Raw genomic sequence first — 57,120 nt, forward strand, 5'->3', positions numbered from 1 at the left:
GGCCGCGGTCGACAAGTTCGATATCGCCGGCGACGTCAGCTACATCTCAACTGGTGGTGGTGCGTTCCTGGAGTTCCTGGAAGGCAAGACTCTGCCTGCAGTGGCCGCACTCGACGCGCGCGGCGCATGAGTGGCGAGCGCGGCAAGGATGTGCTGTTCTTCGACCTGGACGGCACGCTGATCGATTCGCAGGTGGGCATCACCGCCTGCATCGCCTATGCGCTGCAGAAGATGGAGTACCCGGTGCCGCCGCAGGACACCCTGCGGGGCTGGATCGGTCCGTCGCTGCGTACCACCTTCATGCCGCTGTTCGGTGAACCGGCGCGGGTGGAACAGGCAGTGGGCTACTACCGGGAGCGCTTCGATGTCGAAGGCTGGCGCGAGCACACGGTGTACCCGCAGGTGGAGGACACCCTGCGCACGTTGCATGGTCGCGGCCACCGCCTGGCGGTGGTCACGGCCAAGAACGAGCCGCATGCGCGCCGCATCCTTGCCCACCTGCCGTTCGGCGGGCTGTTCGAGGAGATCGTCGGTTCGACCCTGGACGGCTCGCGCAGCCACAAGCCGGAACTGGTCGGCGAGGCGTTGCGTCGGCTGCAGGTGCAGCCTGCGCAGTGCTGGATGATCGGCGACCGCCGCATGGACATCGAAGGCGCGCGCCACCACGGCCTGCGCAGTGTGGGCGTGCTGTGGGGCTTTGGCGGTGAGGCCGAACTGACCGAAGCCGGCGCGGGCCAGCTGGCCCGTGAGCCGGCGCAGCTGACGACGCTGTTGGCCTAGGCTCCTGTAGAGCCGAGCCCATGCTCGGCTGCTTCGGCCTATGCCCAGCCGAGCATGGGCTCGGCTCTACAGAACTGCCTGCGCCGGCGTATGTCCGGGTGATGTCCGTTCCATGACCCGCGAAGACAAGCGGCACAAGGCTGTAACCGTATACATGCGACGTGAAGGATGTGCTAATTTCCGTCCTTTACCGGGAGAGGCCCATTCACCATGTTCGAGCGTCAGCGTCGCACCAAGATCCTTGCCACCCTCGGTCCGGCCACTGATCCGCCGGGCGTGCTGGAGGATCTGTTCCGCGCCGGCGTCAACGTGGTACGCCTGAACTTCAGCCATGGCGACCCCTCCGGCCAGGCCAAGCGTGCCGCCGAAGTGCGTGCCGCCGCTGCCCGCGTGGGCGTGGAAGTGGGCATCCTGGCCGACCTGCCGGGCCCGAAGATCCGCATCGAGCGCTTTGCCGAAGGCAAGGTGCAGCTCAAGGCGGGTGACCGCTTCGACCTGATCGCCAGCACCAACGTCGGCCCCGGCGATGCGACCCAGGTAGGCGTCAGCTACCTCGGCCTGCCGCAGGACGTCGGCCCGGGCGATGTCCTGCTGCTCGACGATGGCCTGATGCAGCTGCAGGTGGTGGAGGTGCAGGGCGAGCGCATCATCAGCACCGTGCTCAACGACGGCGCGCTGTCTGATCGCAAGGGACTGAACAAGCAGGGCGGTGGCCTCTCGCTGGGCGCACTGACCGAGCGCGACAAGGAACTGATCGGCATCGTCGCCAAGATCGGTGTCGACTTCATCGCCGTGTCGTTCTGCCGCAACGCGCAGGACATGAACGACGCGCGCGAGATCGCCCGCTCGCACGGCTGCGATGCCGCGCTGGTGTCGAAGATCGAGCGCACCGAGGCGATCGAGAACCTGGAAGAGATCGTCGAGGCCAGTGACGTTGTGATGGTCGCCCGTGGCGACCTCGGCGTGGAAATCGGCGATGCCGAGCTGCCCGGCCTGCAGAAGAAGATCATCAAGGCCTCGCTTGCGCAGAACAAGGTGGTGATCACCGCCACGCAGATGCTGCAGTCGATGGTTGAAAGCCCGATCCCGACCCGCGCCGAAGTGCTGGACGTGGCCAACTCGGTCATCGATGGCACCGACGCGGTGATGCTGTCGGCCGAGACCGCTGCCGGTGCCTGGCCGGTCAAGGCGGTGGAAGCGATGGCGCGTATCTGCCTGGGTGCCGAGCGCCAGTTCCAGACCGAGACCGACTTCAACGCCTCGCCGCGTAATCTGGAACGTGCCGACCAGGCGATTGCCATGGCCACCATGTTCCTGTCGCAGCACGTGGGCGTGCGTGCGATCGTGGCGATGACCGAATCCGGTGGCACCGCCCGCTACCTGTCGCGGTTCCGCGCCAAGGCGCCGGTGTTCGCAGTCACCCGCCACGACGGCGCGCGCCGCCAGATGGCCCTGATGCGCGATGTGTTCCCGATCAACTTCGACAGCCGCGGGCTGACCCCGCGCGAAGCCGCGCGCGGCAGCATCCGCCTGCTGGTGGAAGCCGAACTGCTGCAGGCCGGTGACCGCGTCGTGTTCACCAGTGGCGAGCACATGGAAACCCACGGTGCCACCAATACCCTGCGCCTGCTGGAAGTGGGAGAGGACGGCCGCGCCATCGGCCTGGGCGACCTCTGAGGCCCGCCGGGGTCGGATCCCCGCAAGGGCTCTGACCCCGTGCCGCAGGACATCGCTTGTCCTGCGCCGACATTGGAATCGTTTCCATTCTGGCCTGCACGCCGGCGCAACGGGCGGCGGGGCTATACTTGTGTTTTTCCCGCACCCGCCACAGGAAGTACATGAGCATCGAACAGCTGGCTGAAACCGCCCAGGCCATGGTTGCCCCGGGCAAGGGCATCATCGCGATCGACGAATCCACCGCTACCATCGCCAAGCGTTTCGCTGGCGTCGGTATCGAGAACACCGAGGAGAACCGTCGTGCCTACCGCGAACTGCTGCTGACCACGCCGAAGCTCAACGAGCACATCTCCGGCGCCATCCTGTTTGACGAAACCATCCGCCAGTCGACCAAGGACGGCGTGCCGTTCGCCAAGTACATGGCCGACCACGGCATGATTCCGGGCATCAAGGTGGACAAGGGCGCGCACCCGCTGGCCGGCTGCCCGGGCGAGCTGGTGACCGAAGGCCTGGATGGCCTGCGCGAGCGCCTGCAGGAGTACTACAAGCTGGGCGCGCGGTTTGCCAAGTGGCGTGCTGTGATCAACATCGGCGAGAGCATCCCGTCGGGCACCTGCATCGAGTCCAACGCCCATGCGCTGGCCCGCTACGCAGCGCTGTGCCAGGAATGCGGCCTGGTGCCGATGGTCGAGCCGGAAGTGATCATGGACGGCGACCACGACATTGAAACCTGCTACGAAGTCACCGAAGCGACCCTGCGTTCGCTGTTCGACGCCCTGTACCAGCAGAACGTGCTGCTGGAAGGCACCATCCTGAAGGCTTCGATGGTCATCTCGGGCAAGGACTGTGAAGAGCAGGCCGACGTCGAGGAAGTGGCCGAGTCGACCGTGATGTGCCTCAAGAGCACCGTGCCGGCCATCCTGCCGGGCGTGGTGTTCCTGTCCGGTGGCCAGAGCGACGAGCAGTCCACCGAGCACCTGAACGCGATGAACCAGCTGGGCAACCTGCCGTGGCCGCTGAGCTTCTCCTACGGCCGTGCCATGCAGCAGGCCGCGCTGAAGCTGTGGGCCAAGGACATGAAGGGCAACTACGCTGCTGCCCAGAAGACCGTGTACGAGCGCGCCAGGGACAATGGCCTGGCCGCGCTGGGCAAGTGGAACGGGTGATCCGTCCCATCGCTGGATGAACAAGGCAGCGCCGGCATCACGCCGGCGTTTGCTTTTGCGGGTATCTTTTCCGCCCCCATGCGCCCGGCCGGTGCGTGGGAACCACATGGAAGGCCAAGGAGAAACAACATGCGTTTGGCAGCAATCACACTGGCCGTAGCCACGGTCCTGGTCGCCGGCGGGTGCAACCGCATCGGTGGCGGCGGTGCCGAGGCAGGCAAGGCCGCGTCGCTCGATTTCGACAAGCCGGTCTCCGGCGAGATCACCTCGCGCAGCGGCATCAACTTCAATGACGGCAGCCATCACCAGCTCTACCAGATCAAGCTGGAAGACAGGGATCTGGTCGGCCTGAAGCTCACTGGTGCCCTCAGCGGCTCGATTGCGGTGTTCAACAACGGCAGCCTGGTATCCACCAGCAACACAGGCTATGAGCGCGAGGGGGACGTCTCGCTGGCTTTCCGTGCCAACGGCAGTGGTACCTACCAGGTGGCAGTCAACGCCGATGGCCCGACCGCGTTCGGCCCTTATCGCCTTCGCGCCGAGAAGCTGAAGCCGTACGACGGCAAGCCGCTGGCGGGCAGTGGCGAGATCGTCGATATGCTGGCCAGCAACTCGCAGGACTACACGTTGCAGGTGGACAAGGCGGGCCTGTACGAGATCCGGCTGGTCTCGGACGCCTTCGACCCGGTGCTGAAGCTGTCCGGGCAGGGCGTGGATGCCGAGAATGACGACGGCGGGGACAGCACCAACTCGCGCCTGACCCTGTCGCTGAAGCCGGGCAAGTACACGCTGACCGCGCGTGGCCTCGGCGACGGCGTCAGTGGCATGTTCACCTTGTCGGCCAATCGGATCGAGCTGCCGGGCAACCTGGTCGATCGCGATGGCACCGCACTGCCGAAGTCCGGCAGCGTGTACACGATGCTCGATAACGATGGCGTCCGCCGCTTCCTGCTGACGCTGGACCGTCCGACCAATGTGCGGCTGGATGCAATCTCCGGCCAGGTCGATACCGTGCTGCGCGTGGTTGGCGGCGATGTCGAACTGACCGACGATGACGGTGGCAACGATACCAACGCACGCCTGGAAGAAGCGTTGCCTGCCGGTCATTACACCGTCGAGGTGTCCAGCCTCAGCAACGGCGCGGGCATGGTGGAAGTGCGTGTGCAGGTGGACGGCGCCAGCGCCGATGGGGCTGCTGCCTCGGCGGCAAGTGCCGCTGCCGACGCGGCCGCTGCTGCGGCCGATGATGCCGCCGCGGTGGAAGCTGCCAGCCGTTGAGCGTGTTCCACACTCCGTGGGAGTGTGGACAACGGCGCAACAGGAAAGGCCGGGCAATGCCCGGCCTTTTCCTTGACGCTGACCGCCGGATTCAGTGCGCGGCGGCGAAGCCCGCATCACCCAGCGGCGACAGCATCGAGCCGCGCGGTTCGCCGTCTGCGCCTTGCCCGGCGGCGCTCAACGCTTGCTGGTACGCCTTGGCCGTCGCGGTATTGAACGCCACCAGCACGATGCGCATCGGCTGCGCATGGCTGCGCTGCCAGGCCAGTGTCTCGGTCACGGCGATCTGCGCCGCCTGGTACAGCGGATAGCCATACACACCGCAGCTGATCGCCGGGAAGGCGATCGACTGCACCCCCAGCGACTCGGCCAGCTGCAGTGATTTCCAGTAGCAGTTGGCGAGCAATGCCGGCTCGTCACGCTGGCCGTCGTGCCAGACCGGGCCCACCGTGTGCAGTACATGCCGTGCCGGCAAGGCGTAAGCGCCGGTGGCACGCACTTCGCCGGTCGGGCAACGCACGCCGGGGCGCAGCTCGGGCAACCGCTCGCACTCGGCCCGCAACGCGGGGCCGGCCGCACGATGGATCGCGCCGTCCACACCACCGCCGCCGAGCAATGTTTCGTTGGCCGCGTTGACGATCGCATCCACCGCCAGGGTCGTGATGTCACCCTGCCAAACTTCGATCTTCATGCGTCCGTCTCCTGCCTGTGAGGTGTTCCGCGCAGCCTCTGCGCCGGCTGTACCCCACGGTAGGGGACAGGGCATCGATACTGCGTCATGACCGTCTCACGCGCTGCGATCCGACGGCCTTCACGCACGATGGCGGTCGCTGCCTTCACGCAGGCTGAAGCGGTCACGGATTCGCGGCAGGCGGTGGCGCCAGGCAATGCCCGGCGGCTTGCGTCATGGCAGGCCAGCCAGCCAGTCGTCGTCGGAACCCTCGTTCACATCGGCGAACAGCGGCGTGGAGAAATAGCGTTCACCGGTGTCCGGCAGCATCGCCAGGATCACCGAGCCCGGCTCAGCGCGGGCTGCCACGTCCAGCGCGCTGGCCACGGTGGCGCCGGCGGAGATGCCGACGAAGATCCCTTCCTCCGCCGCCAGTCGGCGCGCGGTGGCGATGGCGCGGTCATCCTCCACCGACACCAGTTCATCCACCACATCGCGGTTGAGCACGTCCGGCACGAAATCCGGGGTCCAGCCTTGGATCTTGTGCGGTTTCCAATCATCGCCCTTGAGCAGGGCGGCGCCGGCGGGTTCGGTAGCAATGACGCGGGTCTGCGGGCGCGCGACCTTCAACACTTCGCCCACGCCGGTGAGCGTGCCGCCGGTGCCCCAGCCACTGACGAAGTAATCCAGCCGCTTGCCGGCGAAGTCGCGCAGGATCTCGGCGGCCGTGGTGTTGCGGTGATAAGCCGGATTGGCCGGGTTGGCGAACTGGCTGGCCAGGAACCAGCCATGCTGCTCGGCCAGTTCGCGCGCCTTGCGCACCATGCCGCTGCCACGCTCGGCGGCCGGGGTCAGGATTACCTTCGCGCCATAGGCGCGCATCAGTTTGCGACGCTCCACCGAAAAGGTCTCGACCATCGTGGCCACGAATTTGTAGCCGCGCGCGGCAGCGACCATCGCCAGCGCCACGCCGGTGTTGCCCGAGGTGGCCTCCACGATCGTGTCGCCTGGCTTGAGCAGGCCACGCGCTTCGGCGTCGAGGATGATTGCCAGCGCCAGGCGGTCCTTGACCGAGCCGCCCGGATTGAATGACTCGACCTTGGCGTAGACGCTGACCTGTGGCGGTGCCAGGCGCTGCAACCTGACGATGGGGGTGTTGCCGACGGTATCGAGGATGGACTCGTACAGGGCCATGGAAGCGCTCCGGAAACGGGGCCGCGCCGGGCTTCGGCGGGCAAAGGGGGAGGGCTGGCTGTTCAGGCCAGCGGCTGCCGGCTGACCGTAGCGCCGGCATATGACGCCCGGAAATGACCAGATACCTTTCTTAAACAACCTTTGGTTATAAGCTGGTGACGGCAATTGACCCTAGAGTGGACCTCCGCCCCACGCCGCCTGCCTCCCATGACGCTGACCCAGCTGCGCTACCTGGTTGCCATTGCCGATGCCGAGCTGAACATCACGCTCGCTGCCTCGCGCGTGCACGCCACCCAGCCCGGCCTGTCCAAGCAGCTCAAGCAGCTGGAAGACGAGCTCGGCTTTCTGTTGTTCGTGCGCAAGGGCCGCAGCCTGGAGTCGGTCACCCCGGCCGGCACCGAGGTCATCGCCCGCGCCCGCGCGGTGCTGGCTGAGGCCAACAACATCCGCACCTACGCGGCAAACCAGCGTCGCGAGAGCCAGGGTCAGCTGATCCTGACCACCACGCACACCCAGGCGCGCTTCGTGCTGCCGCCGGCGGTGGCGGCGATCAAGCAGGCCTACCCGCAGGTCAGCGTGCACCTGCAGCAGGCCGGTGAAGCCGACGCGCTGGACCGCTTGAACCAGGGTGATGCCGATATTGCGATCATCAGCACCGCAGGCGGTGAGCCCACCGATGGCATCGCAGTGCCGCTGTTCCGGTGGCGGCGCCTGGTGGTGGTGCCCAAGGGCCATCCGCTGGACCGCGCCGGCCGCGCACCGGACCTGGCCGCGCTGGCCCGCCAGCCATTGATCAGCTACGAATCCTCGACCCGACCGAATTCATCCCTGCAACGCGCCTTCGCCGCCAATGGGCTGGTGCCCGATCTGGCACTGACCGCGCTGGATGCGGACCTGATCAAGACCTACGTGCGCACGGGTCTTGGCGTAGGCCTGCTGGCCGAGATGGCGGTCAGTTCCAACGATGAAGACCTGCGTTCGTGGCCGGCCCCGGACCCGATCGCCGAGTGCATCGCCTGGGCGGTGTTGCCGCGCGACCGGGTGCTGCGTGATTACGCGCTGGAACTGGTGCACGTGCTGGCACCGCAGATTGATCCGCGCGACCTGCGCAGGGTGCTGGATGGCAACCAGGCGGCGGCGTGGCCGGTGCCACCGACGTGGGAGTCACTGACCCAGACCATCACGGTGTGAGGTGGGTCGAGCAGGGCTGCGCCCTGCACCTGCTGCAAACCGGAGCAACGTCAACGTCAAAAGCGGGCTATCCGCAGGGGGGCGGGGCGGTGTCGGAGTGCGGGGACGCCGCAAGTACGTCCATGTAGGCTTGGCAGCCGCATCCATGCGGCTGACACCCCGCACTCCGACACCGCCCCACCTCTGACAGATTCCGATGGCTGTTGGTAGGTGTCGACCTTGGTCGACACGGTAGATCCACGCCATGCGTGGATTCTTTTCGATTCCAATTCGAAATATTCGATTCCGATGGAGATTCATCCACGCATGGCGTGGATCTACTGCAGATCGCGGAGATCTGTCGAAGGCGGGGTGGGTCCGGTTGCGGGAGTGTCCGCGGCATGGATGCCGCGGCCAAGCCCCCATGGATGGGTTTACGGCGTCTCCCGCAACCGGACCCGCCCCGCCATCCCACGGATTGCCCGCTTTTGACGTTGACGTTGACGTTGATTCGGCGGGTGCAGGGCGCAGCCCTGCCGATAAACCCCTCCTGCGACGGTTCGTCGCACAGGGCAACCCTGGACCCGCCTCTACACTAGCGCGGTGACCCGCCTGTCCCGCCCGCAGCGCCTTCTGCTCCAGCTCGCCGTCCTGGCGACGCTGCTGATGGTGCTTGCGCCGCTGGTCAGCCGCGCGCTGCAGGCGCCGCAGATGGGCCACGCCGCAATGGCGGGCATGGACCACGCCGCCATGGGCCATGGCATGCACGACATGACCATGGCCGGGCACGACCCGCATGGCGCTTCGCAGGCAGCACCCAACCGGCCAGCCGACCCCCACGCCATGCATGGCGAAGTCTGCGAATACTGCGTGCTGGCCATGCGCCTGCTGCCGTGGCTGGCGGTGCTGGTGCTGCAGTTGCCGCTGCTGTGGCGGCCACGCCTGGTGTTCCCGTGGTCGCAACAGGTGCTGCCGGCACTGCGCTGGCCGGCGCATGCCGCACGTGGACCACCACGCTCCTCCATCGTCCGCTGATGTCCCTATCGAATCTGCCGCACGACGCCTGACCGGGCGCCGTGCGCGCGTGCGTACCTTGGAGCTGTTCCGATGAAAATGACTTCCCGCCCCGCGGGCGCCTGCGCGCGCCTGCCGGTTGCCCTTGGCGTGGCCGTGGCCGCGTCACTGGCCCACGCTGCGCCTGCCGAAGAAGCGCGCACCCTCGACACGATGGTGGTCACTGCCGCCGCGCCTTCGTCGCCACTGCACTGGGTGACCGATCCGCGCCTTCCGCGGCAGCCGGTCCCCGCCAGTGATGGCGCCGATTACCTGAAGACCGTGCCTGGCTTCTCCGCCATCCGCAACGGCGGCACCAACGGTGACCCGGTGCTGCGCGGCATGTTCGGTTCGCGGCTGAACATCCTCAGCAACGATGGCAACCTGATCGGTGCCTGCCCGTCGCGCATGGACAATCCGCTTTCCTATATCGCGCCGGAGAGCTTCGACCGGCTGACCATCATCAAGGGCCCGCAGAGCGTGCGCTGGGGCGCAGGTGCCTCGGCCGGCACCATCCGTTTCGAGCGCGATACGCCGCGCTTCGAGGAACCCGGTCTGCGTGCCGATGCCAGTGGACTGGTCGGCTCGCGCAACCGCAACGACCAGGTGCTGGACCTGACGCTGGGCAATCCGGCCGGTTACGTGCGTGCCAGCGGCAATCGCTCGGAAGCGGACGACTACAAGGATGGTCATGGTGACGTGGTGCCGTCGAAGTGGCGCAAGTGGAACGGCGACGTGGCCATCGGCTGGACGCCGGACGCCGATACGCTGCTGGAAATCTCCGCCGGTGCCGGCGATGCGATCGCGCGCTATGCCGGGCGTGGCATGGACGGCGCCGCGTTCGAGCGCACCAGCTACGCGGCACGCTTCGAGAAGCGCAACCTGCCGGGCGCGTGGGAAACGTTGCAGGCCAACGTGTACTACAACGAAGCCGACCATGTGATGGACAACTACACGCTGCGCACGCCGAATCCCAACAGCATGATGCGCATGCCGATGGCTTCGAATGTGGACCGCCGAACCCAAGGCGGCCGGGCCAGTTCCGAGTGGCGCTGGCAGGAGGTGCAGCTGGTGGCCGGTGTGGACGGTGAGGACAGCCGCCACCGTGGCCGCAACGGCATGGGCCGCGATACTTACCGCCAGGCCGCGTGGCAGACCGATGCGAACTTCCACCGCTATGGCGTGTTCACCGAGTTGACCCTGGGGGCCGGCACGGACCAGCGCTGGATCAGTGGCCTGCGCATCGACCGTGCCAGCGCCCGCGATGAGCGGCAATCGATCGGCGGCATGATGGGCAACCGGCCCAATCCCAGCGCCGGGCAGACGCGCAAGGAATGGCTCGGCAGCGGGTTCCTGCGCTACGAGCAGGACCTTGCCGACGGCCTGACCTGGTACGCCGGCCTCGGCCACAGTGAACGCATGCCCGACTACTGGGAACTGTTCTCGCCCAACCATGGCCCGTCGGGCGCAGTGAACGCGTTCACCGGCGTGCAGCCCGAGCGCACCACCCAGCTCGACATGGGCCTGCAGTTCAAGGGACCGCGTGTGCAGGCATGGGTATCGGCGTATGCCGGGCAGATCCAGGACTACATCCTGTTCACCTATCACGGCAGCGGCATGATGGGCATGAGCCAGGCCCGCAACGTCGATGCGCGCATCGCCGGTGCCGAAGCCGGGCTGGAAGTGAGCCTGGCTGCGCAGTGGAAGCTGGGTGGCACGCTGGCCTATGCCTGGGGCGAGAACCGCGACCAGCAGCGTCCGTTGCCGCAGATGCCACCGCTGGAAGCACGCCTGAGCGCGAACTGGGAAGGCGAGCGCTGGAGTGCCGGTGCGCTGCTGCGTGCGGTGACCCATCAGCATCGTGTCGCAGATGGGCAGGGCAACGTGGTCGCGCAGGACCTGGGGCCGAGTGCCGGCTTCGCTACCTTCGCGCTCAATGCCGCTTACCGTTTCAGTTCGCAGCTGCAGCTCAGCGCCGGCGTCGACAATCTGTTCGACCGTGCCTACAGCGAGCACCTGAACCTGGCCGGCAGCGCCGACTTCGGCTTCCCGGCCGACCCGGTGCGCATCAACGAGCCCGGGCGCAGCCTGTGGATGAAGGTGAACTACCGGTACTGATCGGCCGGGAAAAAAAACGGGGCCGGATCCCCGCCAGGATCCGTCCCCGCCCGACGCCCTCTGTCGGGCAGCTTCGACTCTACGATGACAACGCCTGCGGCGCACGGCGGGATACACCTCGACACATGCCGACACCGCTGCTGCGAGCCTTGCACGGAACAGGTTCACGGCGCTATCGCGCCGCCGGTGCCACGCCAGTAAACGCTTGGCACATATCGCTTCCACGGGTGCTTGCCTACACTCGGCGGCCGTGGATCTATCAGGACCGTTCATGTTGGCTCGCATTGCTTCGACCCTGGCCCTCGGCCTCAGCCTGGCCCTTCTGGCCGGGTGCGGGGGCAAACAGGAGGCCGCCGCCCGTCGGCAGGGCGAAGCGGTGCCGGTGACCGCGCAGGTCGTGCAGTCCTCGCAGTGGAATGACACGCTGCAGGCGCTGGGCACGGCCAAGGCGCGCGAGTCCATCAGCGTGACGGCCAAGGTCAGCGAAATCGTCGAGAAGGTGCACTTTGAAAGTGGCCAGCATGTGGCCGCCGGTGCGCCGATCGTGACCCTGCGCGGGCAGGCCCAGGAGGCCGCGCTGGTGCAGGCGCAGGCCACCTTCCACGAAGCCGACCAGCTGTACAGGCGCCAGCGCGAGCTGGCCTCCCAGCGGCTGGTGTCCAGCGCCACCCTGGATACGCAGAAGTCGATCCGCGATGCGGCCGAGGCGCGCGTGATGCAGATGCAGGCCGACATCGGTGACCGCCGCGTGCGCGCGCCGTTCGCTGGCGTGCTCGGCATCCGTCAGGTCAGCCCCGGCTCGCTGGTGACCCCGACCACGGTCATCGCCACGCTCGATGACATCGAGCACATGCACGTCGATTTCCAGGTGCCGGAAGTGGAACTGGCTGCGCTGGGCGTCGGTGACAAGGTCAGCGCCACCAGCGTGGCGTGGCCGGGCCGCACCTTCGAGGGTGAGGTCAGCACCATCGATGCGCGCATCGATCCGGTCACCCGTGCGGTGACCGTGCGCGCCGACTTCGCCAACGGCGATCATGCGCTGCGCCCGGGCATGCTGCTGGACGTGCGGCTGTTCCGCCCCGAGCGCCCGGCGCTGGTGGTCCCGGAAATCGCCGTGGTGCAGGTCGGCCGCGATACCTTCGTGTACCGCATCAAGGCCGACGACAGCGTCGAGCGCGTGGACGTGGTCACCGGTGCGCGCCGCGCCGGCGTGGTCGAGATCAAGCAGGGGCTGGAAGCGGGCCAGCGCATCGTGGTTGATGGCACCGGCAAGCTGCGCCCGGGCCTGAAGGTCGCGGCCAGGGATGCGGCACCGGCCAGCGGCGCGAAACCGGATGCCGCGCCGGCACCGGCCGCGGCCGAGGGGCACGGCGGATGAAACTGTCCGACATCTCCATCCAGCGGCCGGTGTTCGCCGTGGTGATGAGCCTGCTGCTGCTGGTGCTGGGCGTGATGTCCTTCACCCGCCTGACCCTGCGCGAGCTGCCTGCCATCGACCCGCCCATTGTTTCGGTGTCGGTGGATTACACCGGTGCCTCGGCGGCGGTCATCGAAAGCCGCATCACCCAGGTGCTGGAAGATGCACTGGCCGGCATCGAAGGCATCGATACGATCAACGCGCGCAGCACCAACGGCCGCTCGCAGGTCAGCATCGAGTTCACCTCCAACCGCGATATCGAAGCGGCGGCCAACGACGTGCGCGATGCGGTCAGCCGCGTCGCCGACCGCATGCCGGAAGAAGCGCGGCCGCCGGAAATCGCCAAGGTCGAAAGCGATGCCGACCCGATCATCTGGTTCAACATGGTCTCTTCGACCATGGACACGCTGGAACTGAGCGATTACGCCGACCGCTATGTGGTCGACCGCTTCTCCAGCCTCGACGGCGTGGCCCAGGTCCGCATCGGCGGCCGCCAGCGCTATGCGATGCGCATCTGGCTGGACCGCGACCAGCTGGCCGCACGTGGGCTGACCACCGGCGACGTGGAAACCGCACTGCGCAACGAGAACGTGGAACTGCCGGCCGGCCGCATCGAGTCGACCGACCGCGATTTCACCCTGCGCGTGGAGCGCAACTACATCAAGCCCGAGGATTTCGCCACCATCCCGCTGGGCAAGGGCCGCGACGGCTACGTGGTGCGCATGGGCGACGTGGCGAAGATCGAACTGGCCTCGGCCGAGCGCCGCGCCTACTACCGCAGTAACGGCGAGCCGGGCATCGGCCTGGGTATCGTCAAGACATCTACCGCCAACTCGCTGGACGTGGCGCGCACCGCGCGCGCTGAAGCCGAGCGGGTGGCACTGACCCTGCCCAAGGGCACGCAGATCTTTGTTGCGTTCGACAACACCACCTTCATCGAAGCCGCCGTTGACCGCGTCTACGCCACGCTGGTGGAGGCGATGATCCTGGTGCTGGCGGTGATCTGGCTGTTCCTCGGCAGCTTCCGTGCCGCACTGATTCCGGCGGTGACCGTGCCGGTCTGCCTGGTGGCCGCGTTCATCGCACTGTACGCGTTCGACTTCTCGATCAACCTGCTGACCCTGTTGGCACTGGTGCTGTGCATCGGCCTGGTGGTGGACGATGCGATCGTGGTGGTGGAAAACGTGCAGCGCCGCATCGACCTGGGCGAGCCCCCACTGGTGGCCTCCAAGCGCGGTACCACGCAGGTTGCCTTCGCGGTGATAGCCACCACCGCCGTGCTGGTGGCGGTGTTCCTGCCGGTCGGCTTCCTGGAAGGCAATACCGGGCGCCTGTTCCGCGAGCTGGCGGTGGCGCTGGCGGCAGCGGTGGCGCTGTCCGCATTCGTAGCGCTGACGCTGACGCCGATGATGGCGTCCAAGCTGCTCAAGCCGCACACCGGGCAGGCACCACGTGGCCTGCATGGCTTCATCAACCGCAATCTGGAGCGCCTGGCTTCGGGCTATGGCCGCGTGCTCGACCACCATGTCGACCGCACCTGGATCTACCTGCTGGTGATGGTGGCCGCACTGGCTGCCAGCTGGGGCCTGCTCAAGCTGCTGCCGTCGGAACTGGCGCCGGCCGAAGACCGCGGTTCGTTCCAGATCATGATCGACGGCCCGGAAGGCGCCGGCTACGACTACACCGTGCAGCAGGTGCAGCAGGTAGAAGCGCTGCTGGCGCCGCATGTCGGCCCGGACAAGCCGATCGTGCGCGCCAACCCGCGCGTGCCGGGCGGCTGGGGCGCCAGCGAGGAGATGCACACCGGCCGCGTCAGCATCTTCCTGCAGCCGTGGCGCCAGCGCAGCGAGGGGACGCCTGAAGTGGCCGACGCGCTGCAGAAAGAACTGGACACCATCCGCGGTGTGCGCGTGCGCACGCAGGTGGGCGGTGGCCTGGTGCGCAGTGGCGGGCAGCCGTTCCAGATCGTGCTGGGCGGCCCCGAATATGCCGAGATCGCGCAGTGGCGCGACCGCATCCTGCTGCGCATGGCCGACAATCCCGGCCTGGTTGGCCCGGACTCGGACTACAAGGAAACCCGGCCGCAGATGCGGGTGAACATCGACCGCCAGCGCGCGGCCGACCTCGGCGTGCCGGTCACCGCGATCGGATCGGCGCTGGAAACCATGATGGGTTCGCGCCGCGTCACCACCTTCGTCGACAACGGCGAGGAGTACGACGTGCTGGTGCAGGCCGGGCGCGATGGCCGTGCCAGCCCGGCCGACCTGGCCGCGATCCGCGTGCGTGCCACCTCCGGCGAGCTGGTGCCGCTGTCCAACCTGGTCACGCTGAGCGAAGTGGCCGAGGCCGGAACCCTGAACCGCTTCAACCGACTGCGCTCGATCACCATCAGTGCCGGCCTGGCGCCAGGCTATCCGTTGGGCGAGGCCATTGCCTGGGCACAGAACGTGGCCCGGGAAGAACTGCCGCAGTACGCACAGGTGAACTGGAAGGGTGAGTCGCGTGAGTACCAGAGTGCCGGCGGCGCGGTGCTGCTGACCTTCGCGATGGCCCTGCTGGTGGTGTACCTGGTGCTGGCCGCGCAGTTCGAAAGCTTCATCCACCCGCTCACCATCATGCTGACCGTGCCGCTGGGTGTGCTCGGTGCGCTGGTCGGCCTGTGGGTGAGTAGCGGCACGGTGAACCTGTTCAGCCAGATCGGCATCGTGATGCTGGTTGGCCTGGCCGCGAAGAACGGCATCCTCATCGTCGAATTCGCCAACCAGCTGCGCGATGACGGGCGCACGGTGCGCGAGGCGATCATCGAATCGGCGATGGTGCGACTGCGCCCGATCCTGATGACCTCGATCGCCACCGTGGTCGGCGCGATTCCGCTGGTGGTGGCCGGTGGCCCCGGCTCGGCCAGCCGTGGCACGATCGGCATCGTGATCATCTTCGGCGTAACCCTTTCGACCTTCCTGTCGCTGTTCGTGGTGCCGGCGTTCTACGCACGGCTGGCCCCGTACACCCGCTCGCCGGAAGCGGTGAAGCGCGAGCTGGAGAAGCAGGAAGCGGAATCACCGTCGGTGGGTGGCCATGCCTGACCCGACCACCGTGCTGCGAGGTGAAGGCTTCCAATTGCGCCCCTGGCGCCCGGATGATCTGGAATCGCTGCTGCACCACGCCAACGACGCCGAGGTGTCGCGGGGCCTGCGTGATCGCTTTCCGTACCCGTACACGCGCGGGGATGGCGAGGCCTTCCTCGCCGGCCGCGTGCTGGCTCCCGGCACCCTGAACCTGGCCATCGAGATAGACGGCCAGGCCTGCGGCAGCGTCGGTGCCCAGCAGGGCGTGGCCGAGCGTGGGCATACCGCCGAACTGGGTTACTGGCTGGGCCGGGCCTACTGGGGCCAGGGCCTGATGACCGGGGTGGTCGGTGTGTTTGCGCCTTGGGTGATGGACGAGCTGCGCCTGTTCAGGCTGCAGGCCACGGTGGTCGACTTCAATCTCGGCTCGGCCCGGGTGCTGGAGAAGAACGGCTTCCAGGAAGAGGGCGTGGAGCGCTGCGCGGTCTACAAGCGCGGCGTGCTGCACGACCTGCGCCGCTTCGCCCGCGTACGCACGCAGCTGCCCTGAACGCGCGGGCTGGCCGCTGTAGCGCCGAGCCCATGCTCGGCTGATTCCGGGGCCCAAGCCGGACATGGGCTCGGCGCTACAAGACAGCGCTACCGCAGCGGCCTTCGATCAGGGAGAATCGACCGGTCCCCTCCAGCCGACGGGACGTCCTTACAACCCGCCGACTGGAGAGAGCGCGCGTGGAAGCAACCGTACACTTCATCAACAGCATCATCTGGAGCAAGGCACTGATCTTCGTGTGCCTGGGCGCCGGCCTGTTCTTCAGCCTGCGCACGCGCTTCATGCAGATCCGTGGCTTCTTCGAAATGTGCCGCCTCACCGTCAGGGGTGAGAAATCCGACGCCGGCGTGTCCTCGTTCCAGGCGCTGGCCATGTCGATGGCCGGCCGCATGGGCATCGGCAATATCGCCGGCGTGGCCACCGCCATCGCCTTCGGCGGCCCCGGGGCGATCTTCTGGATGTGGGTGATGGGCTTCCTCGGCGCGTCCACCTCGTACGTGGAATGCACCCTGGCGCAGATCTACAAGACCAAGGACGCCGAAGGCCGCTACCGCGGTGGCCCGGCGTACTACATCGAGAAGGCGATGGGCCTGAAGTGGTATGCGCTGGCCTTCGCCATCGCCACGATCATCGCCGCAGGTTTCCTGATGCCGGGCGTGCAGGCCAATGCCATCGCCGACAGCATCATCAACGCCTGCCGTGGCACCGCGCTGTGCGGGCCGCTCGACGGCCAGGCCTTCGGCATGGAATCGGTGCAGGCGCTGAAGCTGGGCATCGGCATCGTGGTCGCGCTGCTGCTGGGCGTGGTGATCTTCGGTGGCGTCAAACGCATCGCCAACTTCGCCGAAGTGGTGGTGCCGTTCATGGCTGCCGGTTTCATCCTGATGGCCATCATCATCATGGTCATCAACTACGACCGCGTGCCGGAAATGTTCGGCATCATCTTCCAGAGTGCCTTCGGCACGCATGCCGCATTCGGCGCGATGATGGGCCTGGCGGTGGAGTGGGGCATCAAGCGCGGCATCTACGCCAACGAAGCCGGCCAGGGTTCGGGCCCGCATGCAGCGGCCGCCTCGGAAGTCTCGCACCCGGCCAAGCAGGGCTATGTACAGGCCTTCGCCATCTACTTCGACACCATGATGGTGTGCACCGCCACCGCGTTCCTGATCCTGGCCAGCGGCACCTACAACGTGTACTCGCCGGCAGGTGCCAGCGCACCGCCGATCTTCCAGGGCCTGGCCGGCATTCCCGAAGGCGCCGGTTACGCCCAGGCCGGCGTGGAAGCGGTGCTGCCGGGCTGGGGTTCGGCATTCGTGTCCATCGCCATTTTCTTCTTCGCCTTCACCACCATCATGGCGTACTACTACATGGCCGAGACCAACCTCAGCTATGTAAACCACAACAGGAAGCGCCCGCTGACGGTGCTGGTGCTGCGCCTGGGCATCATCGGCATGGTGGTGTTCGGCGCGTTCCACAATGCCACCCTGGCCTGGGCGCTTGGCGACATCGGCGTGGGCCTGATGGCCTGGCTGAACATCATTGCCATCCTCATCATCCAGAAGCCGGCGATGCTGGCCCTGCGTGACTACGAACGACAGAAGAAGCTGGGCCTGGATCCGGTGTTCGACCCTGATGCCTTGGGCATCAAGAACGCCGATTTCTGGCGCCAGCGCAAGCAGGAGAGTGTGTAAGTGAACAACCCTTGGAACAACCGCCGCCCGTCCGCCCGTCCGCCGCGCGCAACGCCGTTGCCGCGCCCGGAGGTGCCGGCAACGGGCGGTGGTGGGCGCGGTGGCAGCGATGAGCTGCGTCTGTACGGCCTGAATGCCGTGCTGGCTGCGTTCGAAGCGCGGCCGCAGGCGCTGCGCAAGCTGTACCTGCTGGAAGCACGCATTCCGCGCCTGCAGCCGTTGTTGAAGTGGTGCGTGGCCAACCGCGTGGGCTACCGCGTGGTCGAGGATGGCGATCTGAACAAGCTGGCCGGCACCACCCATCACGAAGGCGTGGTGGCCGACATGCTGCGCGCACCGGCACTGCCGCTGGCGCAGTGGCTGCAGCAGGTCGGTGACGGCCCGGCGCTGGCGCTGTGGCTGGATGGCGTGGGCAACCCGCACAACCTCGGCGCGATCCTGCGCTCGGCCGCGCACTTCGGTGCCAAGGCGCTGCTGTTGCCGGCCGGCAGCACGCTGGCCCTGTCCGGCGCCGCCGCGCGCGTGGCCGAAGGCGGCGCCGAAGCGGTGCCGCTGGTGCAGCTGCCGGAGACCGCTCAGGCAATGGCACAACTGCGCGCAGCCGGTTTCGGCCTGGCCGCGACCCTGGTCGAGGGCGGTGATGACGTGTTCCGCGCGTCCCTGCCAGACCGGCTGGTGTACGTGATGGGCGCCGAAGGCGAGGGCATGGACCGTGGCCTGGCGAGCCAGTGCGATCTGCAGGTCTCGATCCCCGGCAGCGGCGCGGTGGAAAGCCTGAATGTCGCTTCCGCCACGGCCGTGCTGCTGGCGCAGTGGGCGAGCCGCCACGGCTGATCCCGTCGTGCTGATGCTGTGTTGATCTCCTGACCCGGCCCTCGCGGCCGGGTTTTCTTTTGCGCGGCGCAAGAGCGCAAACGATGCATGCGCAGCAAACTGGGTCATCTGCGTCAGCTTACGTTGCTTCAAACACGCTTGATGGGAAGACAAGCGATTTTAGTATTTGTCCCATTGTTGGGCCGCTTCCTGCGCCGCACGGTGGAGTTCCTTCCAACGTCGTACAGGAGTGGTTCCATGCATCGAATCCAACGCCGCACACGTCGCACTTGCCTGGTGCTGGCACTCGCTGCGCTTGCCGCACCATCGCTACAGGCCGCGGAACGCAGTCTCGATGGTGTCAATTTCACCGGCCCGTTGATCACGCCGAATCCGGCCGGCCTGCCGCAGGGCAACTGGTACATCGAGCCCTATCTGGTGCGGGTCGACAGCCGCGACCACTACGACAACAACGGTGATCGTCGCCGCAGTGCCGAGCACAGTGGCGCCTGGGCCACGGTGGTGCCGATCATCTATGGCTTCAGTGACCGGGTGATGGGCCAGGTCAATCTCAGCGCCTCGCGCTCCGAATCCGGCAGTGCGCGCAGCAGCGGCTTCCGCGCCGGTGACACCACCGCACGCCTGCAGTACCTGCTGCAGGCGCCGAATGCCGATGGCACCCGTCCGGCCATCTCGGTCGCGCTGGTGCAGCGTTTCAGCACCGGCAGCCACGATCGCATCACCGGCAATCCGCTGGATGCACAGGGCGACGGCGTACAGCGCACCACCGCTGCGCTGGGCGTGCAGCAGGTGGTGTGGCTGGGCAATGACCGCCCCGTGCGCTGGCGCGCCCAGCTCAGCGCCGGGCCGGCACCGTCGCGCACCGCCATTTCCGGCACCAGCGTGTACGGCACCGATGACAGCTTCCAGGGGCACATTTCGCGCGGCTCGGTACTGGGCCTGTCGGTAGGCGCCGAGTACAGCTTCAATTCGCGCTGGGTGGGCGTAATGGAAATGGCCGCCAGCCGCGAGACTGGCCAGCGCCTGAGCGGCTTCGCACGCAACGGCAGTGGTGCGATCGAACGGATTGAAGAGCACCGTCCGGCCAGCCGCGACGTCAGCCTGGCGCCGGCAGTGGAATATCACTTCAGCCCGTCGCTGGGCCTGATCGCAGGCGTCGAATTCACCGTGGCCGGGCGCAACACCGGCCGCATCATCAGCCCCCAGGTCGCCCTGGGCATGTTCTTCTGAGGGGCTGCCGATGAACATCGAATCCATCGTCAACACCATCCTCGGAATCGTCTGGAGCCCGTACCTGGTGGTGCTGTGCCTGCTCGCCGGCCTGTACTTCAGCGTGCGTACCCGCTTCATCCAGTTGCGCGCGCTGCCGGAGATGCTGCGCCTGATGTTCCGGCATGAGCGCTCCGAAGCCGGCGTGTCACCGTTCCAGGCGTTGTCCATTTCGCTGTCAAGCCGCGTGGGCGTCGGCAACATCGCCGGCGTCGCCATGGCCATCGCCTTCGGCGGCCCCGGCGCGATCTTCTGGATGTGGATCGTCGCCTTCCTCGGCGCCTCCAGCGCCTTCATCGAATCCACGCTGGCACAGATCTACAAGGACCGCGATGCCAAGGGCCAGTACCGCGGTGGCCCGGCGTACTACATCGAAAAAGGCCTGGGCCAGCGCTGGTATGCAGTGCTGTTTGCGCTGGTCACCGTGCTGGCGGGTGCGATGCTGGCCGGCACCCAGTCCAATGCGATCACCAGTGCGGTGAACGAAGCCTGGGACGTGCCGGTGATGACCACCACGGCGGTACTGCTGGTGGTGCTGGGCGCGATCCTGATCGGCGGTGTGCGCCGCATCGCGCGGGTTGCCGAGTGGGTGGTGCCGTTGATGCCGGTGGCGTATCTGCTGGTGGCGGCGCTGGTGATGGTGCTTAATGCAGAGAAAGTGCCGGAGGTGATCATGCTGGTGCTGCGCAGTGCATTCGGTGTAGATGCAGCGTTCGGTGCAATGATCGGCACCGCCATCCAGTGGGGCGTGCGCCGTGGCGTGTTGTCCAACGAGGCCGGCATGGGCAGCGGTGCGCATCCAGCCGCCGCCGCCGAAGTCACCCATCCGGTCAAGCAGGGCCTGGTGCAGTCATTTTCGGTCTACATCGACACGATGGTGGTGTGCAGTGCTACCGCCTTCCTGATTCTGTCCACGGGCCTGTACAACGTCTACGACCCGGCGGTGAATGGCATTCCGGATGAGGCGCGCCTGCTGCTGGGCAATCTGCCTGGCGTCGAGGCCGGGCCGCGCTTCGTGCAGCACGCGGTGGAGTCCGCGCTGCCTGACTTCGGCCGTTCGTTCGTGGCGCTGGCGATCCTGCCGTTCGCCTTCACCACGCTGCTGGCGCTGTACTACATGGCCGAGACTAACGTCAGTTACCTGTGCCGCGACCGTCCGGCGCCGTGGGTGATCGGTGGATTCCAGTTGATGTTCCTGGCGGCTACCGGCTACTCGGCGGTGAACAGTGCAACGGTGGCCTGGTCGCTGGGCGACATCGGCGTCGGCCTGATGAGCTGGTTGAACATCATCGCGATCCTGCTGCTGCAGAAGCCGGCGTTGGCGGCGCTTCGTGACTATGAGCAGCATCGCCAGGTGGGCAAGGATCCGTTGTTCAACCCGAAGTTGCTGGGTGTGCGCAACACCAGTGTGTGGGAGGGTTAGCAGAATCGCGATCAAGTCCCTTGCCACGGCGAGGGACCTGACCCACGCCATTGCCCGGTGGGTGCGAACCTTGGTTCGCACCGCTCCCGCCACTGCGCTCGCCGGGCATGGCCCGGCGCTACCGCATCATTCGTTCGGCGGCGTGGTCGCCTTGGCCTCGCTGCCGAAGCTGCCGTCGGCTTCCGCCGCCAGGTACGCGAACACGGTGTACGCGGCCACGTTCTGTGCCAGTGCCTTCGGGTCGATCTTGTCCAGCGTGTCGTCGGCGGTGTGGTGCAGGTGGAAGTAGTCCGAGCCGTCCTGCGCCAGCCACGCCCACGCACCGCCCTTGGCGGCCAGCGGGCCGACGTCCGGGCCCGGGCCACCCTTGTCGGCCTGGTACTCGATGCCCAGCGGCTTCATTACTTCGGCAATCTGCTTCGTCGCTTCGCGCGAGCCTTCCGGATTCGGCGAACCGGTATTGAAGGCGTAGATGCGTCCCGCGCCGAAGTCGCTCTCGGCGGCCAGCTGGTGCAGGGCCACGTCCTTCGCGTGCGCTTCGGCATAGGCCTTGCCGCCATACAGGCCCTGTTCCTCGTTGGCGAAGGCGATCACGCGGATGGTGCGCTTCGGCGCCTGCTTGAGCTGGCCGATCAGGTGGCCTGCGGCCATGGTGATGCCCACGCCCGCGCCGTCATCCACCGCGCCGGTGCCCAGGTCCCACGAATCCAGATGCCCGCCAATCACCACTACTTCCTTCGGCAGGCTGCGGCCGGTGATCTCGCCGATCACGTTGTACGAGGTCGCCGTACCATCCCAGCCGCAGTCCAGCGCCACCTTCACCGTGGTGCTGCCACGGGCCAGCAGGCGGGCCAGCTGGTCGGCATCGGGCACCGACAGTGCCGCAGACGGCACCGGGGTCAGGCCGTCATCGAAACGGGTGATGCCGGTGTGCGGCACGCGGTGCGAGTCGGTGCCGGCCGAACGCATCAGGAAACCGACCGCGCCCTTGCGGATCGCCTCGGACGGACCCTTGCTGCGGATCGCGCCGCCGCGGCCGTAGTCGCGGCCATCGCGGAACGGCAGCATCTGGTAATCGACGAAGGCGATCTTGCCCTTGAGCGAACCGGCCGGCGCCGCCTGCAGTGCGGCCAGGTCGGCGAAGCGCACCACCTCGGCTTCAACGGTGCCGCCCGGGCTGCCGCCCAGTGCGGTGATCTGCAGCGGCTGCGGATTTTTGCCGGTCACGGCAGCGTGTTCACTGCGGCGCTCCCACTTCGGGAAGGTCACCGGTTCCTTCCACACCTTGTCGAAGCCCAGTGCCTTGAACTTGGCTTCGGCCCAGGCCACGGCGCGGGCGTCAGCTTCGCTGCCGGCGATGCGCGGGCCGATCTCGGTGGTGAGCGATTCGACCACCTTCCAGCCGGTGTCATCGGCCAAGGCCTGGTCGCGCAGCTGTGCGGCGGTGGCCAGCGACGCCGGGGGCAGGGTAGTGGTGTGCGGCGCCGCGAAGGCCGGGGCGGCCAGCAGGGCGAGGGAGGATGCGATGGCAAGAACGCGGCGACGCATGGACAACTCCGGGAAGGGACCTAAGCCTTGGAGCTTAACAGTCGTTCAGCCCGGCGCATGGGCGGGAGGTCATGGCTGGCGCGGATGCTGTTTCCCGCCATGACCGGCAAAGCGAAAGCCCCGCCGGGGCGGGGCTTTCGCCTGCTTCTGCGGTAGCGCCGGGCCATGCCCGGCGAGCGCAGCGGCAAGATGGCGTCCCGCCGGGCATGGCCCGGCGCTACTACCTTATTTCTTCAGGCTGTCGCGGATCTCGCGCAGCAGCACCACTTCCTCGGCCGGTGCGGCTGGTGCAGCTTCCTTCTTGCGAGACAGGCGGTTGATCGCCTTGACCACGATGAAGATCGCGAAGGCCACGATCACGAACTGGATCAGGGTGTTGATGAAATCACCGTAGCCGATCACCACCGCCGGAATCTCCTTGCCGTCCGGGCCGATCCGTGCCGGCGACAGCGTCCACGCCAGCTGCGAGAAGTCCACCTTGCCGATCAGCAGGCCCAGCGGCGGCATGATGATCTTCTCGACCAGCGCCGTCACGATCTTGCCGAAGGCCGCGCCGATCACCACGCCGACGGCGAGGTCGATGACGTTGCCGCGCATGGCGAATTCCTTGAACTCGGTGAGCATTCCCATTGTTGTTTTTCTCCGGTGGGGAAGTGGACAGCGCGCAGGGTAGCGCAGGTGACGTCAGCCGGCGATCACGCCGTGGCGCTCGGCCACGTTTTCCAGGCGGGCACTGAAGCGGTCGCCGGGCTTCAGCGCAGCCACCCCGGACGGGGTGCCCATGAACACCAGGTCACCGGCACGCAGCTGCCACAGCTTGGACAGCTCATGCAGGATCTCCGGCACGTTCCAGATCATCTGGTCGAGCAGTGCCTGCTGGCGCACCTCGCCGTTGACCTCCAGCGACAGGTTCAGCGCAGCCAGGTCGCCGACTTCTTCGGCGTGCACGATTTCGCTGATCGGCGCGGAGGCATCGAACCCCTTCGCGGCATCCCAAGGATGGCCCTTGTCCTTGGCTGCGGCCTGCAGATCGCGGCGGGTCAGGTCCAGGCCGACGGCGTAGCCATATACCAGCGCATCGGCGTCGGCGACGGCCAGCTCGCCGGCGGGCGCATCGCGACCGATCGCCACCACCAGTTCCACTTCGTGGTGCAGGTTGGCGGTTGCTGGCGGATAGGGGATGGCATCGTCGTGGCCGACCACGATGGCGTCGGCCGGCTTGCTGAAGAACATCGGGCGGCCGCGGTCATCGGCCGCCGGCACCGCCGCGCCCATTTCGCGGGCGTGGTCGGCGAAGTTGCGGCCGACGCAGTAGATACGGTGCACGGGGAAGCTGCCGCCACCTGCTACCGGTACACGCGGCAGGGCTACGGCAGGGATCACATCGGAGACATCGGACATGCGGGCATCCAGGAAGGGCGTGCCCGCAGTCTAGAACGCATGGCGCCCGCCGTCAGCGGGCGCGGAAGGCCTGGATCAGCGCGAGGCCGGCAACACCGGCTTGCGCACCACGCGGTACTCGCCCTCGACCACGGTCGGGTCCACCGGACGCGCGGCGCCCGGCTTGCGCGAGGCCAGCAGCTTCCATGCCAGGCCAACCAGGATCATCGCGGCACCGACGAACACACCGATGAACACCATCGCGGCCAGGATCGCCAGGCCAAGCAGGCCCACGGCAACGCGCACCAGCGGATGACGCGGCTTGCGCGGTGCGAACAGGGTGCGGAACTGGTTGAAGGCGGATGCGCGATTGAACATGGCGGCTCGATAGGCTGGGATCAGCGAAACCAGAGTATCGGGAGGCGCCACTGTCATTGAGTGAAAAACTCGTTAAATATAGCCTGTGCTTATTACGGATCAATGACTTGTGTTCATGTCGCAGCCAGTCACCTGAGCAGGCATGCGACAATTCCGGTTTACCGTCCGAGCTTTCGCCATGACTATCGCTGCTGCCCTGATCGCCCTTGATGCCATTGCCGATGGCGCGTTTGCCGAGGTCGAAGCGGTGATCGATGGCGATGCCGAATCGCTGGTGCTGTACCGCGACGGCGCGCAGGTGCGCGCATTCCTGAACATCTGCCCGCACGCCGGCCGACGCCTGGACTGGGCCCCGGGCCAGTTCCTGAAGAGCCGCGAAGGCCACCTGGCGTGCGCCGCGCATGGCGCCTCGTTCGCCCTTGACAGCGGCGACTGTATCGCCGGCCCGTGCAAGGGCGACCGCCTGCGTGCGGTGCGGGTCGATATCCGCGATGGGCAGGTCTATCTGGCCTGAGGCCGGAAGCAGTCGAGCACGGCTCGACTCTACAAAAGCCGTGTCGACCAAGGTCGACACCCACCAGAGCAGAACGCCGTTCCGACAGCTCGCGGAAAACTGTCGAAGGCGGGGTGGGTCCGGTTGCGGGGGCGTGAGCCGCATGGATGCGGCGACCGAGCTTACATGGGTGAGGGCGCTTTGCTTGCGAAGCACTGCTTCGCAAGCGCCCGAACGCACAGCCGCCAGCGGCTGGGCCGGGCCCCGGAGGGGGACTTGCAGCGTCCCCCGCAACCGGACCCACCCCGCCATCCCACGGAATGCACGCTGTTGCTGTTGCTGTTGCTTCGGCTTCGGCTTCGGCTTCGGCGGGTGCAGGGCGCAGCCCTGCCAACAAACCCAACCCTCAGAACATCAGGTTGATCATCAACACCACCACGCAGGTGTAGATCAGCGACAACGGTCCGCCGACCCGCCACATCTCGCGCGGGGTGTAATTGGCCGGGCCGGTGATCATCGAAATCACCGGGTTGGAGGCCGTCATCAGGTTGTTGGACGCCGACAGCGCCACGATCAGCGCGAACGCGGTCGGGTTGCCGCCCGCCGCCAGTGCCAGGTTCACCGCGATCGGTACCATCACGATGGTCGCGCCCACATGGCTGATCACCAGCGAGAACGCCGTGGTCAGCAGTGCCAGCGCCACCTCCAGCACCCACACCGGGATGCCGGTGGGCAGCTTGTCGATGGTGTGGCCGGCCACCCATGCCGCCGCACCACTGGAGTCCATCGCCCATCCGAGCGGGATCAGCCCGGCCATCATGAACACCGTTTTCCAGTTGATCGAGGCATACGCCTCGTCCATGCGCAGCACGCCGGTCAGCAGCATGCCGGCCACGCCGGTCATCAGCGTCAGCGCGACCGGCAGCTTGCTGGTCAGCGCGATCAGGATGGTCAGCGCGAAGATCGCCATCGCAATCTTGAACTTGTGCGGGCGCTGCTCGCCGGTCGGATAGTCGGTCACCACCACGAAGTCGCGGCTCTTGGCCGCCTGTGCCAGGTCGGTCCAGATGCTGTGGAAGACCAGCATGTCGCCTGCACGCAACTGCACGTCGCGCACGTCCTCGCGGATCACCTGCTTGTCGCGGTTGATCGCCAGCAGGCTGATGCCACGCTCCTTGCGCAGGCGCAGGTCGGCCGCGCTCTTGCCGATCACGTTCGAGGTCGGCGGTACCACCGCCTCGGAAATACCGGCGCGGCTCGGGTTGAACAGGTCACCCAGGTGCTTCAGGCGCGAAGACATGCGCAGGAACTGGTTCTGCGCGAAATCGTTGATCTGCTGGCGCGGGCCCATCGCACCGAGCACGCTGCCTACCCAGATGCGCATCTCCGCCGGCGGCGCCAGGCGGGTGTCATTACCGGTTTTCAGGGCCAGCAGCAGCGGGGCGTCGTGCAGGTTCTCGGCCTCGCCCAGGGTCATGCCCACCAGCGGACTTTCCGCGCTGACCACCAGCTCGAACACATCGCCTTCGATGCCATAGGTCTTGGCGAAGTAGCTCTCGGTGCGTGCTGGGGTGACCCCGTCGTTGACCAGGGTTTCTTCCTCGATCAGCTTGCGGTCGCCGTAGTAGCGGAAGTACAGCAGCGAGGCGATCAGCAGTGCCACGCCAATCGGCAGCGGCGCGAACATGCGCAGCGGCTCGATGGTGGCCAGGCCGGAAGGCAGGTTGTTGTTGGCCGAGGCCAGCAGATCGTTCAGCAGGATCAGCGGCGAATTGCCGACCATGGTCAGCGCACCGCCCATCACGATCGCCGCCGAGATCGGCAGCAGCAGGCGCTGCATCGTCAGCCCGGTGCGCGCTGCCAGTCGCGAGGCGACCGGCAGATACAAGGCCATCACCGACGGGTTCTGCATGAAGGACGAGTTCAGGCCGGCGATGGCGGTGGTCATCATCAGCAGTCGCTGTTCGACGCCGTGGCCGCGCCGCAGCAGCCATGCGGCCAGCCGGTTCAGCGCCCCGGTGCGGTCCAGGCCCGCACCGAGGATGGTGGTGGCGATGATGCTCATCACCGCGTTACCGGAGAAACCGCCGAAGATCTCCTCCGGCGCGATCAGGCCGGTGACACCGAGTACCACCAGCACCACCAGCGCGACCACGTCGGCGCGGATGCGCTCGAACAGGAACATTGCCATCGTGAAGCCGACCAGCCCGAGCACGAGCTTCATGTCGTTGGTCAGCGTCAGCGCGGTATCCATGTGGGGCGCGGCGTCCTTAGGCGATCGTCAGGTGCGGTCGTACAGCAGGTCCCAGACGCCGTGGCCGAGTTTCTGGCCGCGGGTCTCGAAGTGGGTCTGCGGGCGCCAGTCCGGACGCGGCACGCTGCCACGCGGGCCGGCGCGGTTGACCAGGCCGGCAGTCGCGTCAAGCACGTCCCACATCTGCTCGGCGTAGTCTTCCCAGTCGGTGGCGCAGTGCAGGCGGCCACCCGGGCGCAGCTTGCGCACCAGCAGCTCGGCAAATGCCGGCTGCAGCAGGCGGCGCTTGTTGTGGCGCTTCTTGTGCCACGGGTCCGGGAAGTAGATGCGCACTTCATCGAGCGCGCCATCGGCGATCTCGTTCTGCAGCACTTCCACCGCGTCATGGTGGTACAGGCGCACGTGGTCGGCATTGTCCTCAGCCAGCGCGTTCAGCAACCGGCCCACGCCGGGGGCGTGCACTTCGATGCCGATGTAGTCGCGCGACGGATCGTGCTGGGCGGCGAAGCGCAGCGCGGCACCGTTGCCGAAGCCGATTTCCAGCACCTTGTGTGCCGGGCGGCCGAAGGTGGCATCCAGGTCACGCGGCTGGCCGGTGTAGTCGAGGCCGAAGCGCGGCCAGCGTTCGTCGAACGCGCGCTGCTGGGCGGGGGTGAAACGTCCCTGGCGCAACACGAAGCTGCGCACCTCGCGGCGGCCCTCGCTTACGGTGAAGGGCTTGGGTGGGGCCTTGGAGCCGGCGCTGTCAAAAGGATTGGTCATCAGCCGATCAGCCCGTCCACCGGAGAGGATGCGCTGGCGTAGCGCTTGCGCGGGATGCGCCCGGCCAGGAAAGCCTCGCGGCCGGCCTCGACTGCCTTGCGCATGGCAGTGGCCATCAGCACCGGGTTGCGCGCACCGGCAATGGCGGTGTTCATCAACACGCCGTCGCAGCCCAGTTCCATCGCGATCGCCGCATCCGACGCGGTGCCCACGCCGGCATCGACGATGATCGGCACCTTGGCGTCTTCGATGATCTGCAGCAGGTTGTACTTGTTCTGGATGCCCAGGCCCGAACCGATCGGCGCGGCCAGCGGCATCACTGCGGCGCAGCCGATCTCTTCCAGGCGCTTGGCCAGGATCGGGTCGTCGGAGGTGTAGACCATCACCTCGAAGCCGTCCTTGACCAGCTGCTCGGCGGCCCTGAGGGTCTGCACCACGTCCGGGTACAGGGTCTTCTGGTCGCCCAGCACTTCCAGCTTGGTCAGGTTGTGGCCGTCCAGCAGCTCACGGGCCAGGCGGCAGGTACGCACCGCGTCTTCGGCGGTGTAGCAGCCAGCGGTGTTGGGCAGGATGGTGAAGCGCTCCGGTGGCAGCACGTCCAGCAGGTTCGGCTCGCCCGGGTTCTGCCCGATGTTGGTGCGGCGGATGGCCACGGTGACGATCTGGGCGCCAGCAGCCTCGGTGGCCAGGCGGGTTTCTTCCAGGTCCTTGAACTTGCCGGTGCCGGTGAGCAGCCGCGAGCCATAGGTCTTGCCGGCGATCACCAGCGAATCGGGGGAGACATGAACGTTCATGGCGCGATTATCGCCTATCCGCCTGAAGATGGGATCACGCAATGGCGTGCCGGCCGTGGATCGGCATGGGTAGTGCCGGCCGCTGGCCGGCAAACCCGGACAGGCCTCAGCCCCCACCCAGCGCGTGCACGATCTCGACAATGTCGCCTTCAGCCAGAACATGCTCGCGATGGCGGCTGCGGCTGACGATCTCGCCGTTGACCTCCACTGCCACCCGGCGCTGCAGCAGCTGCTCGGCCTCGAGCAGGTCGTGAAGGGTCGCCGAGGCGGGCAGGGTGCGGGGTTCGCCGTTGAGCTGGATGTTCATTCCTGCATTGTCGCTTATAGCTCTTCGTGATCGGAACGTTTGGAATTTGATCGGGGCGCCAGCTCCAGCACAGCAGGCTTCGGCGTGCTCAGGCGACAATCCATGCGGCGGCGCAGCGTGAGCAAACGGCGGCCCGGTGAAACCATTGACCGTGCGCCGGCGTACGTGTGCCGGATTCCAACCTATTTACCCCACAGGAGTTCCTAGATGCAGCTCAGCAAACACCCGATCCGCTCCCTGATGGCGGCTGCGATCGCACTCGCCGCGCTGCCGGCCATGGCAGGCGAAAGTCCGTATTCCAAGGCCGTGTTCTTCGGCGACAGCCTCACCGACGCCGGCTATTTCCGGCCGCTGCTCGATCCGGGCGTGCAGCCGGTCACCGGCCAGTTCACCACCAACCCGGGTTGGGTGTGGGCACAGCAGGTCGCCAACTACTACGGCCTCAACGGGGGTGCCAACGGCAACGGCCAGAGTGGCGACAACTACGCCGTGGGCGGTGCCCGGGTATCGGTGGACGAGGCCGGTGGCCTGGGCGTGATTCCGTCGCTGAAGTCGCAAGCAACCCGCTACCTTGCCGCGAACGGTGGCAAGGCTGACGGCAACGCCCTGTACACCGTATGGGGAGGCGCCAATGATCTGTTTGCGGCCACCCGTGCGGCGGCAGGTGGCGCGTCGCAGGCCCAGGTGCAGGGCATCATCGGCGCAGCGGTCACCGACCAGATCGCGCTGGTAGGTGCGCTGAAGCAGGCTGGTGCCCAGTACGTGCTGGTACCGAACCTGCCGGATGTGGGCATCACCCCGCAGTTCCGCGGCCCCAATGCCGCCGCCGCCACCGCATTGTCGGCCGGCTACAACAAGGCGCTGTACGGTGGCCTGAAGCAGGCAGGCATCGAGTTCATTCCGCTCGATACCTTCAGCATCCTGCGCGAAGTGACTGCCAATCCGGGCATGTACGGCTTCACCAACGTCACCAGCACCGCCTGCAGGATCGATCCGAACAACTCCACCGCCAGCATCATCGGCTGCAACCCGACCAGTTACGTCAGCCCGGATGCAGCCAACACCTACCTGTTCGCCGACGGCGTGCATCCGACCACCGCCGGCCATCAGCTGCTGGGCCAGTATGCTGTCTCGGTGCTGGAAGGCCCGCGTCTGCAGCAGGTGCTGAGCCACTCGGCCCAGACCATCGGCCGTTCGCGTGCCGACCAGGTCAGCATGCACCTGGGTGGTCGCCCGGCCGATGGCCTGTCCTGGTGGGGCGGCGTGCGCGGTGACCTGCAGCGTTATGACCATGCCGACCTGTACGACGGCCTGGCGCCCGCCGGCCTGTTCGGTATCGACTGGGCACGCGACGGCATGGTGTTCGGCGGCTTCGCCGGCTTCGGCCGCCTCAACGCAGACTTCGGCAACAGCCGTGGCGACTTCACCCAGAAGGACACCACTGCCGGTCTGTTCGCCGGCTGGTATGGTGACCGCATCTGGATCAATGGCCAGGTCAGCTACACCTGGCTGTCCTATGACGTGAACCGCAAGGTCCAGCTGGGCCCGGCCACTCGTGAGCACGGCGGTTCGCCGGACGGCAGCAACCTGACCGCCGCGCTGAACGCCGGCTACGAGTTCGGCACCGAAGGCGGTTTCCGCCACGGCCCGATTGCTTCGGTGATCTGGCAGAAGGTGAAGATCGATGGCTACACCGAAAGCGCTGCGGCCGGCACCCTGGCCACCGCACTGGGCTACGACCGCCAGAACGTCGATTCGACCGTCGGCCGCATCGGCTGGCAGGCCCGCTTCGATGGCGGCACCGTCAAGCCGTACGCGCAGGTGACCTACGACCACGAGTTCGAAGACACCAAGCAGGCCAGCGCATGGCTGCAGACCCTGCCGGAACTGGGCAGCTATCGCGTGCCGGGCCTGAACTTCGACAAGAACTACGCCACCGTGGTGCTGGGTGCCCGTACCGAGCTGTTCGGCCTGCAGAGCAACTTCGGCCTGAGCGCTTCGGCCGGGCAGAAGCGTGCCCAGGACGCGACGCTGTTCGCCAACTTCAGCGGCAGCTTCTAAGCAGAAACCAGGCGGGGCCGGATCCCTTTCGGGAACGAAAGGGCGCCGGCCCCGCTCTGATGCGGGGGCACCATTGCGCAACACCGGCCCCAGCGCATAGACTTTCCACCGCAACGCGGGCGTAGCTCAATGGTAGAGCTGTAGCTTCCCAAGCTACTGACGTGGGTTCGATTCCCATCGCCCGCTCCATGTCTCCAGGGTATTCACCCCCGGAAGACGCGGCGTACTCGATGCACCACACCCAGCTCGAGCGTGTGGCAGCAGCGCCGCAATCTCCTCCTCAGTGTTGGGCTGTGGCCCCTTCGAACCATAGCTCGAGTGGCTTATGCGCCCGCTTGCGGCCGGGCGAAGTCCACCAGGTCGGAAGGATAGTGCGGGCAGGTGCGCAGCGCGGCATCGTCGCCGCCATACAGCACCACCAGCGCTGCTACCTCAAGCGCCCAGTAACCCCAGGCATTCGGTCCGGTCAGGCGTCGGGTCCGCTTCTGGGCTTTGGGCGACAGCAGGAAGAAGTCGCGGTACTGCACCTGCAGGTAGCCGGCCAGCAGTGAAGGGTCGAACGCTTCACCGTCGCGCAATGGCGCGAACAGCTCGGCGAACGGGCGCGGATGGAATATCGCATCGCTGGCTTCGGCAAGGCCGAGTGCCGGCGCGCTGAGGTAGTCCAGCACGCGGTCGGTTTCGAAGCAGAGCACCTGCTCCACCAGCGCCGGAAGACGATCCTGCGCATCCAGCAGCACGCCCAGTGACAACAACTGTAGTGCGTATTCGTAGTGCTGCGTTGTACGCGGTTGCAACGACGCGGCCAGCGCGATGTCGTGGCCTTGCTGTTGCAGGCTGTTCCGGGCAATGGCCAGCAAACGTGCATGCTCGAGCCAGAGTTCTGCAACGTCGGCATGCATCTGCTGCAATGCCGTGGAGGCGAAGCCACGGTCGATGCCTTTCAGCAGCAGGTTGCTGCCGGTCTGGGCAACCGCTTCCCAGCCGTACGCATGTTCCAGCGCCGCATGCCCCTGCAGCGGTTCCTCCGCAGGGTCACCGCCATTGCGCGCATGACGCGCAAGCAGGGCCATGCCCGCGTTCCAGTCTGCCTGCCAGTCCGGCAGGCGAAGCATGCGGCGCGGTACTCCCGGATCCTTGGCCAGTGCTCTCCATCGCGGTAGTACGTCCAGCAGCAGATTCCGGCGGTTCACGGCAGTCATCGGTTCCATCATCAGGGAAAGTCTAGCGGCAATGCCGGTTCGACCCCCATTGCCTGGCACCGCGTTGAAGGTTTGAATGGTGCGCAATCGCAGTCACCATGCCCGCATGACCGTTGATCGAATCGCCCTCCGCCGTTTCACCCAGTGGCTGCCGTTCCTGGTCCTGGTCGCCATCTGCGTGGCCTGGTGGTCGCCGCTGGGCGTGGTTGTCGCCATGGCCGCGTGCCTTGCAGTGGGTGGTGTGCTGCAGCGCCTTGATCTGGTCGGCGATACCGTAGGCGGCGCACTGCTGCGCTCGCGGGCGACGCTGCCCTTTGCTACCCGGCCGCCCACGCATGATGTCCTGTTGGATTGGGGCGAACTGGGCATGGGGGGTCCGGCCTACAGCACCCAGATGCTGCGCGATGGAGCCATTGTCGAGGGCGTATCCACTGGAGGCAGCCACGATGCCAGTGGCGAGTGGCAGACGCTGGCGGGAAGCGGGCTGCGTGTGGCCAGTGGCTATGTTGATCGCAGCGAAGCGGTGATCGTCTACGACGAAGCGGACAAGCGGGTGATGCACCTGCAGGCGATTGTTCCCAGCCTGTTCTGGCAGGAACTGCACGAGCGCCGGCAGCTTGGCGGGGATGCCGAAGCCGCAATGTGGTTGCGGGATATCCCCTGTCGATCGACCACGCTGCGGCCCTGCCGGGGTCTATGGCTGGAACCGGAGCATCCCGCGCTGGCCGCCGGGTTGCCGCAGGCATTGCGGCATGTCCTGCCGGATGCCCGGGTGCTGCAGGCCATACCGCTGCTGCCCGACGATCTGCGCCTGACCGCGCACCCGACGCTGTTCGCGCGCATCTGCCCGTACGCGCTCTGTCTTGATGGCGAGCCCAGTGGCCGTCACGCCCGCGATCTGGAAACGGTGATTACCAGCCCGTCCGGACGGTGCGTGGCGGTGGCGGGCAGCGTGCTTGATGGGGATCTGCGTCCCATCGAGGGCGTATGGCTCGTTCACTGGCAGGGGTGTTGGCAGGCCATTGGCCGCCGTGCGACGGGCGGCAGCGGCAAGGCCCGCAGTGGTGCCTGGATCGATGTGATCGAGGCCGGCGATGACGGTTCGCTTCGCTGCGAAGCCTATGAGGAACACTGGACGTTCGACGCGATCACACGCATCCCCACGCCACACACGGCGCTCGCCCTGCCCGTGGAATGGCGGGAAACCGCGCTGGCCGTGCGTGTCCGCGATGGGCACTTCTCGCTGCGCCTGCCCCCGCGCTGATCAGCGGCGGCAGGCATCCCTTGGATGAGCCATGAGGATGTCCCCGGCGACGGTGCGGTCATCGCCGGAGACGGTGCGGCGACTACCGGCTGTCAGTCTGAGTAGAAGCCGTTGCCAAGGGTGCCGGGCAGGCTGGGTTCCGGCCACGGCATCAGTGATGTGCAGGCGTCATACAGCGTGCAGAAGTCCTGCCGCAGTTGCGCAGGCACCCAGCTGCCGTAGGACACGTCGGTCGAGTCGCCCTGGCAGGCGTAGGAAACATCGATCCAGCGGGTATTGGCGTGTGAGGCAACGCCTTGGTGCTGTGTCTTGCCCGTGCAGTAGCGCAGGCCCTGGCCGATCAGGGTGTTGTTGGCATCGAAGTAGAGCCGGGAGACTGCGTGGGTCGGCGCAGCCCCTACGTCTGCGGCGCCGCCCACCAGGCCAAACAGCAACAACAGCGGAATTCCCATTCGCATCTGTGGTTCTCCTTGGATTGTGCAAGCCGGCCGTTTATGTCCATCAGCCGGCAACGGCATATTCGCACAGCCCCGGCAGGCATGCAGATGCGGTGGCCTGCGGGGCATCATCCACCCGCCACACGCCCGCGCTATGCTGCGCGCCTGCCGCCCGATCCTGCCGCGATGAAGCTCGCCATCCTGTCCCGCAACAGTTCCCTGTATTCCACCCGCCGGCTGGTCGAGGCGGCACGCACGCGTGGCCATACCGTTCGCATCCTCGACCCGCTGCGCTGCTACATGCGCATCGCCGCCGATGGTTTTTCGATGCACTACAAGGGCCGGCCGATGACCGGCGTGGACATGGTCATCCCGCGCATCGGTGCCTCGATCACCCGCTATGGCACCGCCGTGCTGCGGCAGTTCGAGCTGATGGGCGCACGCACCCCAAACCCCTCCGACGCGATCCTGCGTTCGCGCGACAAACTGCGTGCGCACCAGCTGCTGGCCGCCAAGGGCATCGACATGCCTGTCACCGTGTTCGGTGACAACCCGGATGACACCGTCGACCTGTTGTCCATGCTCGGCCCGCCGCCCCACGTGGTGAAGCTCAACGAGGGTACCCAGGGGCGGGGCGTGATCCTCACCGAAAAGGCCAGCGCATCGCGCGGCATCGTCGAGGCCCTGCGCGGGCTGTATGCCAATTTCCTGATGCAGGAGTTCATCGGTGAGGCCAAGGGCGCCGACCTGCGCTGCTTCGTGGTGGGCGACCAGGTGGTGGCCTCGATGCAACGCCAGGCGCCGGAAGGCGACTTCCGCTCCAACCTGCATGCCGGTGGCACTGCGGTGGCGGCCAAGGCCAGCCGCGCCGAACAGCAGGTGGCGGTGCGTTCGGCCAAGGCGCTGGGCCTGTCGGTGTGCGGGGTGGATCTGATCCGCTCCGCGCGCGGCCCGCTGGTGCTGGAGGTCAACTCCACGCCGGGGCTGGAGGGGATCGAAGCCGCCTGCGGGGTAGATGTGGCCACGCGCATCATCGAGCACGTCGAGAAGCTGAAAAAGCCATGACAAATCAATATTTTGAGATTCTCAAGGGCAAATGAGGCCGGCTTTAACATGCCTTTAATCGGCGCCGGCGTAGCCTTCAGCGAACCGCAGCTCTGCCTCTCAGCAGGATCGGTATCGGGATACGACTTCAGACCCAGGCGGGCCACCGCCTGGGTCTTTTTTATACCTGCCGGAAGTCCCTTGTGGAGGCCGCGTGACGGCCGTAGAGTGGCCATCGTTCCTGGATGGATCCGGAGGCTGGCGATGTACCGCATCACGATGATCGCGTTGTTGCTGGGGTTGTCTGGCACTGTCTCCGCCAAGCCGGAGAAGACCGCCATACAGATGGACGGGCAGGCACCGGTGGCCGAGCAGGTCCGGCGGGTTGAAAGGGCCCTTGATGACGGCGAGTACAGCGAGATTTCCGCTGAAGACCGCGCCCAGGTGCAGCAGGCCCTGGCGCGCATCACCCAGCGCATGGGGGACCACAGCACGCTTCAGGAGCTCCCGCCGCAGGTCCAGGCAGAGGTCTTCAACGACCAGGAGCGGATCAACACCGTTCTTGTCCGCGCCCACGAAGACAGCCGCCAGATCTGCCAGCACACCCGCACCACGGGCAGCAACATGCCCAAGAGCCGCTGCCTGACAGTGGCCGAGCGCCGCCGGATCGAGGAAAAGGGCAAGGCCCTGCTCAACGACCAGCGCACCTTCAACAATCTCACGCCTCCCAGTAACCGCTAGCCGGGCCGATTGCCGCCCGAGCGACCGGCACTTGCTCGCGTGAAGGCGGTGCGAATACAGTCAACCCTCAACTCAAACAAGGATTCGTTTGTCATGAAGTCCCTCCTGATGTCGGCGGTCCTGGTCTCGGGCCTGACCCTGGCCACCGCCGCCTCCGCATCCAACCAGGCCGGTGAGGTCTTTATTCCGGGCAAGCCGCTGCAGCAGCAGATCGAGCGCATCGAAATCGAACTCAACGATGGCGAGACCTACAGCGAACTGAAACAGGCCGACCGCAGCCGCGTGCGCGAGGCGCTGGTGCGCATGCGTACGGCCGTCGAGCAGCATCCCGACCGCGATTCCATGCCTGAACAGGTACGAACCGATGTCTTCAACGACCAGCAGATCGTGAACACGGTTTTGACACAGGCCCGTGAAGATAGTCGTCTAATATGCCAACGTGAAAAGGCCACGGGTTCGAACCGGTCCACGACGCAGTGCACTACCGTAGCCGAGCGCGCGCGACGGAAGGACAAGGCACAGCGTGATATGGGCCAGGCCCAGCGCGTCGGCAAATTCGTCAATTAGAGGTGACAGTGAGAATCCTGGTAATCGAAGACAACAGCGACATTGCGGCCAACCTGGGCGACTACCTGGAGGACCGGGGCCACACCGTGGACTTCGCGGCTGACGGGGTTACCGGTCTGCACCTGGCCGTGGTGCACGAGTTCGACGCGATCGTGCTGGATCTCAACCTGCCAGGCATGGACGGCATCGAGGTCTGCCGCAAGCTGCGCAACGAAGCGCGCAAGCAGACCCCGGTACTGATGCTCACCGCCCGCGACTCGCTGGACAACAAGCTGGCCGGCTTCGATTCCGGCGCGGACGACTACCTGATCAAGCCGTTCGCGCTGCAGGAAGTGGAAGTGCGTCTGAACGCCCTGTCGCGACGCGGCAAGGGCGTGCAGACCCGCGTGCTGGAAACCGGCGATCTGGAATACAACCTGGATACGCTGGAAGTGCGCCGCCAGGGCAAGCTGCTGCAGCTCAACCCGACTGCACTGAAGATCCTGCAGGCGCTGATGGAAGCGGCCCCGGCCGTGGTGACCCGCCAGGAACTGGAAACCCGCGTGTGGGGCGAAGAACTGCCCGATTCGGATTCCCTGCGCGTGCACATCCACGGCCTGCGTGCGGTGGTCGACAAGCCGTTTGAAGTGCCGCTGATCCAGACCCGCCATGGCATCGGATACCGCATCGCCACCCCGGAAGCCTGATTCGGTGGCAAGCAAGGGGGAGCGCCGGCGCACGCCGTATCGGCGGCGCCTGCGCAGCCGCATCATCGTTTCGTTCGTGTTGTTGGGCTTCTGCCTGACAACACTGTTCGCGTTCGCCACCAACTGGGCCCGCCTGCGCGTGGAAAACCAGCTGGTGGAAGAGCTGATGAACCGAAACATCGACGAGTATGCGCGCCGCTATTACGAGCACCCCGGGCATAACCCGGATGCACCGGTGCTGCAGATCAGGGCTTATGCCTATTCGAAGGACAAGTTCGACCGGGTGCGCGAAGAACGCGCGCAGTGGGCGGGCTTCTCCGATGGCATCCACAGCGTCAGCGGTGATGAGCACGGCGAGCCGTACTCCTACAAGCTGGCCGTGCGCAAGACGCCGGACGCCTGGTTCTTCCTCGCCTATGACATGACCGACAGCGTGCGCGGCGGCAAGCAGCTCAACCGCGCGCTGGTGCTGTCGGTGCTGGTGTTCAGCCTGCTGTCACTGGTGCTGGGCTGGTGGTCGGCCTCGAAGGTGATGAAGCCGGTATCGGACCTGGCCGCACGGTTGCGCGCCTACCGTGGTGGTACCAGTGACCCTGAGCCGCTGGCGCCGCGTTTCCCCGATGACGAAGTGGGGCAGCTGGCACAGGCACTGGACGACTATTCCTCGCGGCTGACCGAAGTTGTGCAGCGCGACCGTGAGTTCAATGCCGACGTCAGCCATGAGCTGCGCACGCCGCTGGCGGTGATCCGGGGTGCCACCGAGCTGCTGCTGACCCGGCCCGGCCTGGACGAAAAGGTGCTGCAGCGCCTGCAGCGCATCCAGCGTGCCGAACAGCAGTGCAGCGATCTGATCGGCGCGTTGCTGCTGCTGTCGCGCAACGAACGCGGTCAGGGCACCAGCAACGTGGCCCGCGTAGCCGAGCAGCTGCTGGATGCGCACCGTGCGCAGCTGGGCGGCAAGCCGCTGGAGCTGGTGCTCGAAGGTGAGCGCAACCTGGTGGTCGACGCGCCCGAGGCAGCGCTGTCGGTGGCACTGGGCAACCTGATCGGCAATGCGGTGAAGTACTCGCAGGACGGCGAGGTGCGCGTGTTTGTCGGCGCCAATTCGGTCTCGGTGACCGACAGTGGCCCGGGCCTGAGCGAGGAAGATGCCGCCAAGCTGTTCCAGCGTGGCTACCGCGGCACGCATGCCGGCCATTCGCAGGGCGGCGGCATCGGCTTGTCGATCGTCAGCCGCCTGTGCGATCTGTACGGCTGGCAGGTGAGCGTGCGCCCCGGTGGCCAGCGTGGCGTGATCGCCACCCTGACGTTCTCGCCGAAGCCGTTGTAAGGGCCCCTGCTTTGGTGGGTGCCGACCTTGGTCGGCACGGACCCTGCCGACCTTGCATCGCGCTCTGTGTCGCTTGTGCCACTGAATTACCCTCGCGCGATGATCAGGCATCAGGCCCAACGCGACACCACCGTGATCGCTGCCGCGCCCCGCGCGTGTTCCAGTGCACGCATTGGCAAGCCCGCGCCGCACTTGAGAATTTCCTTACAGATTGCCGTGCGCGGCGATGGCCTGATGACCTGGCCGGGGCAGGTGCCTTGGCCGGGATTGGCGTCCTGAAATCAACTGTTAGATGGAAAGCTTCCGATGCCTCGCGCGGCATCGCGGACAATGCACTGTGCCCGCTTCATGGCGGGCGGTGCGTGGGGATTCCCGGGAATCCGCCGGAGTTTCCATCCATCTGGGAGTTGTCCGGTACGCCAACCCGCACCGTCCGCCACCTTGCATCTGCAGGTGGCCTGCCGACTGCGAGGAGCTCCACCATGTCCACCCGCCCGCTGTTCCCCCAGCTGCACGCCCTGATCGGCGATGCGGCCCACCTGCTGCCTGCCGACGTCGCCGAGCGTGTCGAAGTGCTGCTGGATGACCCCAAGGACCTGCTGCCCGCCCTGCTGGCGCGCATGGATGGCCGCGACGCCGCCGACGGCCAGCGGCTGGACGTGCAGGGGGCCAGCCCGGCGCAGGCCGCCACGATGGCCGGCCTCAGCCGCACGCTTGCCGGTCTGAACACCCTGATCCAGCTACTGCACGCCGCCGAAATCGCGCGGGAGCAGGGCGGTGCCCGCCAGCAACTCAATCCCGATGTCGTCGACGGCCTGCTGCTCGGCGCCCGCGAACTGGCCCGCTACGCCCGCCTGCAGCTGGAGTAGATCCACGCCACGCGTGGATGCAGAGCGTTTTGTAGAGCCGAGCCCCAGATCCATGCCATGCGTGGATGCACTTCGGTAGTGCCGGCCGCTGGCCGGCAACCTGGCCTCACCCCCCGGCCAACTTCAGATACCGCGCGTGCAGCTGTTCCACCTGCACCTGCAGGTCCTCCGGCTGCCCATCATTGACCACCACGTCATCGGCCAGCGCCAACCGCTGCGCGCGGCTGGCCTGCGCAGCAATCATCCGGTCGGCCAGCGCAGCATCAATGCCATCGCGCTGCATCAGCCGGGCATGCTGCACGGCCTCCGGCGCGTCCACCAGCAGCACCCGGTCCAGCCATGGGTAGGCCTTCCGCCCACCCACCTCGGTCAGCAGCGGAATGGCGGCAACCGCATAGGGGCTCTCAGCCTGCTCGCACTGCTGCTGCATCAGCAGGCGGATGGCCGGGTGGGTGATCGCTTCCAGCGCCGTCCGTTCGGCCGGGTCGGCGAACACGTGAGCGCGCAGGCGGGCCCGGTCCAGGCTGCCATCGGCCAGCAGCATGTCGGCGCCGAAGCGCTCGGCGATGCGGGCCAGCGCCGGGCTGCCGGCGGCCACCACGGCCCGTGCGGCCAGATCGGCATCGGCCACCACAATGCCCAGCGCCTCGAAGCGCCGGGTCACTTCGGTCTTGCCGGAGGCGATGCCCCCGGTCAGGCCAACCACATAGCGGCTCATGGGGACTCCCCTCAGCGCAGCCCGCTCATCACCAGGTACTGATCCACCAGCGGTGCGCCCCACATGAAGTACAGCCAGCCGGCGATGGCCAGATACGGCCCGAAGGGAATGGGCGTGGCGCGGTCACGGCCCCGGCTGTACAGCCAGATCGAGCCGATGATGGCGCCCAGCACCGACGACAGCAGGATGATCGGCAGGATGCCCTTCAGCCCGCACCAGGCGCCGAGCGCGGCCAGCAGCTTGAAATCACCGTGGCCCATGCCTTCCTTGCCGGTCAGCTGCTTGAACAGCCACCAGACCATCCACAGCGACAGGTAGCCCACCGCCGCGCCGACCAATGCAGGCTTTGCCGGCATGTACAGGTTGTCGATGTTGCCTATCAGGCCCAGCCACATCAGTGGCAGGGTCAACTGATCGGGCAGCAGCTGGGTGCGCAGGTCGATGCCGGACAGGGCGATCAGGAAGCAGGTCAGCACGATGGCGCCGAAGCCCTGCCAGCCGAAGCCGAACTGCCAGACGCAAGCCAGCACCAGCACCGAGGTCAGCGCCTCCACCAGCGGGTACTGCAGCGAGATCGGTGCCTTGCAGTGGCGGCACTTGCCGCCCTGGATGATCCAGCTGAACAGCGGGATGTTCTCGTACCAGCTCAGCTTGTGCTTGCAGTGCGGGCAGTGCGACGGCTCCACCACGATCCCCGGTGGGGGGGGCTCATAGAAGTCCGGTTCCTCCAGGACTTCGCGCGCATCGCGCTTCCACTGCCACTCCAGCCGCTTGGGCAGCCGCAGGATGACCACGTTCAGGAAACTGCCCAGCAGCAGTCCCAGGGCGGCCGCGGCGGGGTAGCCGAGGCCGGGATGCTGGTCGAGAAATGCCATTGATACCTTTAGCCGACGACGGCGCCGAGTTTGAAGATGGGCAGATACATGCCGATGACCATACCGCCAACGACGACACCGATGAAGACCATGATCATCGGTTCGAGCAGGCTGCTCAAGGCGTCAACGGCATTGTTGACCTCCTGCTCATAATACTCGGCCACCTTGAACAGCATCGAATCCAGTGCGCCCGCTTCTTCACCGATACCGGTCATCTGGATGACCATGTGCGGGAACAGGTTGAGCTGCTTCATGGCCATGTTGACCGGGTAGCCTACGGAGACGTCATCCCTCATGCGGAGGACAGCTTCCTCGTAGATCTTGTTGCCGGTGGCTCCAGCGACGATACCCAGCGCTTCCACCAGTGGGACGCCGGCCTTGAAGGTCACCGCCGTGGTGCGGGCGAAGCGCGCGATCGAACTGTCGTGCATGATCTGGCCGATCACCGGCACCCTCAGGATCAGTCGGTCCATGGTGTGCTGCATCTTGGGTGATCGTTTGTAGGCCATGATGAACGCCGCGCCAGTGCCAACTACCACGATTGCCATCAACCACCACCAGGAGACCATGAAGCGCGAAAGGTTCACGATCATCTGGGTGAACGCAGGCAGGTCTGCGCCGAAACCGCGGAAGACTTCCTCAAACTGCGGTACGACAAAGATCAGCATGATGGCACTGACCAGCAGCGCCACCACCACAACCATGGCCGGGTAGAACAGCGCCTTCTTGATCTTGCCCTTCAGCGCTTCGATGTTTTCCTTGTAGGTGGCAACGGTGTCCAGCACCGTTTCCAGTACGCCGGCACCCTCACCGGCCCGGACCAGGTTCCGGTAGAGTTCGTCGAACTGGACCGGATGCTTGCTAACTGCTTCGTACAACGAGGAGCCGCCTTCGATATCGGTCCTGATGCCATCCACCATCTTCTTCATCCGCGGGTTCTTGTGCCCGCTGCCGATGATGTCCAGTGCCGAAACGATCGGCACGCCGGACTTCATCATCGTCGCCATCTGACGGCTGAAGAATGCGATGTCTTTGGCGCCTACCGCTTTGCCGGCTGCCCCGAACAGTGGTTTTGGCTTGGGCTTCACCTGCCCGGGATTGATTCCTTGTCGACGCAGTTCTGCGCGCAGCAGATTGGCGTTCTTTGCCAACTGCTCGCCCTTCATTTTAACGCCCCGCTTGTCGGTCCCCTCCCAGACAAATGGTTGCAACTCCATCGTGGCACGGGCCACGGGCTCCTTCTTGATCGCACTGCGGCTAACGGACATGTTGGCTCCCCAAGACCCGCCATCCCCAGGCGGGCAACTAGCGGTTGATGGTAGCGGGTTCATGGCCGTATGGGCAGTTCGAAGGCCTCCAAGGTTGCGATTTCGTGCCAGGAGGCGGCCAAAGGTGACGCACTGCGTCACATTGCCGCGTCCATCGCAGATTCGCATGCCAGGGGTTCCCATCCGCGAAATTGCTGCCATCATGGGCGCGGGGAAATCTAGGGGGAGGCGTGCCTGGTTGGCACGCAACCTGCGTTGATCCACCCGCAGGGTGCAGGACCCGCTCAACCGGCCGATGGCCGGCCGATCCTGTGCGCTGACTCAACCACCACTTATCTTGGGGATGTATCAAATGAAGAACCAGAAGGGCTTCACCCTTATCGAACTGATGATCGTCGTTGCGATCATCGCTATCTTGGCCGCCATTGCTCTGCCGGCTTACCAGGACTACACTGTTCGTTCGCGTGTCTCGGAAGGCGCCGTGCTGGCTTCCGGAGCCAAGGCCACCGTCGGTGAGAATATCGCTAATGCCGGCGGCACTATCGATGACACCGCCTGCAACGGCGTTGCCACGTTCACGACCCCGACTAAGAACACCGCAAAGCTGGAATGCGCCAATGGCACCATCACAGTGACCGGCACTGCGGCGGCCAAGAATGTCGCTCTGCAGTTTGAGCCGAAGAGCGCCAGCGCTGGTATCACTTGGACTTGCACCTCAACCGCCGATAACAAGTATCTGCCGGCCGAGTGCCGTAAGGCTGCCCCGTAATCGACCTGTTGGACTGATTGCCCAGGCATCTGTGCCTTAGGATCAGTGAAAGAGGGGCCCTGTATGCAGGGCCCTTTTTTTGTCAAGAGTGAGGTAGGGGATGAGAGGGATCGCCGTGCGCCAGTATGTGGCGGCCGCGCTCATGGGACTGACCCTGCTAGGGCAGCAGGTTTATCAGATCGCGGGTCGTTTCGGCAACGAGGGCAAGCACGCCCGTACCGATCTCATGCAGCAGTTCGCGATTGAGCTGTTGGGGGAGCCGATATTCACTGGCAAGATCATACTGTTCGTACTGTTCGCAATTGGCAGCCATCTTTTGCTGACCGTTGGCGGTATGTGGGTCTATCGTCGGGCCTGCAGCCAACTACTGCCTAAACAGCGGGACGCGTTCTGGCGCAGCATACTGTTTGTCACTTCGGTCGTCTTGCTGGCGATGTTCGCCAACCGATGGCTGTATCCACAATCGGCCTCCTTCATGGATGCCGAACTGTTGATGATCCAGTGGTTATCACCATTGTTTGTGGGTGCCTGCATCACCGTAGTAGCGATCGGAGTGCTGACCGCGCTTTACTCCCTGTTGCGCTGCCGACGCAACCTGTTCGTCGTTGGATCCTTATTTGCCTTAGCTTTTTGCCTCGGGGCATGGGGATGGAATGGCAACGTTCGTGAGCGCGTGGATGAGGACAGGCCTGATGTGGTCATCTTGGGGGTGGATTCACTTCGCCCAGACTATCTGGCTTCCTATGGCGAATTTCCCGGCGGACTGGCCCCTGCCATTGAGCGGACGCTGGCCAGCTCGGTAGTTATGGAAGATGTCCGTACCCCGCTAGCCCGCACCTTTGTTTCCTACAACAGTACCTTGACCGGAATGAATCCGCTCAAGCACGGCGCGCGATTCAATTTGTATCCACGATCGGAATTCTCCCGCGATCAGAATCTTGCTTGGGAACTGAAGCGGCACGGCTACTTCACCTTGCTGGCCATGGATGAATCGCGCTTCGCCAATTTTGACCAGAGTTTTGGCTTTGATAAAACAGTTACTCCCACTGTGGGTGGGCTTGATTTCATCGTTGGTGGAAGTTTTGACTTCTTTGCAACCAACCTGCTGTTGGCAATGCTGCCCGCTTCAGAGTCGATGAGTGTGATCCAAGGCAACCGTGCTGCGTACCGTAGCTATCGCACCGTGGATCATCCCGAACGCCTGGTGGCAGAGCTGCGGCGTGCACCGGCTGACATGCCGCTGTTTCTTGTTAGCCACCTCTGCCTTCCGCATTGGCCATATCTTCCAGGTGATCTCCGTGAAGACAACTCCCTCGAATGGGTAGGCAAGATCAAGGGATACGAAGATTCGCAGCGTCAGTATTTGAACGCGATCAGGGCAGTCGATAATCAGTATGAGACGCTGGTTGATGAGTTGCGTCGCTTGAAGCGTTTGGACAATGCGGTCCTGGTTGTCATGTCGGACCATGGTGAAGACTTCGCAATGCGCCGCGACAAGTTCACCGACAGCGACACCAGACAAACGGTAGGGGCATACGGCCATGGCAGCTTCGCACTATCGGACGTGCAGAATCATGTCGTGATGGCAGTGCAACAGTTTAGGCATGGCCAACCCGTTTGGGCTCACCGCCGAGTTGCGGGAGCTGGTTCGGTGATTGATGTTGCGCCGACCGTTGCGGAATTGGTCGGTTTGAGACGTGATCGTTATGAAGGGATTTCGTGGCTGACAGCGATACGTCAGAACAAGGAGCTTCCAGGCAATCGCGTTCGCTTTATGGAGAACGGTCTACGTTCCACTGGCGTGGAGCGGGCTCACATCAATGAGGGCCAGGTGGCAACGGAAATGTCCTATCTGTATCGCCTGACTGAGGACGGGCGGTTTGAGGTCCGTCCAGACCTGTTGCCCGAGAAACTCCGGGAGAAGCAGCGAGGCGCAATGCTTGGGCGATGGGGCGTGATGACTGATCCCGCGTCCAGCAATGCTCCGGGAGCCAAGCAATGCTGGAGGGTAGTCGACTACGAACGGCGGACGATCGCCTGCACGCCATATCCTTCGTCTGAACCTGCCGTTGCCAATCTGCAGCAAGAAGTGTGCGAGTACTATCGCGAGGACGGAGATTTCCACGCCGCGTGGTGTGCTTCAGGAACTCGTGCGGATCGACGCCCGTCTGCCGGTTTATCAGGAAGAATGGAACGGCAAGACGGTAAGATGCAGTCGGCTCTTTGCGACGGGCGTCGATGCTCAGCGCTGGCGGCAGAATGACTAAGAGGGCACTATGAATACCGCTATCACCGCCAACCTCGTCGGCATCACCGGCCTGGCCCGCCGCTTGGTCCAGGACGGCGCCCTGGACGAGGCCTCCGCCCGCGATGCGATGGCCAAGGCCACGGCCGCCCGCCAGCCGCTGCCTACCTGGTTCGCGCAGAACAAGCTGGTCAGTGCCTCGCAGCTCGCCGCCGCCAACGCGGTCGAGTTCGGCATGCCGCTGTTCGACGTGTCCACGTTCGACGCCAGCCAGAACGCCATGAGCCTGGTCAGCGAGGAGCTGCTGCGCAAGCACAACGTGCTGCCGCTGTTCAAACGCGGCGGCAAGCTGTTCGTGGGTACCAGCAATCCGACCCATGCGCTGGACGAGATCAAGTTCCATACCAACCTGGTGGTGGAGCCGATCCTGGTCGATGAGGACCAGATCCGCCGCACGCTGGAACAGTGGCACGCCAGCCATGACACCATCGGCGACGCGCTGGGCGGCGACGACGAGGGCATGGCCAACCTCGATGTCGGCCTGGGCGACGACGAAGGCGCGGGCACCGACGCCGGCATCGACGCCAAGGGCGACGACACCCCTGTAGTGAAGTTCGTTAACAAGGTACTGGTCGATGCGATCCGCAAGGGCGCTTCGGACATCCACTTCGAACCGTACGAAGACGATTACCGCGTGCGCCTGCGCATCGACGGCCTATTGAAGATGGTGGCGCGCGCGCCGGTGAAGTTGAACCAGCGCATTGCCGCGCGCCTGAAGGTGATGGCGCAGCTGGATATCGCCGAGAAGCGCGTGCCACAGGACGGTCGCATCAAGCTCAACCTGTCCAAGACCAAGCAGATCGACTTCCGCGTCAGCACGCTGCCGACCCTGTTCGGCGAGAAGGTGGTGCTGCGTATCCTCGATGGCAGCGCGGCCAAGCTGGGTATCGACAAGCTGGGCTACGAGCCGGACCAGCAGAAGCTGTTCCTGGAGGCCATCCACAAGCCGTACGGCATGGTGCTGGTGACCGGCCCCACCGGTTCGGGCAAGACGGTGTCGCTGTACACGGCGCTGGGCATCCTCAACGATGAAACGCGCAACATCTCCACCGCCGAAGACCCGGTGGAAATCCGCCTGCCCGGCGTCAACCAGGTACAGCAGAACAACAAGCGCGGCATGACCTTCGCCGCGGCACTGCGCTCGTTCCTGCGACAGGATCCGGACATCATCATGGTCGGCGAAATCCGCGACCTGGAGACGGCCGAGATTGCGATCAAGGCGGCGCAGACCGGCCACATGGTGCTGTCCACGCTGCATACCAACGATGCGCCGCAGACCATCGCGCGCCTGATGAACATGGGCATCGCGCCGTACAACATCACCAGCTCGGTGACGCTGGTGATCGCGCAGCGCCTGGCACGCCGGTTGTGCGGCAACTGCAAGCGCCCGGCCAACCTGCCGGAGCATGCGCTGCTGGCCGAGGGTTTCACCCAGGCGCAGCTGGATGCGGGCATCCAGCTGTACGAGGCGGTGGGCTGCGATGAGTGCACCGAGGGCTACAAGGGCCGAACCGGCATCTACCAAGTGATGCCGATGACCGATGAGATCGCTACCATCGTGCTGGCCGGTGGCAACGCGCTGCAGATTGCCGAGGCGGCGCAGCAGATCGGGGTGAATGACCTGCGGCAGTCGGCGTTGAAGAAGGCCGCCGCGGGCGTGACCAGCCTGGCCGAGATCAATCGGGTTACCAAGGATTGAGGTAGAGCCGAGCCCATGCTCGGCTGAGGTACCGAAGAGCAGCCGAGCGTGGGCTCGGCTCTACAGTAGATCCACGCCATGCGTGGATGATCGGCCACGGATCCCATAGTAGTTCCACGCCATGCGTGAATGGCGCGGACCCGACCACCGCGCAGCCGGGCATGGGCTCGGCTCTACTCCATCCCCAGCTTCTTCAGCTTGTAGCGCAGCGCGCGGAAGGTGATGCCCAGCTGCGCGGCGGTCCGGGTCTTGTTCCAGCGGTTCTCTTCCAGCGCGCGCTGGATGGCGCTGCGTTCCAGCTGCTCGATGTACGAGGGCAGGGCGGCGCTGCCGGGCTGCAGGTCGGCCACGGCTTCGGCCGGAGCTGCGCCGCCGGGTGCACGTGGGGCGTGCTGCGGCAGGCGCAGGTCGTCGGCACCGATGCGGTCTTCTTCGGCCAGTGCCAGCGCGCGTTCCAGGATGTTCTCCAGCTCGCGCACATTGCCCGGGAACGCATAGTGGGCCAGCGCCTCCAGCGCCGACGGCGCCAGCAGCGGGGTGGCACGGCCGTGGCTGCGGGCCAGCCGCGCCAGCACGGCGGCCGCCAGCTCCGGCAGGTCCTGGCGGCGCTCGCGCAGCGGCGGCACCTTCAGTTCGATCACGTTGATGCGGTAGTACAGGTCGTGGCGGAAGCGCCCATCTTCGACCAGCTCGGCCAGGTCCTTGTGGGTGGCAGAGAGGATGCGTACGTCCACCGGCTCTTCGTTGGCCGCACCGACCGCGCGCACTGACTTCTCCTGGATCGCGCGCAGCAGCTTCACCTGCATCTGCAGCGGCAGTTCGGCCACTTCGTCCAGGAACAGGGTGCCGCCGTGTGCCGCCTGGAACAGGCCGGGCTTGTCGGCATGGGCGCCGCTGAAGCTGCCTTTGCGGTGGCCGAAGAATTCGCTCTCCATCAGCTCGCCGGGAATGGCGCCGCAGTTGACCGGCACGAACGGCCCGGCCGCGCGCGCGCCCTGGGCGTGGATGGTGCGAGCAACCAGTTCCTTGCCAACCCCGGATTCACCGAGGATGTAGACCGGCGCCTGGCTGCGCGCGACCTTGCTGATGGTGGTGCGAAGTACGTCCATGGCCGGCGAAGCGCCGAGCAGGCGTGCTGCCTGTTCGGTGGCGGGGCCGGGCGCAGGGCGCTCGCTGTTGTTGAGTTCCAGCGCGTGCTTGACCAGGCCACGCAGTACCGAGATGTCCACCGGCTTGCTGACGAAGTCGAAGGCACCGGCCTTCAGCGCTTCCACGGCCAGGTCCATGCTGCCGAACGCGGTGATCATCGCCACCGGCGTGCGCGGGTAGTGCTGGGCGATCTCGCTGACCAGCTCGATACCGTTGCCATCCGGAAGCCGCATGTCGGTGATGCACAGATCGTACGGATTGCTGGCCAGCAGCTCGCGGGCTTCGGCCAGGTTGGCGGCGGTACTGATGCGCAGGCCCATGCGGCCAAGGGTCAGTACCAGCAGTTCGCGGATGTCGCGTTCATCGTCGACGACGAGGGCGCTGCGGGTTTCGTTCATGGGCGTGAAAGATAAACGAGGGGGCTGGAAGCGACAAATGTTTGACGCACAGATCTGCAATCAGGTGGGCAGCAGCGTGTGGGGGCCGGGCAGCACCAAACGGAAGCAGGAGCCGCCGGCGGGCACGGGAATGTAGTCCAGGCGTGCCTGGTTGGCCCGGCACAACTCGCGGGCGATATACAGGCCCAGCCCGGTGCCGTGCTCGGATGTGGTGAAGAACGGACGGAACAGCTGTGCGGCCACGCTCTCGGGAATGCCCGGGCCACGGTCCATCACGTCGATCACCGCGCTGCGCTCGTGCTGGGCCACGCGCAGGCGCACCCGTGCCGGCTGCTGGCCGATACGGCCGTACTTCAATGCGTTGTGCACCAGTACGGTGAGCACCTGGTACAGGTGCTTGGTATCGACCTGCGCCATCACCGCCGTATCGCTGATGATCGGTTCGATGCTGTCGGTTTCCAGCGTCTGGCCCTGCTTGTACTCCAGCACGAAGCGGCGCACGAAGGCGACCAGGTCGACGTTCTCGGGCGTGGCGCGTTCGCGCCGTGCCAGCCCCAGCACGCTTTCGACGATGCCATTGGTGCGCTGGCATTGCTGGCGGATGATCTGCAGCAGGCGGCGGTCGCTTTCGTTGAAGCCGGTGCCTTCTTCCAGCAGCTGCACGGCATAGTTGATCGCCGCCAGCGGGTTGCGGATTTCATGGGCGAGGCTGGCGGAGAAGCGGCCCATGGCCGACAGGGTGAGCGATTCGGCGCGCCGCGAGACCACGCTGGAATCGTCCAGGAACACCAGGGCCAGCTCGCTGCCCGCCAGCAGGCGGGCGAAGCGCGGTTGCACTTCCGGCTGGTCGGGGTTGAGCTGCAGCGGCAGTTCGTCCTGCGCCCAGCCGTTGCGCCAGCGCTGCAGGCGGCGCGCCAGTTCCGGCGCGGCACTGGCCAGATCCAGGCGTCCTGTCTCACCGATGCCGTCATTGTCACCGAGCAGCATCGAGGCCGCTTCATTGGCCAGGGTGATGCGGTTGTCGGCGTCTACCACCAGCACGCCAGTGCGCATGCGGCGGATGATCAGTTCGTTGATCTGGAACAGGTTGGCTACTTCGTCGCCGCGCTGGTTGGCCAGCTGCTGGTTGCGGCGTGCGCGGCTGCCCACCTGGTAGCTGATGAAGGCCAGCGCCAGATAGCTGGTGGCGAACATGGCCAGCTCGGCCAGCGTGCGGGTGGGATCGCCGCCTTCCAGCACTTTCCACAGGTATTCGGTACCGGTGGCCAGGCTGGCCGCGACTGCCAGGCCCAGCCCCCAGCTCAGCGGCAGCAGGGTGGCGGCCGCGGCGATGTTGAACAGCAGCGACATCGAGATGCCGGCGCTGGCGCCGGGTAGGGCGTGCGCCAGCAGGGTGGCGGCGATGATATCCACCAGCACGCTGGTGACCACGATGGGGCGCAGCCAGCGTTCGTTGCGGCCGATCGCCAGGGCCAGCAGCGACAGCACCAGATAGATGGCCGCAACGGTATCGGCCAGGCGCGGGTGGTGGGCCTCGCCGACCATGCCGGACAGGGGGCTGTAGAGCAGGCCGGCGATGACTGCGGCGATCAGCACCCGGTACAGCGCGAAGAAGTACAGCTCACGCCGCGGAATCGATTCGATGCGGTCGATCAATGAAGCACTGGGTGACACGCCGGAACTCCCCTTCTGGCTGCCTGGGTCTGGAATCTGCGGCGGGCCTGCCTGGCATCCCCTGAGGCCGGGCGGGCACGTCGCGTCGATGTAGTGTCGAGCGTGCTCGAGAGGGCCAGTATAGGGCCCCTGCGCTGGCGCCGCGGGACCGCCCCGCATCGCGCATTTGGCCCGCCGCGGAGACCGGTGGCCAGCGCCAGGGCGGGCGCAACTGCCTGAATGACCGCGAAAATCCGCCCGCGTCTGGCGTTTTGTACAGACTTCTTTGCGCCCCGGCGCCGGCTCGGCCACAATAGTGGGCCCGCCGCGGTCCGTGCCGGTGCCTCTTCCAGGGGGCCCTGAGGAATTGCGTGCGGTCGTTCCTATTCCCACGGTGACGCATGAATTTCCACGAATACCAGGCAAAACAACTGCTTGCCGAATACGGCATCCCGGTCCCGGCCGGCAAGGTCGCGGCGACCCCGGACGAGGCGGTTGAAGTCGCCCAGTCGCTGGGCCAGGGCCCCTGGATGGTCAAGGCGCAGATCCACGCTGGCGGCCGCGGCAAGGCTGGCGGCGTCAAGTTCTGCAAGACCGTCGATGATGTGAAGGCCGCAGCGGCCAAGATGCTCGGCACCAAGATGGCCACCTACCAGACCGCCGGCGTCGAGCTGCCGATCAACCTGGTGCTGGTGACCACCGCCGGTGAGATCGTCAAGGAGCTGTACCTGTCGGTCCTGGTGGATCGCGGCACCCGCACCATCAGCTACATCGCCTCTTCCGAAGGCGGCATGGAAATCGAGCAGGTCGCTGCCGAGACCCCGGACAAGATCCACACCCTGAACGTGGACTTCGTCGAGGGCGTGCAGGGTTACCACGGCCGTGACATCGGCTTCAAGATGGGCCTGACCGCCAAGCAGGCCGGCCAGTTCGCCAACATCATGGTGAACCTGTACCGCATCTTCAACGAAAAGGACCTGGCGCTGGTTGAGATCAACCCGCTGGCCATCCTGGACGATGGCAACCTGTACGCGCTGGACGGCAAGTTCAACAGCGACGACAACGCCAACTTCCGCCACAAGGAACTGGTCGCGATGCGCGACAAGTCCCAGGAAGATGAAACCGAAGTGACCGCTTCGGAGCTGGACATCAACTACGTCACCATGGACGGCAACATCGGCTGCATGGTGAACGGTGCCGGCCTGGCCATGGCCACCATGGACGTCATCAAGCTCAACGGCGGCGAGCCGGCGAACTTCCTGGACGTGGGCGGCGGTGCGAACAAGCAGCGCGTCATCGAAGCGTTCAAGCTGATCCTGTCCTCGGACAAGGTCGAAGGCATCTTCGTCAACATCTTCGGCGGCATCGTCCGCTGCGACATGATTGCCGAAGGCATCATCGCCGCCGTGAAGGAAGTGGGCGTCAAGGTTCCGGTCGTGGTGCGCCTGGAAGGCACCAACGTGGAAGAAGGCAAGCAGCTGCTGCGTGACAGCGGCATGGCCATCATCCCGGCTGACAACATCAACGACGGCGCCAAGAAGGTCGTTGAAGCGGTCAAGAACGCCGCCTGATCCACGACACCGAAGGAAATTCCCATGTCTGTTTTGATTAACAAGAACACCAAGGTGATCGTGCAGGGCTTCACCGGCCAGCAGGGCACCTTCCACGCCACTCAGATGATCGAGTACGGCACCCAGGTTGTTGGCGGCGTGACCCCGGGCAAGGGTGGCACCACCCACATCGACCTGCCGGTCTTCAACACCGTTGCCGACGCCGTGCAGAGCACCGGCGCCAACGCGTCGGTCATCTACGTGCCGCCGCCGTTCGCGGCCGATGCGATCCTGGAAGCCGCTGCTGCCGGCATCAAGGTCATCGTCTGCATCACCGAAGGCATCCCGGTGCTGGACATGCTGCGCGTCAAGAACGTGCTGACCCGTTCCTACCCGGACACCGTCCTGATCGGTCCGAACTGCCCGGGTGTCATCACCCCGGGTGAGTGCAAGATCGGCATCATGCCGGGCCACATCCACAAGCCGGGCAAGATCGGCATCGTGTCGCGTTCGGGCACCCTGACCTATGAAGCGGTCAAGCAGACCACCGAAGTCGGCCTGGGCCAGTCCACCTGCATCGGCATCGGTGGCGACCCGATCAATGGCCTGAACTTCGTCGACTGCCTGAAGCTGTTCAACGAAGATCCGCAGACCGAAGGCATCATCATGGTCGGCGAAATCGGCGGTGACGCCGAGGAAGCCGGTGCCGAGTACATCAAGAACCACGTGAAGAAGCCGGTCGTCGGTTTCATCGCCGGTGCGTCGGCTCCGGCCGGCAAGCGCATGGGCCACGCCGGCGCGATCGCCTCGGGCGGCAAGGGCACTGCCGAAGGCAAGTTCGCCGCCATGGAAGCTGCTGGCGTCGTCACCGTCCGTTCGCCGGGCGACCTGGGCGCTGCCATCGCCAAGCTGGTGAAATAAGAACGACTGCCTCTGGCAGCCGATTCTGTAGAGCCGAGCCCACGCTCGGCTTGCTTTGGAAAAGCCGCCCTCGGGCGGCTTTTCTGCGTCTGGCGGCCGCCTGGTCGGCCCATCCACGCATGGCGTGGATCTACTGAGCCGGGGCTGTCCACGCAGTGAACGCCCCCGGCGCGCGCACGACGCGGCGCTACAATGGGCGTATTGCAACCACAGGCTGATTCCCATGGCTTCGATCCGCATCGCGATGGCGCAGTTCGATTTCCCGGTCGGCGATGTCGCCGGCAACACCGAGCGCATCATCGAGATGATCGGCCAGGCGCGCGACGAGTATGGCGCCGAGCTGGTGATGTTCCCCGAGCTGGCAGTGAGCGGCTATCCGCCGGAGGACCTGCTGCTGCGTCCCGGCTTCCTGTACGAATGCGAGCAGGCGATGGGCCGTATCGCTGCTGCCTGCCGTGGCATCACCGCCGTGGTCGGCTGGCCGCAGGCGGCTGGTGCGGTGGTCTACAACGCCGCCAGCGTGCTGCGCGATGGCCTGCTGGAGCAGACCTACCGCAAGCGCGAGCTGCCCAACTACGCGGTGTTCGACGAGCGTCGCTACTTCGATGTCGATCCGGACGGCGGCAGCTGTGTGTTCGAGGTCAATGGCATTCCGGTGGGTTTGCTGATCTGCGAGGACCTTTGGTTCGCCGAGCCGCTGGCCGACACCGTGCGCGCGGGGGCGCAACTGGTGGTAGTGCCCAATGCCTCGCCGTACGAGCGGGGCAAGCACGCCCAGCGCGACGCGGTGCTGGCCGCACGCACCCGCGAGAGCGGGGCGGCCATCGCCTATCTCAACGTGGTCGGTGGCCAGGATGCGCTGGTGTTCGACGGCGCGTCGGTGGTGGCAGATGGTGACGGCACGGTACACCCGGCTGCCGCTGCCTTCGTCGACCAGTGGCTGGTGGTGGAGTACGACGGTGAGACCCGCCGCTTCATGCCGCACGTGTGGATGGACGATGGCGACGAGAGCATGGACGCGCTGGCCTGGCGTGCCGTGACCCGTGGCATCCAGGACTACTGCCGCAAGAACGGCTTCAAGAAGGTGTGGCTGGGGCTGTCCGGTGGCATTGATTCGGCGCTGGTACTGGCGCTGGCGGTCGACGCGCTCGGCGCTGGGAACGTTACCGCCGTGCGCCTGCCGTCGCGCTATACCGCCGGCATGTCCAACGACCTGGCCGCCGAGCAGTGCCAGGCACTGGGCGTGAAGCTGGAAGCGGTCTCGATCGAGCCGGCGTTCAAGGGCCTGATGGAATCGCTGGCGCCGATGTTCGAAGGCACCGCGCCGGACGTGACCGAAGAGAACCTGCAGTCGCGCAGCCGCGGGGTGATCCTGATGGCACTGGCCAACAAGTTCGGCGGCCTGTTGCTGACCACCGGCAACAAGAGCGAGTACGCCGTCGGCTACGCCACCATCTACGGCGACATGTGCGGTGGCTATGCGCCGTTGAAGGACCTGTACAAGACCGAGGTGTTCGGCCTGTCCAAATGGCGCAATACCGTGGGCGGCGCGCCGGTGATTCCGCCGGCGGTGATCAGCCGCCCGCCATCGGCCGAGCTGCGCGAGAACCAGCTGGACCAGGATTCGCTGCCGGCCTATGACGTGCTGGACGGCATCCTGTACCGCTACATCGACCAGGAACAGTCGCGCACGGAGATCGTGGCCGCCGGCTACGACGCGGCCGTGGTTGACCGCGTGCTGCGCCTGGTACGCATCAGCGAGTGGAAGCGGCACCAGGCCGCGCCGGGGCCGAAGGTGTCGCGCCGGGCGTTCGGCCGTGAGCGTCGTTACCCGATCAGCAACGGCTACAAGGGCTGAGGCCCGGTCCAGCAGACGACAGGGAGTGCCGGCCGATGGCCCGCAACCCGTTGGCCCTCTCCGGTGGGTGCGGACCTTGGTCCGCACGATGGTCGAAGATCATCCACGCATGGCGTGGATCTACCGGGCTTCGCCGAGCAGCTGTTCGAGGCCGGCGGTTTCCGCAGCGTCGCTGAAGTGGCCGCCCTCAAGCCGTGCACGCACAAATGCCAGGCCATCCGCCGCCGCCGCATCCAGCGTGCCGCGGTGGTCGACCGGGTAGCGTCGGAACGCGACCGGCTCGCCTCGCAGGGCCAGGCCTGCGGCGTACAGCAGCGTGGTCAGATAGGGCACATCGCGGTCCGCGCTGCCATGGCCCAGCATCAGTGGTTGGCTGAAGCCGCGGCGCGGTACGCCGAGATAGTCGTACAGCACCGCCCAGATGCCCGGCACGCTGGTCAGCGGTGCAGTGAACATGCTGCCGGTATCCGCACCGTCCAGGGTGGCGGCCAGTTCGCCCAGGCACTGCTCACGTGCCACTGCCACGCGGGCGCGGCCGGTGTCGCTGAGGACGCGGTCGATCTGCGGCGCGACCTGCAGCAGGCCATCGAGCAGATACGCGTGATACGCGTTGACTGCACCTGGATTGGCGGTGCGGTTGTCCGGTTTCATCACCAGCGCGGTCAACTCCACTGCCGTGGGCGTACCGGTGGTGAAGCTGCCGCGGTAGTGCAACGCCGGCCCTCCATAGGTGGGGGCGATGTGGCCTGCCGTGAGCGCGGCGGCGCCACCCTGCGAATGGCCGACCGAGACCCAGCGCGGCGACAGCGCTGCGTTGCCCAGGTACTGGCGGCTGGCTTTGACGAGGTCGATGGCGTTGCGCGCGGCAGTGCGCACATGCAGATAGGCATGGTCACCTGGACTGCCGAGGCCCTGGTAGTCCGCGGCGACCACCGCATAGCCCTGTGCCAGGAACTGATCGAGGAAGCGCCCGTCGCGTTGGGGTTGGTAGGGGCCGGACACCGAGGGCGCACAGCGGTCTGCGATGCCCTGGGTGCCATGTGCCCAGGACACCACCGGCCAGCCGCCTGCAGGCGCCGCGCCGGCGGGCAGATACAGCAGGCCGGTGCCTTCGGCCAGCTGGCCGCGATGATCCGGGGTGCGGTAGTGCAGCTTGTAGGCCTGCGCGGCCTTGGACGGCACCCATGACGCGCGATAGGGGGCAGCAGACAGCAGGTCGCCCGGTGCAACCGGTGCGGCGGCCAGGGGGCCCGGGGACAGCGCCAGCAGGGCAGTGGCGAGGAGGCAGGCGCGGGGACGGAAATGGCGTGGCGGTGGGGTCATGAGGCGCTCCTTCACGGCCGGGATGGCCGTTGCGCCGCAGTGTGGAGGAGCTCGCCCGCGCCGATTGGGACCGGCGTCGCATCCGCCGGGGATTCGTAGAATTCCTAGTGTCGTGGTCCATGGGCGCACGAACCCTCCACGCATGGCGTGGATAACCGACAAAGAAAAGGCCCCTTGCGGGGCCTTTTTCTTATTTCTTTTCCAGTCGCGCGTTGCGCTGGCCGGTGCTGGCGGACTTCTCGCCAGCGAACGGGTTCAGCTTGCGGATCATCCACGGGTACTTCGGCCACTTGCCTTCCAGCCACGGGTGGTCCGGCTGGTTCAACTGCAGGACGCGGCGCGCATCATCGGCCAGGGTCTTGTTGCCCAGGTGGGTGTAGGAATCGGCCAGGACAGCGACGGCGTCGTACTGGAACGCGCTCTGCGGATAGGTTTCCAGCAGGTAGTTGGCGCGGCCGGCGGCCGAGACCCAGGCGCCGCGGCGCATGTAGTACAGGGCGTTGTCCAGTTCGTGCTGGGCGAACACGTCACGCAGTTCCAGCATGCGCTGGCGCGCATCGGCGGCGTAGCGGCTGTTCGGATAGCGGTCCACCACGATGTTGAAGTCCGAATACGCCTGGTGCGGCGTGGACAGGTCGCGGCGGCTGGCATCCAACGACCATACGCGACGCAGGAAAACCGTACTGCGGTTGGAGTTCGCCAGGCCGCGCAGGTAGTACAGGTACGCGATGTTGCGGTGGGTCGGGTAGGTACGGATGAAGCGGTCGATGCTGGACACCGCGTCATCGTGCTTGCCGGCCTTGTACTGGGCGTAGGCGGTCTCGATCATCGCCTGCTCGGTGTACGGACCGTACGGATACTGGGCCACCAGGCGGCGGAAGCTGGCCTCGGCGCCGCTCCAGTTGCCGCCCTGCATCAGCTTGTGGCTTTTCTCGTACAGCTGTTCGACCGGCACGCCTTCATCGGGGCGATCACCCTTCTTGGCGCCGCGATGGCAGCCGGTGGCGGCGATGACCAGCACCAGCAGCAGGGCGGTGAGGCGGACGGGCGCGGAGAGCATGGCGGAGCGTCGGATCATGGGGTCGAGGCGGGACGCGGCTGGAATACGAAGGGTCGATGATAGCCTAGTGTCCTGTCCAGCGACTGAAACCGGCCGCCGGGA

General features: G+C 66.0%; 49 protein-coding genes and 1 tRNA gene (1 of these 50 only partly in view). 31 read left to right on the forward strand and 19 right to left on the reverse strand.

Features of this window, described 5'->3' with window-relative positions; translation table 11 throughout:
• The 5 genes from AC5P8C_RS08825 to AC5P8C_RS08845 form a co-directional block, all read left to right on the forward strand.
• On the forward strand, positions 1-130 hold the 3' portion of the coding sequence (locus AC5P8C_RS08825) for a phosphoglycerate kinase (protein ID WP_019660015.1). It extends 1,046 nt beyond the left edge of the window; only the last 130 of its 1,176 coding nucleotides appear in the window; the start codon falls outside the window, past its left edge; it ends in the stop codon at positions 128-130.
• Positions 127-780 (forward strand): HAD hydrolase-like protein, encoded by a 654-nt coding sequence (locus AC5P8C_RS08830; RefSeq protein ID WP_019660016.1) that lies wholly within the window; start codon positions 127-129, stop codon positions 778-780. Before AC5P8C_RS08825 ends, AC5P8C_RS08830 begins: the two co-directional genes overlap by 4 nt.
• 210 nt (positions 781-990) lie before the next feature.
• A complete protein-coding gene (gene pyk, locus AC5P8C_RS08835; protein ID WP_019660017.1) occupies positions 991-2,457 on the forward strand; it encodes a pyruvate kinase in 1,467 nt (488 codons plus the stop codon).
• Between the two features lie 161 nt (positions 2,458-2,618).
• Positions 2,619-3,623, forward strand: a complete 1,005-nt coding sequence (locus tag AC5P8C_RS08840; protein WP_019660018.1) for a class I fructose-bisphosphate aldolase — start codon at positions 2,619-2,621, stop codon at positions 3,621-3,623.
• Positions 3,624-3,752: 129 nt separating this feature from the next.
• On the forward strand, positions 3,753-4,901 hold the full coding sequence (locus AC5P8C_RS08845) for a hypothetical protein (RefSeq protein WP_019660019.1): 1,149 nt from the start codon (positions 3,753-3,755) through the stop codon (positions 4,899-4,901).
• Positions 4,902-4,992: 91 nt separating this feature from the next.
• Here AC5P8C_RS08845 and AC5P8C_RS08850 read toward each other — a convergent pair whose 3' ends face one another.
• Positions 4,993-5,592: an O-acetyl-ADP-ribose deacetylase gene (locus tag AC5P8C_RS08850; protein WP_019660020.1), complete on the reverse strand. Its 600-nt coding sequence runs from the start codon at positions 5,590-5,592 to the stop codon at positions 4,993-4,995.
• A 213-nt stretch (positions 5,593-5,805) separates the two neighbouring features.
• A complete protein-coding gene (cysK, locus tag AC5P8C_RS08855; protein WP_019660021.1) occupies positions 5,806-6,765 on the reverse strand; it encodes a cysteine synthase A in 960 nt (319 codons plus the stop codon).
• Positions 6,766-6,972: 207 nt separating this feature from the next.
• Here cysK and AC5P8C_RS08860 point away from each other — a divergent pair, with 207 nt between their 5' ends.
• The 10 genes from AC5P8C_RS08860 (at position 6,973) to AC5P8C_RS08905 (ending at position 21,355) form a co-directional block, all read left to right on the forward strand.
• Positions 6,973-7,956, forward strand: coding sequence for a LysR family transcriptional regulator (locus AC5P8C_RS08860; protein WP_019660022.1), 984 nt, complete (start codon positions 6,973-6,975; stop codon positions 7,954-7,956).
• A 582-nt stretch (positions 7,957-8,538) separates the two neighbouring features.
• Positions 8,539-8,970 carry a DUF2946 domain-containing protein gene (locus AC5P8C_RS08865; protein ID WP_019660199.1) on the forward strand — a complete coding sequence of 144 codons (432 nt, stop codon included), beginning with the start codon at positions 8,539-8,541 and terminating at the stop codon, positions 8,968-8,970.
• Positions 8,971-9,042: 72 nt separating this feature from the next.
• Positions 9,043-11,106 (forward strand): TonB-dependent copper receptor, encoded by a 2,064-nt coding sequence (locus tag AC5P8C_RS08870; RefSeq protein WP_019660198.1) that lies wholly within the window; start codon positions 9,043-9,045, stop codon positions 11,104-11,106.
• 271 nt (positions 11,107-11,377) lie between these two features.
• Positions 11,378-12,484 (forward strand): efflux RND transporter periplasmic adaptor subunit, encoded by a 1,107-nt coding sequence (locus AC5P8C_RS08875; protein ID WP_019660197.1) that lies wholly within the window; start codon positions 11,378-11,380, stop codon positions 12,482-12,484.
• Positions 12,481-15,606, forward strand: coding sequence for an efflux RND transporter permease subunit (locus AC5P8C_RS08880; protein ID WP_019660196.1), 3,126 nt, complete (start codon positions 12,481-12,483; stop codon positions 15,604-15,606). The genes AC5P8C_RS08875 and AC5P8C_RS08880 overlap by 4 nt, the downstream gene beginning before the upstream one ends.
• Positions 15,599-16,138 (forward strand): GNAT family N-acetyltransferase, encoded by a 540-nt coding sequence (locus AC5P8C_RS08885; RefSeq protein WP_233653810.1) that lies wholly within the window; start codon positions 15,599-15,601, stop codon positions 16,136-16,138. The genes AC5P8C_RS08880 and AC5P8C_RS08885 overlap by 8 nt, the downstream gene beginning before the upstream one ends.
• A 179-nt stretch (positions 16,139-16,317) precedes the next feature.
• Positions 16,318-17,829, forward strand: coding sequence for an alanine/glycine:cation symporter family protein (locus AC5P8C_RS08890; RefSeq protein WP_021202003.1), 1,512 nt, complete (start codon positions 16,318-16,320; stop codon positions 17,827-17,829).
• Positions 17,830-18,663, forward strand: coding sequence for a TrmH family RNA methyltransferase (locus AC5P8C_RS08895; protein WP_495218572.1), 834 nt, complete (start codon positions 17,830-17,832; stop codon positions 18,661-18,663).
• A gap of 237 nt (positions 18,664-18,900) precedes the next feature.
• A complete protein-coding gene (locus AC5P8C_RS08900; protein ID WP_495218573.1) occupies positions 18,901-19,893 on the forward strand; it encodes a hypothetical protein in 993 nt (330 codons plus the stop codon).
• 10 nt (positions 19,894-19,903) lie between these two features.
• Complete coding sequence (locus AC5P8C_RS08905) at positions 19,904-21,355, forward strand: alanine/glycine:cation symporter family protein (protein WP_495218574.1); 1,452 nt, start codon at positions 19,904-19,906, stop codon at positions 21,353-21,355.
• Between the two features lie 126 nt (positions 21,356-21,481).
• Here the strand turns inward: AC5P8C_RS08905 and AC5P8C_RS08910 are convergent, their stop codons facing one another.
• The 4 genes from AC5P8C_RS08910 to AC5P8C_RS08925 all read right to left on the reverse strand — a co-directional run bounded on the left by AC5P8C_RS08910 (position 21,482) and on the right by AC5P8C_RS08925 (position 24,661).
• Positions 21,482-22,903, reverse strand: coding sequence for a M28 family peptidase (locus AC5P8C_RS08910; protein WP_019660192.1), 1,422 nt, complete (start codon positions 22,901-22,903; stop codon positions 21,482-21,484).
• A gap of 225 nt (positions 22,904-23,128) precedes the next feature.
• The gene (gene mscL / locus AC5P8C_RS08915; protein ID WP_019660191.1) at positions 23,129-23,533 is read right to left on the reverse strand and encodes a large-conductance mechanosensitive channel protein MscL; all 405 of its coding nucleotides are present in this window, start codon (positions 23,531-23,533) and stop codon (positions 23,129-23,131) included.
• Positions 23,534-23,587: 54 nt separating this feature from the next.
• A complete protein-coding gene (locus tag AC5P8C_RS08920) occupies positions 23,588-24,304 on the reverse strand; it encodes a fumarylacetoacetate hydrolase family protein (protein WP_019660190.1) in 717 nt (238 codons plus the stop codon).
• 75 nt (positions 24,305-24,379) lie between these two features.
• On the reverse strand, positions 24,380-24,661 hold the full coding sequence (locus AC5P8C_RS08925; RefSeq protein ID WP_019660189.1) for a hypothetical protein: 282 nt from the start codon (positions 24,659-24,661) through the stop codon (positions 24,380-24,382).
• A 178-nt stretch (positions 24,662-24,839) separates the two neighbouring features.
• Here AC5P8C_RS08925 and AC5P8C_RS08930 point away from each other — a divergent pair, with 178 nt between their 5' ends.
• Entirely contained in the window at positions 24,840-25,175 is a 336-nt protein-coding gene (locus AC5P8C_RS08930) for a Rieske (2Fe-2S) protein (protein WP_495218575.1), read from the forward strand.
• 385 nt (positions 25,176-25,560) lie between these two features.
• Here the strand turns inward: AC5P8C_RS08930 and AC5P8C_RS08935 are convergent, their stop codons facing one another.
• The 4 genes from AC5P8C_RS08935 to thiS all read right to left on the reverse strand — a co-directional run bounded on the left by AC5P8C_RS08935 (position 25,561) and on the right by thiS (position 29,271).
• Positions 25,561-27,408, reverse strand: coding sequence for an SLC13 family permease (locus tag AC5P8C_RS08935; RefSeq protein ID WP_019660187.1), 1,848 nt, complete (start codon positions 27,406-27,408; stop codon positions 25,561-25,563).
• Positions 27,409-27,435: 27 nt separating this feature from the next.
• Positions 27,436-28,170 (reverse strand): tRNA (guanosine(46)-N7)-methyltransferase TrmB, encoded by a 735-nt coding sequence (gene trmB, locus AC5P8C_RS08940; protein ID WP_019660186.1) that lies wholly within the window; start codon positions 28,168-28,170, stop codon positions 27,436-27,438.
• Positions 28,170-28,964, reverse strand: a complete 795-nt coding sequence (locus AC5P8C_RS08945; RefSeq protein WP_495218576.1) for a thiazole synthase — start codon at positions 28,962-28,964, stop codon at positions 28,170-28,172. The genes trmB and AC5P8C_RS08945 overlap by 1 nt, the downstream gene beginning before the upstream one ends.
• A 106-nt stretch (positions 28,965-29,070) precedes the next feature.
• Positions 29,071-29,271: a sulfur carrier protein ThiS gene (thiS, locus tag AC5P8C_RS08950; RefSeq protein ID WP_019660184.1), complete on the reverse strand. Its 201-nt coding sequence runs from the start codon at positions 29,269-29,271 to the stop codon at positions 29,071-29,073.
• A gap of 240 nt (positions 29,272-29,511) precedes the next feature.
• Here thiS and AC5P8C_RS08955 point away from each other — a divergent pair, with 240 nt between their 5' ends.
• Together AC5P8C_RS08955 and AC5P8C_RS08960 are read left to right on the forward strand one after the other, a co-directional pair.
• Positions 29,512-31,332, forward strand: a complete 1,821-nt coding sequence (locus AC5P8C_RS08955) for an autotransporter domain-containing esterase (RefSeq protein WP_026347045.1) — start codon at positions 29,512-29,514, stop codon at positions 31,330-31,332.
• 115 nt (positions 31,333-31,447) lie between these two features.
• A tRNA-Gly gene (locus AC5P8C_RS08960) sits at positions 31,448-31,521 on the forward strand.
• Positions 31,522-31,655: 134 nt separating this feature from the next.
• Here AC5P8C_RS08960 and AC5P8C_RS08965 read toward each other — a convergent pair.
• Positions 31,656-32,534, reverse strand: coding sequence for a PoNe immunity protein domain-containing protein (locus tag AC5P8C_RS08965; RefSeq protein ID WP_495218577.1), 879 nt, complete (start codon positions 32,532-32,534; stop codon positions 31,656-31,658).
• A gap of 106 nt (positions 32,535-32,640) precedes the next feature.
• Here AC5P8C_RS08965 and AC5P8C_RS08970 point away from each other — a divergent pair, with 106 nt between their 5' ends.
• Positions 32,641-33,798 carry a hypothetical protein gene (locus tag AC5P8C_RS08970; protein ID WP_495218578.1) on the forward strand — a complete coding sequence of 386 codons (1,158 nt, stop codon included), beginning with the start codon at positions 32,641-32,643 and terminating at the stop codon, positions 33,796-33,798.
• A 92-nt stretch (positions 33,799-33,890) separates the two neighbouring features.
• Here the strand turns inward: AC5P8C_RS08970 and AC5P8C_RS08975 are convergent, their stop codons facing one another.
• Complete coding sequence (locus tag AC5P8C_RS08975; RefSeq protein WP_233653814.1) at positions 33,891-34,256, reverse strand: hypothetical protein; 366 nt, start codon at positions 34,254-34,256, stop codon at positions 33,891-33,893.
• A 165-nt stretch (positions 34,257-34,421) separates the two neighbouring features.
• Between AC5P8C_RS08975 and rimK the strand changes: the two genes are divergently transcribed.
• From rimK to AC5P8C_RS09005, 6 genes are all read left to right on the forward strand, one after another.
• Positions 34,422-35,300 carry a 30S ribosomal protein S6--L-glutamate ligase gene (gene rimK, locus AC5P8C_RS08980; RefSeq protein ID WP_026347043.1) on the forward strand — a complete coding sequence of 293 codons (879 nt, stop codon included), beginning with the start codon at positions 34,422-34,424 and terminating at the stop codon, positions 35,298-35,300.
• A gap of 243 nt (positions 35,301-35,543) precedes the next feature.
• The gene (locus tag AC5P8C_RS08985) at positions 35,544-36,020 is read left to right on the forward strand and encodes a hypothetical protein (RefSeq protein ID WP_058981951.1); all 477 of its coding nucleotides are present in this window, start codon (positions 35,544-35,546) and stop codon (positions 36,018-36,020) included.
• 93 nt (positions 36,021-36,113) lie between these two features.
• The gene (locus tag AC5P8C_RS08990; protein WP_019660177.1) at positions 36,114-36,587 is read left to right on the forward strand and encodes a hypothetical protein; all 474 of its coding nucleotides are present in this window, start codon (positions 36,114-36,116) and stop codon (positions 36,585-36,587) included.
• An 8-nt stretch (positions 36,588-36,595) separates the two neighbouring features.
• Positions 36,596-37,273 carry a response regulator transcription factor gene (locus AC5P8C_RS08995; protein ID WP_005410804.1) on the forward strand — a complete coding sequence of 226 codons (678 nt, stop codon included), beginning with the start codon at positions 36,596-36,598 and terminating at the stop codon, positions 37,271-37,273.
• Complete coding sequence (locus AC5P8C_RS09000; RefSeq protein WP_495218579.1) at positions 37,236-38,603, forward strand: sensor histidine kinase; 1,368 nt, start codon at positions 37,236-37,238, stop codon at positions 38,601-38,603. Before AC5P8C_RS08995 ends, AC5P8C_RS09000 begins: the two co-directional genes overlap by 38 nt.
• A 482-nt stretch (positions 38,604-39,085) precedes the next feature.
• Entirely contained in the window at positions 39,086-39,472 is a 387-nt protein-coding gene (locus AC5P8C_RS09005; RefSeq protein WP_019660175.1) for a hypothetical protein, read from the forward strand.
• Positions 39,473-39,578: 106 nt separating this feature from the next.
• Here the strand turns inward: AC5P8C_RS09005 and coaE are convergent, their stop codons facing one another.
• From coaE to AC5P8C_RS09020, 3 genes are read right to left on the reverse strand one after another with little or no spacing between them, the layout of a single operon-like run.
• Positions 39,579-40,190 carry a dephospho-CoA kinase gene (gene coaE, locus AC5P8C_RS09010; RefSeq protein ID WP_111098286.1) on the reverse strand — a complete coding sequence of 204 codons (612 nt, stop codon included), beginning with the start codon at positions 40,188-40,190 and terminating at the stop codon, positions 39,579-39,581.
• An 11-nt stretch (positions 40,191-40,201) separates the two neighbouring features.
• Positions 40,202-41,065, reverse strand: a complete 864-nt coding sequence (locus AC5P8C_RS09015; RefSeq protein ID WP_058981943.1) for a prepilin peptidase — start codon at positions 41,063-41,065, stop codon at positions 40,202-40,204.
• Positions 41,066-41,073: 8 nt separating this feature from the next.
• Positions 41,074-42,333, reverse strand: a complete 1,260-nt coding sequence (locus AC5P8C_RS09020; protein ID WP_495218580.1) for a type II secretion system F family protein — start codon at positions 42,331-42,333, stop codon at positions 41,074-41,076.
• A gap of 352 nt (positions 42,334-42,685) precedes the next feature.
• Here AC5P8C_RS09020 and AC5P8C_RS09025 point away from each other — a divergent pair, with 352 nt between their 5' ends.
• The 3 genes from AC5P8C_RS09025 (at position 42,686) to pilB (ending at position 47,106) form a co-directional block, all read left to right on the forward strand.
• Positions 42,686-43,102: a pilin gene (locus tag AC5P8C_RS09025; protein WP_058982192.1), complete on the forward strand. Its 417-nt coding sequence runs from the start codon at positions 42,686-42,688 to the stop codon at positions 43,100-43,102.
• Positions 43,103-43,202: 100 nt separating this feature from the next.
• A complete protein-coding gene (locus tag AC5P8C_RS09030) occupies positions 43,203-45,365 on the forward strand; it encodes a sulfatase-like hydrolase/transferase (protein WP_495218581.1) in 2,163 nt (720 codons plus the stop codon).
• A gap of 13 nt (positions 45,366-45,378) precedes the next feature.
• A complete protein-coding gene (gene pilB / locus AC5P8C_RS09035) occupies positions 45,379-47,106 on the forward strand; it encodes a type IV-A pilus assembly ATPase PilB (protein ID WP_495218582.1) in 1,728 nt (575 codons plus the stop codon).
• A gap of 173 nt (positions 47,107-47,279) precedes the next feature.
• On the opposite strand, the gene AC5P8C_RS09040 is transcribed toward pilB, so the two are convergent.
• Both AC5P8C_RS09040 and AC5P8C_RS09045 read right to left on the reverse strand, forming a co-directional pair.
• Complete coding sequence (locus AC5P8C_RS09040; RefSeq protein ID WP_312546167.1) at positions 47,280-48,653, reverse strand: sigma-54-dependent transcriptional regulator; 1,374 nt, start codon at positions 48,651-48,653, stop codon at positions 47,280-47,282.
• Between the two features lie 60 nt (positions 48,654-48,713).
• Entirely contained in the window at positions 48,714-50,327 is a 1,614-nt protein-coding gene (locus AC5P8C_RS09045; RefSeq protein WP_019660167.1) for a sensor histidine kinase, read from the reverse strand.
• A gap of 380 nt (positions 50,328-50,707) precedes the next feature.
• On the opposite strand from AC5P8C_RS09045, the gene sucC reads away from it, so the two are divergent.
• The 3 genes from sucC to AC5P8C_RS09060 all read left to right on the forward strand — a co-directional run bounded on the left by sucC (position 50,708) and on the right by AC5P8C_RS09060 (position 54,635).
• Entirely contained in the window at positions 50,708-51,877 is a 1,170-nt protein-coding gene (sucC, locus tag AC5P8C_RS09050; protein WP_005418614.1) for an ADP-forming succinate--CoA ligase subunit beta, read from the forward strand.
• Between the two features lie 24 nt (positions 51,878-51,901).
• Positions 51,902-52,777 (forward strand): succinate--CoA ligase subunit alpha, encoded by an 876-nt coding sequence (sucD, locus tag AC5P8C_RS09055; protein ID WP_005418610.1) that lies wholly within the window; start codon positions 51,902-51,904, stop codon positions 52,775-52,777.
• 223 nt (positions 52,778-53,000) lie between these two features.
• The gene (locus AC5P8C_RS09060; RefSeq protein ID WP_021204204.1) at positions 53,001-54,635 is read left to right on the forward strand and encodes an NAD+ synthase; all 1,635 of its coding nucleotides are present in this window, start codon (positions 53,001-53,003) and stop codon (positions 54,633-54,635) included.
• Positions 54,636-54,755: 120 nt separating this feature from the next.
• Here the strand turns inward: AC5P8C_RS09060 and AC5P8C_RS09065 are convergent, their stop codons facing one another.
• Both AC5P8C_RS09065 and AC5P8C_RS09070 read right to left on the reverse strand, forming a co-directional pair.
• Positions 54,756-55,958 (reverse strand): lipase family protein, encoded by a 1,203-nt coding sequence (locus AC5P8C_RS09065; RefSeq protein ID WP_019660165.1) that lies wholly within the window; start codon positions 55,956-55,958, stop codon positions 54,756-54,758.
• Positions 55,959-56,148: 190 nt separating this feature from the next.
• Positions 56,149-57,036: an outer membrane protein assembly factor BamD gene (locus AC5P8C_RS09070; protein ID WP_026347042.1), complete on the reverse strand. Its 888-nt coding sequence runs from the start codon at positions 57,034-57,036 to the stop codon at positions 56,149-56,151.
• Between the last annotated feature and the right edge of the window lie 84 nt (positions 57,037-57,120).

It is taken from the genome of Stenotrophomonas sp. YJH_SMC_46 (genome assembly GCF_059370315.1).

Coding starts and splice junctions, on each gene's coding strand:
- coaE (WP_111098286.1), bottom strand. CDS start 40,190: ATGAGCCGCTATGTGGTTGGCCTGACCGGGGGCATCGCCTCCGGCAAG.
- sucD (WP_005418610.1), top strand. CDS start 51,902: ATGTCTGTTTTGATTAACAAGAACACCAAGGTGATCGTGCAGGGCTTC.
- AC5P8C_RS08875 (WP_019660197.1), top strand. CDS start 11,378: ATGTTGGCTCGCATTGCTTCGACCCTGGCCCTCGGCCTCAGCCTGGCC.
- pyk (WP_019660017.1), top strand. CDS start 991: ATGTTCGAGCGTCAGCGTCGCACCAAGATCCTTGCCACCCTCGGTCCG.
- AC5P8C_RS08830 (WP_019660016.1), top strand. CDS start 127: ATGAGTGGCGAGCGCGGCAAGGATGTGCTGTTCTTCGACCTGGACGGC.
- AC5P8C_RS08910 (WP_019660192.1), bottom strand. CDS start 22,903: ATGCGTCGCCGCGTTCTTGCCATCGCATCCTCCCTCGCCCTGCTGGCC.
- AC5P8C_RS08970 (WP_495218578.1), top strand. CDS start 32,641: ATGACCGTTGATCGAATCGCCCTCCGCCGTTTCACCCAGTGGCTGCCG.
- AC5P8C_RS08870 (WP_019660198.1), top strand. CDS start 9,043: ATGAAAATGACTTCCCGCCCCGCGGGCGCCTGCGCGCGCCTGCCGGTT.
- AC5P8C_RS08905 (WP_495218574.1), top strand. CDS start 19,904: ATGAACATCGAATCCATCGTCAACACCATCCTCGGAATCGTCTGGAGC.
- AC5P8C_RS08945 (WP_495218576.1), bottom strand. CDS start 28,964: ATGAACGTTCATGTCTCCCCCGATTCGCTGGTGATCGCCGGCAAGACC.
- AC5P8C_RS08920 (WP_019660190.1), bottom strand. CDS start 24,304: ATGTCCGATGTCTCCGATGTGATCCCTGCCGTAGCCCTGCCGCGTGTA.
- trmB (WP_019660186.1), bottom strand. CDS start 28,170: ATGACCAATCCTTTTGACAGCGCCGGCTCCAAGGCCCCACCCAAGCCC.
- AC5P8C_RS09060 (WP_021204204.1), top strand. CDS start 53,001: ATGGCTTCGATCCGCATCGCGATGGCGCAGTTCGATTTCCCGGTCGGC.
- AC5P8C_RS09070 (WP_026347042.1), bottom strand. CDS start 57,036: ATGATCCGACGCTCCGCCATGCTCTCCGCGCCCGTCCGCCTCACCGCC.
- AC5P8C_RS09065 (WP_019660165.1), bottom strand. CDS start 55,958: ATGACCCCACCGCCACGCCATTTCCGTCCCCGCGCCTGCCTCCTCGCC.
- AC5P8C_RS09030 (WP_495218581.1), top strand. CDS start 43,203: ATGAGAGGGATCGCCGTGCGCCAGTATGTGGCGGCCGCGCTCATGGGA.
- mscL (WP_019660191.1), bottom strand. CDS start 23,533: ATGGGAATGCTCACCGAGTTCAAGGAATTCGCCATGCGCGGCAACGTC.
- AC5P8C_RS08975 (WP_233653814.1), bottom strand. CDS start 34,256: ATGCGAATGGGAATTCCGCTGTTGTTGCTGTTTGGCCTGGTGGGCGGC.
- pilB (WP_495218582.1), top strand. CDS start 45,379: ATGAATACCGCTATCACCGCCAACCTCGTCGGCATCACCGGCCTGGCC.
- AC5P8C_RS09040 (WP_312546167.1), bottom strand. CDS start 48,653: ATGAACGAAACCCGCAGCGCCCTCGTCGTCGACGATGAACGCGACATC.
- AC5P8C_RS09015 (WP_058981943.1), bottom strand. CDS start 41,065: ATGGCATTTCTCGACCAGCATCCCGGCCTCGGCTACCCCGCCGCGGCC.
- AC5P8C_RS08840 (WP_019660018.1), top strand. CDS start 2,619: ATGAGCATCGAACAGCTGGCTGAAACCGCCCAGGCCATGGTTGCCCCG.
- AC5P8C_RS09000 (WP_495218579.1), top strand. CDS start 37,236: ATGGCATCGGATACCGCATCGCCACCCCGGAAGCCTGATTCGGTGGCA.
- AC5P8C_RS09025 (WP_058982192.1), top strand. CDS start 42,686: ATGAAGAACCAGAAGGGCTTCACCCTTATCGAACTGATGATCGTCGTT.
- AC5P8C_RS08990 (WP_019660177.1), top strand. CDS start 36,114: ATGAAGTCCCTCCTGATGTCGGCGGTCCTGGTCTCGGGCCTGACCCTG.
- AC5P8C_RS09020 (WP_495218580.1), bottom strand. CDS start 42,333: ATGTCCGTTAGCCGCAGTGCGATCAAGAAGGAGCCCGTGGCCCGTGCC.
- AC5P8C_RS08885 (WP_233653810.1), top strand. CDS start 15,599: ATGCCTGACCCGACCACCGTGCTGCGAGGTGAAGGCTTCCAATTGCGC.
- AC5P8C_RS08850 (WP_019660020.1), bottom strand. CDS start 5,592: ATGAAGATCGAAGTTTGGCAGGGTGACATCACGACCCTGGCGGTGGAT.
- thiS (WP_019660184.1), bottom strand. CDS start 29,271: ATGAACATCCAGCTCAACGGCGAACCCCGCACCCTGCCCGCCTCGGCG.
- AC5P8C_RS08930 (WP_495218575.1), top strand. CDS start 24,840: ATGACTATCGCTGCTGCCCTGATCGCCCTTGATGCCATTGCCGATGGC.
- AC5P8C_RS08860 (WP_019660022.1), top strand. CDS start 6,973: ATGACGCTGACCCAGCTGCGCTACCTGGTTGCCATTGCCGATGCCGAG.
- AC5P8C_RS08985 (WP_058981951.1), top strand. CDS start 35,544: ATGTACCGCATCACGATGATCGCGTTGTTGCTGGGGTTGTCTGGCACT.
- AC5P8C_RS08935 (WP_019660187.1), bottom strand. CDS start 27,408: ATGGATACCGCGCTGACGCTGACCAACGACATGAAGCTCGTGCTCGGG.
- rimK (WP_026347043.1), top strand. CDS start 34,422: ATGAAGCTCGCCATCCTGTCCCGCAACAGTTCCCTGTATTCCACCCGC.
- cysK (WP_019660021.1), bottom strand. CDS start 6,765: ATGGCCCTGTACGAGTCCATCCTCGATACCGTCGGCAACACCCCCATC.
- AC5P8C_RS08900 (WP_495218573.1), top strand. CDS start 18,901: ATGCATCGAATCCAACGCCGCACACGTCGCACTTGCCTGGTGCTGGCA.
- AC5P8C_RS08845 (WP_019660019.1), top strand. CDS start 3,753: ATGCGTTTGGCAGCAATCACACTGGCCGTAGCCACGGTCCTGGTCGCC.
- sucC (WP_005418614.1), top strand. CDS start 50,708: ATGAATTTCCACGAATACCAGGCAAAACAACTGCTTGCCGAATACGGC.
- AC5P8C_RS09005 (WP_019660175.1), top strand. CDS start 39,086: ATGTCCACCCGCCCGCTGTTCCCCCAGCTGCACGCCCTGATCGGCGAT.
- AC5P8C_RS08965 (WP_495218577.1), bottom strand. CDS start 32,534: ATGACTGCCGTGAACCGCCGGAATCTGCTGCTGGACGTACTACCGCGA.
- AC5P8C_RS08880 (WP_019660196.1), top strand. CDS start 12,481: ATGAAACTGTCCGACATCTCCATCCAGCGGCCGGTGTTCGCCGTGGTG.
- AC5P8C_RS08955 (WP_026347045.1), top strand. CDS start 29,512: ATGGCGGCTGCGATCGCACTCGCCGCGCTGCCGGCCATGGCAGGCGAA.
- AC5P8C_RS08925 (WP_019660189.1), bottom strand. CDS start 24,661: ATGTTCAATCGCGCATCCGCCTTCAACCAGTTCCGCACCCTGTTCGCA.